This window comes from Pseudofrankia sp. EUN1h, from assembly GCF_001854645.1.
Classification (GTDB): domain Bacteria; phylum Actinomycetota; class Actinomycetes; order Frankiales; family Frankiaceae; genus Pseudofrankia; species Pseudofrankia saprophytica.
In genome coordinates, this window is record NZ_MBLN01000063.1 from 115343 (window position 1) to 173013 (window position 57671).

At 74.0% G+C, this 57671-nt stretch carries 49 protein-coding genes and 2 tRNA genes (1 of these 51 cut by a window edge); 13 read left to right on the forward strand and 38 right to left on the reverse strand.

The window, feature by feature from the left end:
• Positions 1-8 carry the beginning of an isopenicillin N synthase family dioxygenase gene (locus BCD49_RS23265; RefSeq protein ID WP_071041899.1) on the reverse strand. The gene continues 982 nt to the left of window position 1, outside the view, so 8 of the gene's 990 nt are visible here — the first part of the coding sequence; the start codon lies at positions 6-8; its stop codon lies off the left edge, out of view.
• Between the two features lie 124 nt (positions 9-132).
• Positions 133-1041 (reverse strand): LysR family transcriptional regulator ArgP, encoded by a 909-nt coding sequence (locus BCD49_RS23270; protein WP_007517315.1) that lies wholly within the window; start codon positions 1039-1041, stop codon positions 133-135.
• 61 nt (positions 1042-1102) lie between these two features.
• Here BCD49_RS23270 and BCD49_RS23275 point away from each other — a divergent pair, with 61 nt between their 5' ends.
• Entirely contained in the window at positions 1103-1735 is a 633-nt protein-coding gene (locus BCD49_RS23275) for a LysE/ArgO family amino acid transporter (RefSeq protein ID WP_007517317.1), read from the forward strand.
• Positions 1736-1832: 97 nt separating this feature from the next.
• Positions 1833-2516, forward strand: coding sequence for a cyclase family protein (locus BCD49_RS23280; RefSeq protein ID WP_007517319.1), 684 nt, complete (start codon positions 1833-1835; stop codon positions 2514-2516).
• Between the two features lie 15 nt (positions 2517-2531).
• Here BCD49_RS23280 and BCD49_RS23285 read toward each other — a convergent pair whose 3' ends face one another.
• The 5 genes from BCD49_RS23285 to glnT form a co-directional block, all read right to left on the reverse strand.
• Positions 2532-3203 carry a helix-turn-helix domain-containing protein gene (locus BCD49_RS23285; protein WP_007517321.1) on the reverse strand — a complete coding sequence of 224 codons (672 nt, stop codon included), beginning with the start codon at positions 3201-3203 and terminating at the stop codon, positions 2532-2534.
• Between the two features lie 34 nt (positions 3204-3237).
• On the reverse strand, positions 3238-4578 hold the full coding sequence (locus BCD49_RS23290) for an FMN-binding glutamate synthase family protein (RefSeq protein WP_071041900.1): 1341 nt from the start codon (positions 4576-4578) through the stop codon (positions 3238-3240).
• A 50-nt stretch (positions 4579-4628) separates the two neighbouring features.
• Positions 4629-5450, reverse strand: a complete 822-nt coding sequence (locus BCD49_RS23295) for a glutamate synthase (RefSeq protein ID WP_071041901.1) — start codon at positions 5448-5450, stop codon at positions 4629-4631.
• Positions 5438-6412: a glutamine amidotransferase gene (locus BCD49_RS23300; RefSeq protein WP_007517328.1), complete on the reverse strand. Its 975-nt coding sequence runs from the start codon at positions 6410-6412 to the stop codon at positions 5438-5440. The genes BCD49_RS23295 and BCD49_RS23300 overlap by 13 nt, the downstream gene beginning before the upstream one ends.
• A 90-nt stretch (positions 6413-6502) precedes the next feature.
• On the reverse strand, positions 6503-7870 hold the full coding sequence (glnT, locus tag BCD49_RS23305) for a type III glutamate--ammonia ligase (protein WP_007517330.1): 1368 nt from the start codon (positions 7868-7870) through the stop codon (positions 6503-6505).
• Positions 7871-8120: 250 nt separating this feature from the next.
• Between glnT and BCD49_RS23310 the strand changes: the two genes are divergently transcribed.
• Complete coding sequence (locus tag BCD49_RS23310) at positions 8121-8699, forward strand: Maf family protein (RefSeq protein ID WP_007517331.1); 579 nt, start codon at positions 8121-8123, stop codon at positions 8697-8699.
• A gap of 300 nt (positions 8700-8999) precedes the next feature.
• Here the strand turns inward: BCD49_RS23310 and nudC are convergent, their stop codons facing one another.
• Positions 9000-10058, reverse strand: a complete 1059-nt coding sequence (gene nudC / locus BCD49_RS23315; protein WP_007517333.1) for an NAD(+) diphosphatase — start codon at positions 10056-10058, stop codon at positions 9000-9002.
• A gap of 173 nt (positions 10059-10231) precedes the next feature.
• Positions 10232-11155, reverse strand: a complete 924-nt coding sequence (locus tag BCD49_RS23320) for an alpha/beta fold hydrolase (RefSeq protein WP_007517335.1) — start codon at positions 11153-11155, stop codon at positions 10232-10234.
• 119 nt (positions 11156-11274) lie between these two features.
• Here BCD49_RS23320 and BCD49_RS23325 point away from each other — a divergent pair, with 119 nt between their 5' ends.
• Together BCD49_RS23325 and BCD49_RS23330 are read left to right on the forward strand one after the other, a co-directional pair.
• The gene (locus BCD49_RS23325) at positions 11275-12492 is read left to right on the forward strand and encodes a DmpA family aminopeptidase (RefSeq protein WP_007517343.1); all 1218 of its coding nucleotides are present in this window, start codon (positions 11275-11277) and stop codon (positions 12490-12492) included.
• 102 nt (positions 12493-12594) lie between these two features.
• Positions 12595-13266: a nitroreductase family protein gene (locus tag BCD49_RS23330; protein WP_027141061.1), complete on the forward strand. Its 672-nt coding sequence runs from the start codon at positions 12595-12597 to the stop codon at positions 13264-13266.
• 67 nt (positions 13267-13333) lie between these two features.
• Here BCD49_RS23330 and BCD49_RS23335 read toward each other — a convergent pair whose 3' ends face one another.
• From BCD49_RS23335 to BCD49_RS23360, 6 genes are all read right to left on the reverse strand, one after another.
• On the reverse strand, positions 13334-15082 hold the full coding sequence (locus BCD49_RS23335; protein ID WP_007517346.1) for a GTPase domain-containing protein: 1749 nt from the start codon (positions 15080-15082) through the stop codon (positions 13334-13336).
• Complete coding sequence (locus tag BCD49_RS23340; protein ID WP_158072962.1) at positions 15072-19187, reverse strand: GTPase; 4116 nt, start codon at positions 19185-19187, stop codon at positions 15072-15074. Before BCD49_RS23340 ends, BCD49_RS23335 begins: the two co-directional genes overlap by 11 nt.
• A 128-nt stretch (positions 19188-19315) precedes the next feature.
• Positions 19316-21358: a TerD family protein gene (locus BCD49_RS23345; RefSeq protein ID WP_071041903.1), complete on the reverse strand. Its 2043-nt coding sequence runs from the start codon at positions 21356-21358 to the stop codon at positions 19316-19318.
• The gene (locus BCD49_RS23350) at positions 21355-21774 is read right to left on the reverse strand and encodes a hypothetical protein (protein ID WP_232794194.1); all 420 of its coding nucleotides are present in this window, start codon (positions 21772-21774) and stop codon (positions 21355-21357) included. The genes BCD49_RS23345 and BCD49_RS23350 overlap by 4 nt, the downstream gene beginning before the upstream one ends.
• Before the next feature lie 295 nt (positions 21775-22069).
• On the reverse strand, positions 22070-23302 hold the full coding sequence (locus BCD49_RS23355; protein ID WP_007515866.1) for a toxic anion resistance protein: 1233 nt from the start codon (positions 23300-23302) through the stop codon (positions 22070-22072).
• A 230-nt stretch (positions 23303-23532) separates the two neighbouring features.
• The gene (locus tag BCD49_RS23360) at positions 23533-24132 is read right to left on the reverse strand and encodes a DUF4232 domain-containing protein (RefSeq protein ID WP_007515867.1); all 600 of its coding nucleotides are present in this window, start codon (positions 24130-24132) and stop codon (positions 23533-23535) included.
• Positions 24133-24465: 333 nt separating this feature from the next.
• Between BCD49_RS23360 and BCD49_RS23365 the strand changes: the two genes are divergently transcribed.
• The gene (locus tag BCD49_RS23365) at positions 24466-25536 is read left to right on the forward strand and encodes a TIGR03617 family F420-dependent LLM class oxidoreductase (RefSeq protein ID WP_007515868.1); all 1071 of its coding nucleotides are present in this window, start codon (positions 24466-24468) and stop codon (positions 25534-25536) included.
• Between the two features lie 28 nt (positions 25537-25564).
• On the opposite strand, the gene BCD49_RS23370 is transcribed toward BCD49_RS23365, so the two are convergent.
• The 6 genes from BCD49_RS23370 to ssb form a co-directional block, all read right to left on the reverse strand.
• Complete coding sequence (locus BCD49_RS23370; RefSeq protein WP_007515869.1) at positions 25565-26509, reverse strand: TerB family tellurite resistance protein; 945 nt, start codon at positions 26507-26509, stop codon at positions 25565-25567.
• 76 nt (positions 26510-26585) lie between these two features.
• Entirely contained in the window at positions 26586-27026 is a 441-nt protein-coding gene (locus tag BCD49_RS23375) for an NUDIX domain-containing protein (RefSeq protein WP_007515870.1), read from the reverse strand.
• A 218-nt stretch (positions 27027-27244) separates the two neighbouring features.
• Positions 27245-27397, reverse strand: a complete 153-nt coding sequence (locus BCD49_RS43660) for a hypothetical protein (protein ID WP_157845275.1) — start codon at positions 27395-27397, stop codon at positions 27245-27247.
• Positions 27398-27405: 8 nt separating this feature from the next.
• On the reverse strand, positions 27406-29115 hold the full coding sequence (locus BCD49_RS23380) for an NAD-dependent malic enzyme (RefSeq protein ID WP_007515872.1): 1710 nt from the start codon (positions 29113-29115) through the stop codon (positions 27406-27408).
• A 225-nt stretch (positions 29116-29340) separates the two neighbouring features.
• Positions 29341-31704 (reverse strand): DUF7846 domain-containing protein, encoded by a 2364-nt coding sequence (locus tag BCD49_RS23385; protein ID WP_083401654.1) that lies wholly within the window; start codon positions 31702-31704, stop codon positions 29341-29343.
• A gap of 18 nt (positions 31705-31722) precedes the next feature.
• On the reverse strand, positions 31723-32349 hold the full coding sequence (gene ssb / locus BCD49_RS23390) for a single-stranded DNA-binding protein (RefSeq protein ID WP_007515874.1): 627 nt from the start codon (positions 32347-32349) through the stop codon (positions 31723-31725).
• A 537-nt stretch (positions 32350-32886) separates the two neighbouring features.
• Between ssb and BCD49_RS23395 the strand changes: the two genes are divergently transcribed.
• Together BCD49_RS23395 and BCD49_RS23400 are read left to right on the forward strand one after the other, a co-directional pair.
• Complete coding sequence (locus tag BCD49_RS23395) at positions 32887-33768, forward strand: aldo/keto reductase (protein ID WP_007515875.1); 882 nt, start codon at positions 32887-32889, stop codon at positions 33766-33768.
• Positions 33769-34228: 460 nt separating this feature from the next.
• Positions 34229-34304 (forward strand) — tRNA-Arg (locus BCD49_RS23400).
• A 227-nt stretch (positions 34305-34531) separates the two neighbouring features.
• Here BCD49_RS23400 and BCD49_RS23405 read toward each other — a convergent pair.
• Positions 34532-35260, reverse strand: a complete 729-nt coding sequence (locus tag BCD49_RS23405) for a hypothetical protein (protein ID WP_007515876.1) — start codon at positions 35258-35260, stop codon at positions 34532-34534.
• A 479-nt stretch (positions 35261-35739) separates the two neighbouring features.
• Between BCD49_RS23405 and BCD49_RS23410 the strand changes: the two genes are divergently transcribed.
• Positions 35740-36960 carry a helix-turn-helix domain-containing protein gene (locus BCD49_RS23410; RefSeq protein WP_007515877.1) on the forward strand — a complete coding sequence of 407 codons (1221 nt, stop codon included), beginning with the start codon at positions 35740-35742 and terminating at the stop codon, positions 36958-36960.
• A 45-nt stretch (positions 36961-37005) separates the two neighbouring features.
• A complete protein-coding gene (locus tag BCD49_RS23415; protein WP_007515878.1) occupies positions 37006-37860 on the forward strand; it encodes a DUF72 domain-containing protein in 855 nt (284 codons plus the stop codon).
• 174 nt (positions 37861-38034) lie between these two features.
• Here the strand turns inward: BCD49_RS23415 and BCD49_RS23420 are convergent, their stop codons facing one another.
• The 3 genes from BCD49_RS23420 to BCD49_RS23430 form a co-directional block, all read right to left on the reverse strand.
• Positions 38035-38571: a glutathione peroxidase gene (locus tag BCD49_RS23420; protein WP_071041905.1), complete on the reverse strand. Its 537-nt coding sequence runs from the start codon at positions 38569-38571 to the stop codon at positions 38035-38037.
• Positions 38572-38691: 120 nt separating this feature from the next.
• Positions 38692-39159: an acyl-CoA thioesterase gene (locus BCD49_RS23425; RefSeq protein ID WP_007515880.1), complete on the reverse strand. Its 468-nt coding sequence runs from the start codon at positions 39157-39159 to the stop codon at positions 38692-38694.
• Positions 39160-39222: 63 nt separating this feature from the next.
• Positions 39223-40230 carry an LLM class F420-dependent oxidoreductase gene (locus BCD49_RS23430; protein ID WP_007515881.1) on the reverse strand — a complete coding sequence of 336 codons (1008 nt, stop codon included), beginning with the start codon at positions 40228-40230 and terminating at the stop codon, positions 39223-39225.
• An 841-nt stretch (positions 40231-41071) separates the two neighbouring features.
• Here BCD49_RS23430 and BCD49_RS23435 point away from each other — a divergent pair.
• Positions 41072-43117: a glycoside hydrolase family 26 protein gene (locus BCD49_RS23435; protein WP_083401655.1), complete on the forward strand. Its 2046-nt coding sequence runs from the start codon at positions 41072-41074 to the stop codon at positions 43115-43117.
• Here the strand turns inward: BCD49_RS23435 and BCD49_RS23440 are convergent.
• From BCD49_RS23440 to BCD49_RS23460, 5 genes are all read right to left on the reverse strand, one after another.
• Positions 43008-43988, reverse strand: coding sequence for a DUF222 domain-containing protein (locus BCD49_RS23440; protein ID WP_007515883.1), 981 nt, complete (start codon positions 43986-43988; stop codon positions 43008-43010). The two genes, BCD49_RS23435 and BCD49_RS23440, sit on opposite strands and share 110 nt — an antisense overlap.
• Before the next feature lie 298 nt (positions 43989-44286).
• Entirely contained in the window at positions 44287-44694 is a 408-nt protein-coding gene (locus tag BCD49_RS23445) for a DUF3037 domain-containing protein (protein ID WP_007515884.1), read from the reverse strand.
• A complete protein-coding gene (locus tag BCD49_RS23450) occupies positions 44687-45592 on the reverse strand; it encodes a HipA family kinase (protein WP_007515885.1) in 906 nt (301 codons plus the stop codon). Before BCD49_RS23450 ends, BCD49_RS23445 begins: the two co-directional genes overlap by 8 nt.
• A 101-nt stretch (positions 45593-45693) precedes the next feature.
• Entirely contained in the window at positions 45694-46443 is a 750-nt protein-coding gene (locus BCD49_RS23455) for a Crp/Fnr family transcriptional regulator (protein ID WP_007515886.1), read from the reverse strand.
• Positions 46444-47011: 568 nt separating this feature from the next.
• A tRNA-His gene (locus BCD49_RS23460) sits at positions 47012-47084 on the reverse strand.
• 679 nt (positions 47085-47763) lie between these two features.
• On the opposite strand from BCD49_RS23460, the gene BCD49_RS23465 reads away from it, so the two are divergent.
• Complete coding sequence (locus BCD49_RS23465; protein WP_007515887.1) at positions 47764-48732, forward strand: pirin family protein; 969 nt, start codon at positions 47764-47766, stop codon at positions 48730-48732.
• A 52-nt stretch (positions 48733-48784) separates the two neighbouring features.
• Here BCD49_RS23465 and orn read toward each other — a convergent pair whose 3' ends face one another.
• The 3 genes from orn to BCD49_RS23480 all read right to left on the reverse strand — a co-directional run bounded on the left by orn (position 48785) and on the right by BCD49_RS23480 (position 51134).
• Positions 48785-49498: an oligoribonuclease gene (orn, locus tag BCD49_RS23470; protein WP_007515888.1), complete on the reverse strand. Its 714-nt coding sequence runs from the start codon at positions 49496-49498 to the stop codon at positions 48785-48787.
• Between the two features lie 77 nt (positions 49499-49575).
• Complete coding sequence (locus BCD49_RS43665) at positions 49576-50088, reverse strand: hypothetical protein (RefSeq protein WP_007515889.1); 513 nt, start codon at positions 50086-50088, stop codon at positions 49576-49578.
• 203 nt (positions 50089-50291) lie between these two features.
• The gene (locus BCD49_RS23480) at positions 50292-51134 is read right to left on the reverse strand and encodes an iron reductase (protein ID WP_007515890.1); all 843 of its coding nucleotides are present in this window, start codon (positions 51132-51134) and stop codon (positions 50292-50294) included.
• An 84-nt stretch (positions 51135-51218) separates the two neighbouring features.
• Between BCD49_RS23480 and BCD49_RS23485 the strand changes: the two genes are divergently transcribed.
• The gene (locus BCD49_RS23485) at positions 51219-52259 is read left to right on the forward strand and encodes an isopenicillin N synthase family dioxygenase (RefSeq protein WP_007515891.1); all 1041 of its coding nucleotides are present in this window, start codon (positions 51219-51221) and stop codon (positions 52257-52259) included.
• A gap of 25 nt (positions 52260-52284) precedes the next feature.
• On the opposite strand, the gene BCD49_RS23490 is transcribed toward BCD49_RS23485, so the two are convergent.
• The 5 genes from BCD49_RS23490 to BCD49_RS23510 form a co-directional block, all read right to left on the reverse strand.
• Positions 52285-52743, reverse strand: coding sequence for a hypothetical protein (locus BCD49_RS23490; protein ID WP_007515892.1), 459 nt, complete (start codon positions 52741-52743; stop codon positions 52285-52287).
• 274 nt (positions 52744-53017) lie between these two features.
• The gene (gene cobT, locus BCD49_RS23495) at positions 53018-54148 is read right to left on the reverse strand and encodes a nicotinate-nucleotide--dimethylbenzimidazole phosphoribosyltransferase (protein WP_007515893.1); all 1131 of its coding nucleotides are present in this window, start codon (positions 54146-54148) and stop codon (positions 53018-53020) included.
• 83 nt (positions 54149-54231) lie between these two features.
• Positions 54232-55839, reverse strand: a complete 1608-nt coding sequence (locus BCD49_RS40970; RefSeq protein WP_007515894.1) for an adenosylcobinamide-GDP ribazoletransferase — start codon at positions 55837-55839, stop codon at positions 54232-54234.
• Between the two features lie 157 nt (positions 55840-55996).
• Positions 55997-57130 carry a bifunctional adenosylcobinamide kinase/adenosylcobinamide-phosphate guanylyltransferase gene (gene cobU / locus BCD49_RS42440; protein ID WP_007515895.1) on the reverse strand — a complete coding sequence of 378 codons (1134 nt, stop codon included), beginning with the start codon at positions 57128-57130 and terminating at the stop codon, positions 55997-55999.
• 111 nt (positions 57131-57241) lie between these two features.
• Entirely contained in the window at positions 57242-57622 is a 381-nt protein-coding gene (locus BCD49_RS23510) for a hypothetical protein (protein ID WP_007515896.1), read from the reverse strand.
• Positions 57623-57671 lie beyond the last annotated feature (49 nt).

Below are 57671 nucleotides of genomic sequence, written 5' to 3' on the forward strand. Positions count from 1 at the left end.
GTGCTCATGGTTCTCGCTCCCACTCGGAAGGCACGCGGAATCGGTCGCCGACGCCCGGTCGACGTTGACCCACGGCGTGCCCCGTCCGTCGGCGGCAACGGCCGATTCGGATGGGGAATCCTCGCGCGCAGTCTAAGACCGGGCCGAACCTGGCCCGTCGCGGCGCAGGTGGCGGGCCGCGGCGGCCCGGACCGCGGTGCTCAGCCGGTCGAGCAGCGGGGAGTCGAGGCGCCAGCGCTGCCAGTGCAGCGCGACGTCGAGGTGGGCGTCGGTCAGGACGACCAGCCGGCCGGCGGCGAGGTCTTCCGCCAGCTGCGCCTCGGGCAGCATGCCCCAGCCGAGGCCGAGGCGGACCGCGGTGTGGAAGTCCGCCGTCGTGGGCACCCGGTGCGCCGCCGGGGCGCCGGTGACGCCCAGCTCGCGCAGGAGCTGGTGCTGGAGGTCGTCCTTCTCGTTGAAGACGACGAGCGGCATCCGATCCCACTGGTAGCCGGCGGCGGCGAGCCGCCAGCGACCGGCGAGGCCGGGGGTGGCCGCCGGGTGGTAGCGCAGCGTGCCAAGCGGCTCCGCCCAGCAGCCCTGGACGGCGACCGGGTCGCTGGTCACGGCGGCCAGGGCCTCGCCGCCGCGGAGCAGGTCGGCGGAGAACGCCTGGTCCTCGACGTGCAGTCGAAGCACGACGTCGTCCCAGTGCGAGGCCGCGGCGACGACGTCCGCGAACCAGGTGGCGAGCGAGTCCGCGTTGACCGCCACCGACACCTCGGCCCTGGCCGACGAGCGGCCGACCAGCGCCTCGAGCGCCTCGGCCTGCAGCAGCCTGGTCTGACGCGCGAACCGCAGCAGCGCCTCGCCGGCGGAGGTGGGCCGGCACGGCGCCGAGCGGCGGACGAGGACCTGGCCGGCGGCCGACTCGAGCGCACGGATCCGCTGGCTGACCGCGCTCGGCGACAGGTGCAGGTGGCGGGCGGCGGCGTCGAAGCTGCCGAGTTCGACGATCGCGACGAGAGTCGCCAGCTGCGCCGGCGGCAGCTCCAGCTCCATGAAGCGATACTAATGAATCTGAAGAAACTTTCGTTGGCCTTCAGCAGGGGACGAACCTAGCGTGGCGGCCGTGCTCGCCTCCGCCGTAGCCGGTCTGCTGACCGGGTTCTCACTGATCGTCGCCATCGGCGCGCAGAACGCCTTCGTCCTGCGCCAGGGGCTCGCCCGCCAGTGGGTCGGCACCGTCGTCGCGATCTGCGCGGGTTCGGACCTGGCGCTGATCGTCGCCGGCGTCGGCGGGGTCGGCGGCCTGCTGACCCGAACCGCGCCGGCACTGGCGGCTGTCCGCTGGCTGGGCGTCGTCTTCCTGCTCTGGTTCGCCGCCGGGTCGCTGCGCCGTGCCTGGCACGCGCCGTCGTCACTGCGCGTCGACGGCGGCTCCGCCACGGACCGCGGCACCGACTCGGCACGGGCCGCGGTCGCGGCACGCACGGCCGCCTTCACCTGGCTGAACCCGCACGTCTACCTGGACACCGTGCTCGTCCTCGGCACCGTCGGCGGCAACGAGGGGACGACCGGGCGATGGTGCTTCGCGGCCGGCGCCGGCCTCGCGAGCTGCCTGTGGTTCACCGGCCTCGGCTACGGCGCGCGTCTCGCGTCCGGCGCCCTGGCCAGCCCCACGACCTGGCGCGCCCTGGACCTCGTCATCGGCCTGACCATGCTGTACGTGGCCTACCGCCTGGCGTTCCTCTGAAGGACCGGCGCCGCGCCGAGGGCGCCCACGCGGCATCTGCCCGTCGGCGGCGCGCCTGGGTTGCTGTCAAGCTAGCAATGTGCCGAACACCGTGGGTATGGAGCTGATCGACCTGACGGTGCCGATCACGGCGGGAATGCCGGTCTATCCGGGGGATCCCGAGGTCCAGGTCGCGGCGGCGCTGACAGTCGCCGGCTCGGGCGTCAACGTGCGCCGGATCCACCTGGGATCGCAGACCGGGACCCACGTCGACGCGCCGTACCACATCGACGACTCGCTCCCCCGGCTCGACGAGATCCCGCTCGAGCGGTTCACCGGACCGGGGGTCCTCGTCGACGCGCGGCGGTACGGACCGGACGCCGAGATCGGCCTGGAGGCCGTGCCCGGGTCGCTGGCCGACGGCGCCATCGTGGTGATCGTGACCGGCTGGTCGACGCGTTGGGGGACGGACGAGTACCTGCGGCATCCGTACCTCGGGGCCGACGCGGCGCGGGCCCTCGTCGACGCCGGCGCGCGGACCGTCGCGGTCGACGCCGCGAGCGTCGACCGCACGACCGGGCCGGACGAGGAGTTCACCCTGCCGGCCCATCAGATCCTGTGCCGCGCGGGTACCGTCATCGCCGAGAACCTCACCGGCGCGCAGCGGCTGATCGCGGCGCGCGACGCCGGCCACGCGATCGAGATGTTCCTGTTCCCGCTGGCGCTCGCCGGCTCGGACGGCGCCCCGGTCCGCGCCGTCGCGCGGATCACGCCGCACGGGGCCCAGGCGCATCGTCCCTAGGTCTGACCCCGGCTCTCACCCCTGGGTCTCGTCGGCGCCCGCGCCGTAGGCGACGACCGAGAGGAAGCGGATCGGGAGGGTGACCAGGTCCTGCGGGCCGTGGGTCCCCTCGCCGTCGAGCTGGAGCGCGTCGCCCGGGCGCAGGGTGTAGCTGGCCTCGCCGTGGCCGTAGACCATCTCGCCTTCGAGCATGTAGAGCAGCTCGGTGCCCGGGTGCTGGAAGAGCGGGAAGGTCTCGCTGCGCTCGGTCAGCGTGACCAGGTGGGCCTCCATCCGCTTGTGAGGGCCGCGCAGGCCGCCAAGCAGGGTGTAGTCGTGGCCGACCCGGGTGCCGCGGGCCACGATGCGTGCACCGGCGCCCGCCGGGGTGAAGACGGCCTCCCGTTGGTCGTCGGCGCCGCGGAACAGCGACGTGACCGGCACGTCGAGCGCGTCGGCGAGCCGGGCGAGCGTCGTCAGGCTGCAGCTGGTGTTCGCGTTCTCGATCTTCGAGAGCATCGGCTTCGAGATGCCGCTGCGCGCTGCCAGCTCCGCGAGGGTGAGCCCGGCGGCCTGCCGCATCCGCCGCACCTGGGCCGCGATGACCCGCTCGAGCCGCCCCTCCTGGGGCGACGGGCCGCCGGCCTCGCGCACCGCCGGCCCGGTGTGCGGGAAGCCGGGCGCGTCGAGATCCTCGCCGTCGCTCATCGTCCCCGCCCGGCTGTCGGGGCGCCGGTGGTGCTCACAACGATCCGCCGCGCCCGGGGATCCAGTCCGTGCCGGCCAAGGGGACGCGTGCCATCGCGGCGGCCTCGATCGTGAGCGCCACGAGGTCCTCGGGCTCCAGGTTGCGCACGTGCGACTTGCCGCACGCGCGCGCGATCGTCTGCGCCTCCATCGTCAGCACCCGCAGGTAGTTGGCGAGCCGGCGGCCGCCCTCGGCCGGGTCGAGCCGGCCGGCCAGCTCCGGGTCCTGCGTGGTGATGCCGGCCGGGTCGCGGCCATCCTGGTAGTCGTCGTAGAAGCCCGCCGCCGAACCGAGCGCCGCGTACTCGTCGGCGTGGCGCGGGTCGTTGTCACCCAGCGCGATGAGGGCCGCGGTGCCGATCGCGACCGCGTCCGCGCCGAGCGCCATCGCCTTGGCGACGTCGGCGCCGGTGCGGATGCCGCCGGACACGATGAGCTGGACCTTGCGGTGCAGGCCGAGCTCGCGCAGCGCCTRCACCGCCTGCGGGATCGCGGCGAGCGTGGGGATGCCGACGTGCTCGATGAACACGTCCTGGGTGGCCGCGGTGCCGCCCTGCATGCCGTCCACGACGACGACGTCCGCGCCGGACGCCACCGCGAGCTTCACGTCGTAGTACGTCCGGGACGCGCCGATCTTGACGTAGATCGGCTTCTCCCAGTCGGTGATCTCGCGCAGCTCCAGGATCTTGATGGCGAGGTCGTCGGGGCCGGTCCAGTCGGGGTGCCGGCAGGCGGAGCGCTGGTCGATCCCGGCCGGCAGCGTGCGCATCGCCGCGACCCGGTCGGAGATCTTCTGCCCGAGCAGCATGCCGCCGCCGCCGGGCTTGGCGCCCTGGCCGAGCACGACCTCGATCGCGTCGGCCTTGCGCAGGTCGGTCGGGTTCATGCCGTAGCGGCTCGGCAGGTACTGGTAGACGAGGTGCTTGGACTGGCCGCGCTCCTCGGGCGTCATCCCGCCGTCGCCGGTGGTGGTGGAGGTGCCGACCTCGCTGGCGCCGCGGCCCAGCGCCTCCTTGGCCTGCGCGGACAGCGCCCCGAAGCTCATCCCGGCGATCGTCACCGGGATCGCCAGGCGCAGCGGGTACTTCGCGTTGCGGTCGCCGAGCACGACGTCGGTGTCGCACCGCTCGCGGTAGCCCTCCAGCGGGTAGCGCGACATCGACGCCCCCAGGAAGAGCAGGTCGTCGAAGTGCGGCAGCCGGCGCTTGGCGCCCCCGCCGCGGATGTCGTAGATGCCGGTCGCCGCGGCGCGCTGAATGCCGGCGATCGTCTCCCGGTCGAAGGTGTGCGACTCCCGAAGGCCGAGCAACGCTGGGTCCGGCGGATACCCGGTCATGGAACCCTCCTCTTGACGCGGGCGGACGGTGGAAGTTTGGTGGGGCGGCATCAGTAGGCGGTCGAGTTGTGCGTGGCGAAGTGGTAGAGCCCGCGGGCCGAGCCGTAGCGGCGGAACCGTTCGGGCGCGTACTCGCCAGCGGGCTCGATGCCGGCGGCGGTGAGCAGCTCGGCCAGCTCGACGAGATGCTCGGGGCGCAGCTCCTTCTCGACGCAGTCGGCGCCCAGGCCGCCGGCCGCTCCGCGGACGTAGATCCGCGCCTCGTAGATCGAGTCGCCGAGACCGTCGCCGGCGTCACCGCAGACCACGAGGCGGCCGGCCTGGGCCATGAACGCGCTCATCGGACCGATGTCGCCGCCGACGACGATGTCGATGCCCTTCATCGAGATGCCGCAGCGCATCGACGCCGAGCCCTCGATCACCAGCAGGCCGCCGTGCCCGGTCGCGCCGGCCGACTGCGAGGCGTCGCCGCGGACCCGCACGACGCCCGACATCATGTTCTCGGCGACCCCGGTGCCGACACTGCCGTGCACCGTGATCATGGCGCCGTCGTTCATCCCGGCGCAGTAGTAGCCGGCGTGGCCCCGGATGTCGATCGTCACCGGTGCGTGCACCCCGGCGGCGATCGCGTGCGCGCCCTGGGGTCGCAGCACCTCATAGGACGTCGCCGACGGGGCGTGCAGCTCGCTGTTGAGCGCGCGGACCGTCGTGGCCGCGAGGTCGAAGGTGACCGTCCCGACCGCGCCGGCGCCGCTGCCGGCCGGGCCGACGGTGGCCGGGCCGACGGTGGCCGGGCCGACGGTGGCCGGGCCGACGGTGGCCGGGCCGACGGTGGCCGGATCGACGGTGGCCGGATCGCTCAGCGGTGCCATGCGTAGACCCTTTCCGGCTCGGGCTCGTAGATCCGGGCGGCGCCGATGCCGGGCAGGTCCGCGAGCGCCCGGAACTCCGAGGCCATCGCGACCCAGGCCGCGGTCTCGGCGATGATCGCCGGCTTGCAGGCGATCGCGTCGCGCACGACGGCGAACCCGTCATCGCTGGTGACGAGCAGCGTGTAGAACCCGTCGAACCGGTCGCACAGCAGCCGCAGCGCCTTGTCCAGGTCGACGCCCTCGGCGAGCCGCGCGGCGACGAACCGGGCGCCGACCTCGGAGTCGTTCTCCGAGTCGAACCGGACGCCCTCGTCCTCGAGCTCCCGGCGGATCGTCGCGTGGTTGGCGAACGACCCGTTGTGGACGAGGCACTGGTCGGGGCCGACCGAGAACGGGTGACAGCCCGCGGGGATGACAGCCGACTCCGTCGCCATCCGGGTGTGCGCGAGGCCCTGCCAGCCCTGGGCGTTCACCAGGTCGTAGGTCACGGCCAGGTCCCGCGGGCTCCCGATGTCCTTGTAGACGGTCAGGTCCAGGCCGGAGCCGACGACCAGTGCGTCGGGCGCCGACCGGCGGACCGCGTCGACGAGCGCGTCGACGGCGACCGGCGCCGCGATCACGGTCGTGGCGCCCGCGGCGGTCACCAGCGGGTCCGGGCCGCCCGGCAGGGCCGCCCGCACGGCGGCCGAAAGCTCCGCCCTGGCCGCGTCCAGCGCGGCGTCGGCCGCCACCGCGAGACCGCCCGCGCCTGTGGCCGCGGCACCGGCCTTGGCCTCGGCCACGGGTAGCAGCACCGACACGGCCGCGTGGCCCTCCGGGCAGCGGCGGCGGTCGCCGTAGACGGCGACGCCGGCCGAGTCAGGTCCGCGCTCGGCGACCTGGCACAACATGGTCTCCAGCAGGCGCCCGAGCTGGGGATGCAGCTCGGGGTCGCGCAGGTGAAGCCCGACGATCCCGCACACGGCCCGTTCTCCTCTCGGGATGCGGCGAACTGGGGATTCGGCGGACGCGGCCAGGGGTCAGGGGTCAGGACGCCGGGTCAGGACGAGGGGTCAGAAGGCCGTGAGGTAGCGGTCGTGCTCCCAGGAGCCGACCCCCGCGTGCCATTCGAAGAACTCCTCCCGCTTGAGCGCGGCGAAGTAGTCGGCCACCCCTGGCCCGGCGGCGTCTAGGCCGGCGGCGACGACCGGGTCGGCGCCCAGCGCCTCCACCGCGTGCAGCAGGGTCGGCGGCAGCTCGGACCTCACCGGCCCGGCCGCGGCGCCGCCGGGGTCGCCCGGGTCGAGCGCGTGCTCGATGCCGTCGAGGCCGGCGGCGAGCGCCGCCGCCAGCGCCAGATATGGGTTGGCCGAGCCGTCGCCCCCGCGCAGCTCGATGCGGTGGCGGTCGGGGATGCGCACGTAGTGGGTGCGGTCGTTGCCGCCGTAGGTCGCGCGACTGGGCGACCAGGTCGCGCCCGAACGCGTCGACGTCGCACCGGTGCGCTTGTAGGAGTTGACGGTCGGCGCGAGCACCGACTGCAGCGCGGGCGCGTGCGCGAGGATTCCGGCGAGGAAGCGGCGCGCGACGTCGGACAGCCCGAACGGCGCGCCTGTGTCCCCGGCAGGGAACAGCGGGGTGCCGTCGTGCCACAGCGACAGGTGCAGGTGCAGGCCGGAGCCGGTCCGGTCCGCGAACGGCTTGGGCATGTAGGTCGCGGTCATGCCGCGCCGCTCGGCCAGCACGGAGATCAGGTAGCGGGCGGTGATCACCCGGTCGGCGGTGGTCAGCGCGTCGGCGTAGGCGAAGTTCTGCTCGAACTGGCCGTTGGCGTCCTCATGGTCGTTGGCGTAGTTCGCCCATCCGAGCGCGTTCATCGCCGTCGACACCTCGGTGAGGTGGTCGTACATCCGGGTCAGGCCGCGGGCGTCGTAGCAGGGGCGGGGCGCGACGTCCCGCGGGTCCGCGAGCCCGAGCACGCCGTCCGCGCCGCGGGTGACCAGGAAGTACTCGATCTCGGCGCCGGCGAACAGCTCCAGGCGCCGGCTCGCCGCCGCCGCGAGCTGAGCCTTGAGGATCACCCGCGGCGCGAAGTGCCAGGGCACGCCCTCGACGTGTGGGTCGCAGTGCACCAGCGCGAGACCCTCCTTGACCCAGGGCAGCGGGGTGTAGCTGGCCGGGTCGGGGATGGCGATCAGGTCGGGGTCGGACGGCACCTGGCCGATCGCGCCCACCGCATAGCCGGCGAACCCGACGCCGTCCGCCAGCAGCTCGTCGACGGCCTCGATCGGCACGAGCTTCGCGCACGGCTTGCCGGCGAGGTCGACGAACATCGCGAGGATGAACCGCACCCCGTCCTCGCGGGCCCGGGAGGCGAGGTCCTGCCCGGTCGCGGCGGCTGGCGCGGGGTCGGTGCGGGGGGCACTTTCGTCGATCGTCACGTCAGGCTCCACTGGCTCGGAAGAGGTCCGGGCGACGGCGCGTCGACGCTCGCTCCCCTGCCGCCAACTCGCACCCTAACGGGAAACAAGGTATCGGCGCAGGAAACAAGACAGGTTACGCGGGCATGACGATTCGTGGCATACGCCTGACCGCGCAGGTATGCCCGAACATGGGGCCAGACAGTGCCGCGCCGCCACCACCAGCCACACCGGATCGGGCCGGTCAGCCGCGAAGAAGCCAAGGAGCCAGATGCCTGCCAGGCGGATCGTGCTCGCCTCCGGGTCGCCGCGCCGGCGCGAGCTGCTCGCCGGTCTGGGGGTGGCCTTCGAGGTCGTGACCAGCGACGTCGGCGAGGACGTCGAGACCTTTGCCGGCCCGGAGGACTTCGCGCTTCAGCTGGCCCGGCGCAAGGCCCGGGCGGTTGCCGGACGCGTGGGCGACGCGCTGGTCATCGGCGGTGACACGGTCGTCGAGCTGGACGGGCGCATCTTCGGCAAGCCCGGCGACCAGGACGAGGCGGTCGAGATGATCGGCCAGCTCAGCGGCCGGACGCACCGGGTCGTGACGGGGCTCGCCGTGGTCGACGCGGCCACCGGCGAGCACCGGGAAGGCGCGACGACGAGCGCCGTCACGATGCGCCCGCTCGGCGAGGACGAGATCCGGGTGTACGTAGCCTCAGGCGAGCCGTTCGACAAGGCGGGCGCCTACGCGATCCAGGGCCTGGGCGGCCGGCTGGTCGCGAGCGTCGACGGCGAGCTCGACAACGTCATCGGCCTGCCCACGGCCACCCTGCGCCGCCTCCTGGCGGCCTTCGGCGTCACCGCCTGACGCCCCGCCAGCCGGTCCCGGACCTCGGCACTCTTCCCACTGCCGCCGATCAACGCCCCATCCGGCGATGACTACTCTCCGCGTTGGACCACGCACGGCTGTACGGGCCGCTGACCCGGCGCTGACCGACACCGAAGGTGAACCCCTCGCCCCGACGCTCCCACGCGCGACAGCCGCCCCCGCCGCAGGCCCGCTCGATCCCGATCCGTGTTATTTCAGCCACTCCATAGACACGCCTATCCGACGCGGTTCGACCCCGGTCGTTTGATGTGTGTCGGATGGGCGTGTCTATGGAGTGGCTTAGATGCCACGGACTGAGTCTCGGGCGGCGACCCAGGACTCGATCATCGCGCGGGCGATCGACGAGCGGCCGGGCAGGAGAAACTGACCGTCGCCACCGCCTCGCCAGTCGCCTTGCGCCAGCGCCTCGTCGAGTTCGCGGCGGTGGACCCACATCGCCTCGGCGATCTCACTGTCGTCCAGCCGGATCGGCTGGGACGGGTCGGCGGCGGCGTGGAAGGCGAGCATCAGGGAGCGCGGGAATGGCCAGGACTGGCTGCCCAGGTAGCTGACGTCCGTGACGTCGACGCCGACCTCCTCGTTGATCTCCCGCGCGACGCACTGCTCGAGTGACTCTCCGGCCTCGACGAAGCCCGCGAGCACCGAGAACCGGCCCGCCGGCCACGTCCGCTGCCGGCCGAGCAGGATCTGGTCGGCGCCGTCATGGACGAGGCAGATGATCGCCGGGTCGGTGCGGGGAAACTCCTCGTGCTCCTTGGCGGCGCACACCCGCGCCCAGCCGGCCTTCGTCGGCCGGGTCGGCGAGCCGTCGCGGGAGCAGAACCGGGCACGGTCGTGCCAGGTCAGCAACGCGACCGCGGTCGTGAACAGGGCGGCGTCGAGCCCGGCCAGTTCGCCACCGACCGTGGCGAGGTTCAGCCAGCGCGTTCTCGGTATCTCCTCGGTGCCCGGATCCTCGTCGGCCCGGTCGGTGCGCACCGCCCAGTAGACGGTCCCGTCGCCCTCGCCGAGAAGCACGGCGTCGGCCGGCGGGAACTCCGCGACGCTCGCCCCGGAACGGGTCACCAACCGTGCCACGGCGTTGGCGTCGCCACCGGCGTCGCCAACGCCGTGGGCGTCCGGCGGTGAGGCCTCAGGCGCACCGCCGATCTCCGCGGACCGCCGGACGCGAGGCATGGCCGGCAGCGTGATCGTCGAGCGCCCCTCCTCGTCGAGGGTGACAACCCGCGCCGCCGCCCAGCTCTCCCGCTGGCGCCGCGGGTCCAGCCGGAACGGTTCCTCGCGCAGGACGGTGGCGCTTGCCAGCGCGGGCGGCCTGACCAGCCCAAATCCACTCACGCTCGCATCTTCCCCCGAAGCGCCAGTCTCTCGTCGTCGGGCCGCCAGCCGCCAGCCGCCAGCCGACGCCGGCGACCAAGACCCTCCGACCGCGCGAGGTTGAGACACCGCGACGAGCAGTTCCCCGCCAATCCACGTCACCCGATCGGAAGGAGACCTCGTGACCCGGCTCCTCAGCCCTTCGAGTCCTGCCCGCGGGGCCGAGGAGCCCAGAGGTGGTCGCCGGACGCGCCGGCGCCGGCCCGCGGGGAGGGCGGGCCCGCGATATGGCCGAGGATGTCGGCGGCGATCGCGGCGGGTGCCTGGAACGGGCCGAAGTGGCCCAGGTGGTCGTACACCCGCAGCGTCGCCCGTGGCAGCGCGGCGGCGAGCCCCGGGCCGAACGCGGCAGGTGGCCGGACGTACTCGGTGGCGCCCGCCGCGACCAGCACCGGGAGGTCTGCGCCGGCCACCGTCGTGAAGGTGATCCGGCCGCTCGCGTCGAACGTCCTCGCCTCGTTCTCGGGCAGGCAGCGCAGCCGCGCGGTGCCGTCCGGCAGGTCCTCGAAACCGTGCTCGACGTAGGCGGCGAGGGTCTCGGCGGTGAGCTCGCCGAGCGGCGGCCGGGAGGCGTAGCGCCACAGCGCCGCCTCCCGGGACGGGAACACCGCGCGGCGCCGGCGGGCGCCGGCCGCCAGCGAGTTCGCCACGATCTGGAACCCCACCGGCGTGACGACCGGCTCATAGACGTAGGCCGACGCGAGCAGGCCTGGCCGGTCGGCCTCGGCCTGCAGCGCGACCGCGCCGCCCATCGAGTGGCCGACGGCGTGCACCGGGCCCGCCCCCTGGTCCTCGATCGCCGCGACGGCGGCGGCCACCTCGGCCGTCCAGGCGTGCCAGTCAAAGATCGCGTCCGCCGGCGCCGGCGTCTCGCCGTGGGCGGGGAAGTCAAGTGCCCACACGTGGGCCCGCGTCCCGAGCGGCCGCGCGAGCGGCGCGTACATGCGCCCGCAGAACCCGGTCGCGTGGCAGATCAGCACCGCGGGTCCCGCGCCGGGACCGACCCCGCCGAGGTCGTGCAGGACGACCGTCGTGCCCCGCTCAGTCGTCAGCCGCATGCAGCCTTGCTACCAGGCCCTCAGCGGACGAACCACCAAAGGCCGCCAATCCGGCAATCCCGGCGACGGGGAGGTCCCGCCCGCGCATCGGCCGGATGGCACCGGGCAGGATCGGGCCTGTGGCTGAGCCCCGACGCCGCGCCCGCGCGCACGGCATCTCCTTTGACGGCACGCCGGGCCCGCTGAACGCGATCACCGATGTCCCAGGTGTCGAGCTGGGCTACGTGACGCTGATCAGCGGTGAGGGGCCGCTGCGGACCGGCGCGGGGCCGGTCCGGACCGGCGTCACCGCGATCCTGCCGGCCGGGCGCGGGGGCATCGGCTCGGCGGTCGCCGCCGGGGTCCACGCGTTCAACGCCAACGGCGAGATGACGGGCGCCGCGTGGCTGCGGGAGACTGGCAGCCTGGCGATGCCGATCCTGATMACGAACACCCACGCCGTCGGCCCGTGCCACCGCGGTGTCATCGACTGGGTGGTCGCCAACCGGCCGGATCTGGCCCGCGGCTGGCTGCTGCCGGTGGTCGCGGAGACCTGGGACGGCTACCTCAACGACATCAACGGCAGTCATGTGACCGCGGCCCACGCCGTCGCCGCGATCGACGCCGCCGCCGGCGGGCCGGTCGCCGAGGGCGCCGTCGGTGGCGGCACCGGGATGATGTGCTACGGCTTCAAGGGTGGCAGCGGCACCGCCTCCCGGGTCGTGCGTTATGGCCCCGACGGCTATGTGGTCGCCGCGTTCGTTCAGGCGAACTTCGGCCGCCGCGACGAGCTGCGCGTCGCCGGTGTCCCGGTCGGCCGTCTGCTCGGCGACGGCGAGGGCGGCGGCGCGGACTCCTCCTCGGGCGTCGCGGATCCCGCAGCCGGCACGGACGCCTCGAACGCCTCGAGCGGCATGGGCCGCATGGGCGGCTGGGACGGTGACTGGTCGGCGCCGCCCGGTGCCGGCAGCGCCATCGTGGTGCTCGCGACCGACGCGCCGCTGCTGCCCGGGCAGTGCGAGTCGCTCGCGCGCCGGGCGCCGATGGGCATCGCGCGCACCGGGACCACCGGCTCGCACTTCTCCGGTGACCTCGTCATCGCCTTCTCGACCGCGAACGCCGGCGCGCTCACCAGCCGGTTCCCCGGCGGCGAGCCGACCGCCGACGACTACGCCGCGCTGCGCTTCATCCCCTGGGGTTGGATGGACCGGTTCTACGAGGCGGCGGTCCAGGCGGTCGAGGAGGCCGTCATCAACGTCCTGACCACCGCCGCGTCCCTGACCGGCCGTGACGACCACCACGCCGCCGCTCTTCCCACCGACCGCGTCATCGAGTTGCTCGCCAACCGGTCCGGCTGAGCTCGGGCGGCCGACCGGTTCCCAGCGCCGTGGATGATCGGCACGTTATTTGACCCCGACGTCGAAACTACGGGAGGTTGGGTGGACCGGGAGGAGGCCACCATGGGCGAGGTGGAGCTGGGGGCCGACACGCCTCAGATAGATCTGTTCGAGGCGATGCGGACGGCTCGTTCGCTGCGGCGGTTCAAGCCCGACCCGGTGCCGGACGAGGTGCTGGCCCGCTGCCTGCAGGCGGCCACCTGGGCGCCGAGCGGTTCCAACTCGCAGAACTGGCGCTTCGTCGTCCTGCGTTCGCCGGAGGCCCGCGCGATCCTGGGCCCGGCGTTCCGCGCCGGCTGGGACTGGGTCTGCACCAGCATCTACGGCTACGAGCCGCGCCCGGCGGACGACGACGACTCCAAGCAGGCGCGGCTGACCCGCACGATGCTGAACCTCGTCGACAACTTCGAGAACGTGCCGGCCTATGTGCTGTTCTGCCACCGCCTGACGGGCTTCGTCGACGAGTTCCTGGAGGCGGGCTCGATCTTCCCCGCGATGCAGAACTTCCTGCTCGCCGCCCGCGCCCACGGGCTCGGCACCGTTCCGAGCACCTGGTTCGCCTTCGGCGAGGACAAGCTGCGCGCCTACGTCGGCATCCCGGACGGGTGGCGGATCGCCTCCCTGGTCGCCGTCGGCTGGCCGGAGGGCCACCACGGCCCGGTCCGGCGCAAGCCGCTGAGCAAGGTCACCGCGCTCGACACCTGGGACAACCCCTTCCTCCCCGCCGAGAGCTGACCCGCGGCCCCGCCGCGAGCTGACCCACACGGCGGTCGCCTGCCCTCCTGCCAGCGGCTGCACGGGCCTACCAGCGGCTGGGCGGGCGCAGGACGAGCCGGTCCATGATCGGGCCGGCCGCGTCGAGCTCGGCGAGCCGCAGTGTCATCGCCCGGACGGCCACCGCCGGCGGGCGGGCGGCCGCGATGGCGGAGCGGAGCGTCTCGACGGCCTCGTTCCAGCCGGTCCCGCCCTCGTCGAGCGGCGCCGTCAGCAGCCTTTCGGTGATCTCGGTCGAGATGCGGTCCAGCGCCTTGCGCCGCGCCTTCGCCCTGCTCTCGTCCTTGCGGTCATCCCACCAGCCGCGGACCTGGTCGGTCACCACCGTCGTGAGCGTGTTCGCCACGGGGATCGCGGACTCGATCAGGTCGAGCCGGCGCACGAGCATCTTCGCCTTCTCCACCTGGGCCGGCGTCGTGAAGGGGGAGGTGACCACTCGCCTGCGGTTGCGGAACGACTCGTACCGCGTCAGCTCGTCGCGGATCTGGGCGAGCGGCATGCCGACCTTGATCTCGACGATGTTCTTGACCAGGCCGAAGCCGTTCTCCCGCAGGACCACGCCGACCCCGCTCGCCGGGGCCTTCGGCTTCCCGCCGGGCTGGTCACCCGGGAGGCCGCGCAGCAGGTCGCGCAGCAGCTGGCGCAGGTCCGCGGCCGCGGGACGGTCCGCCTGGGCGGCGAGCTCGACGGAGATCTCGCGGCTGAGCTGGTCGAGCCCGGCCGTGTGCCGGTCCATCCAGGTCTGCACGGCCGCCTCCACCCGCCGGCGCAGCTCGGCCGGCAGCTCGGCGCCCTCGGCCGAGCCGACCTGCCGCTCGGCGTCCCTGGCCCGTTCGACGACGGTCGCGGCGAGGACCTCGCGGGCGGTCCTGTCGAGGTCGAGCAGCTCACGCTCCCACCGGTCGCCGCGGGCACGCTGCCGGTCCGCCTCCTCGAGGTTCTCCGCCAGCGACACGCGCTCGGCGGCGGCGAGCCGGCGGGCCTGGATCGCGTGGGTGAGCCAGAAGCGGGTCCGCGCGGCGGCGCGCAGCTCGTCACGCTGGGAAACGAGGGCCGCCAGGTCGGTGCGCAGGCCGGCGATGCCGTCCCACTGCCGGCCGTCGTCGTAGTCCGACGGCTCCGGGTCGGGCTCCTCGCCGACCTCCTCGAACGGGTCCGCGGCCACGACGTACACCGCGTACTCGTCGGCGGCCATCGCGGTGCCGATCAGCTTGCGCAGCTCCGCTGCCTTCGACCGCCCGAAGGCCCGGTAACGCTCCTCGTCCGCCGGGTCCGCGGCCGTGTCCGCCTTCGCGACGACCATGAGCCGCGAGCCCGGCGGGAAGACGGGCGCGGCAGCTCCGAGGTCGGCGCCCAGGGCGCGCAGGACCTGGCCGCGGTCGGACGTGATCAGGCTCGGGGCCAGCACCACCATCACCGCGTCGGTCAGCAGCAGCGCGCGGTCCGCGCGGGCGTCGTGCGCCTCCTGCCCGCTCGCGATTCCGGGGGTGTCGAGGAAGCGCAGCTGCCCCGACGTGACGGCGCCGACGGCGAAGGTCGACCGCCCCGCGCCGACCGTCACCCAGTCCGGGACCGGCGTCCCGTCGTCGGTCAGCAGGCGTTTGAGCAGGCTCGACTTGCCCGCGCTGTACGGGCCGTAGACGGTCACGTGGACCTCGGGGTACCGGTCGAAGGCCGACCACTCGGCGGCGAGGTCGTCGACCTGCGCCTGTCCCAGGATCTGGCCGACGCGGTGCTGAAGCTCCGCGAGCCATTGTCCGGCCGTGTCAGTCGTCATCCTGGGATCCGATCGTTGGCTGAGCCGTTCGTGACCCGGGGTCGTCCGGGGTGCCGGTCGCGCCCAACAGGCGTCGGGCGCGCGTGATCGCGTCGCGGCAGCGGGCGGCGCGGCCGGACAGCGCACCGGCCTCATCCGTGGCCCGCCGCTGATCGTCCGCCATCGCGGGAAGCCGCCGCGCGAGCTCGTCGAGATCGTCTGCGAGCGGGACCAGGCTCCCCAGTGAGTCCTCGAACCGTTCGACCGCCTCGGTCAGCCGGTCCTCGACTCCCCGCAGCTCCTCGGCGCGCGCCCGCTCCGACTTCGCGGTCTCGTGCCGGTCCCACATCAGCAGCGTGAGCTCGGCGGCGCCGATCGCGATCTGCAGCCCGCCGCCGAACCGCGCGACCATCCTGGCGGTCCCGGCCGGCCCGCCCACCCGCTCGGCGTTCCTGGCGACGCGTGCCGGGTTCATGAGCACCTTTCCGAGCGGCTTCGCCAACGGCCCGCCGATCCTGCCGAGGGTCGCCGCGTAGTCGCGCCGACGCCGCCGCAGCCTGCCGAGATCGACGTCCAGGCCCAGCGCCGGCGCGGCGCCTGGCTCCTGGGCGAGGCCCGCCGCGTCGCCCATCGCCGCCAGGCGCCAGGCGGCGATGGACCTACGGGTCTGGGAGCGCCATTCGGCGATGCGTTCCCGCAGCTCCGGGTCGTCGCCGAGCGACGCGAGCCTGGCCGCGAACGCGTCGCGCCCGGCGGTGTCCCGGGTGGAGCGGATGCCGTGCACGAGCCATCCGACGTGGTCACGCACGAGGGTGTCGAGCGCGGCGCGGCGTTCCCGGCCGAGCGCCTCGCCGGTGGCGATCGCGTCCTCGACGGACCGCGCCCGCTGGCCGAGCCGGGCCCCCTTGGCGACCAGGGCCGCCGCGTGCCGGTCGTGGTCGGCGGCGAGCCGGTCGAGGCGGCCTATCCCCGCCCGCAGCACGCCGATGTCGGCTCCGTTCGCCAGGAGGCCGGGCCGACGCTCGTCCAGCGCGGCGACGAGCTCGGCCATCCCGTCCCAGCCAGCGCCAGCGCTGGCGCTGGCGCCGCCCGTGCCGAGCCCGAGGCCAGCCGCCTCGTCGGGGTCCGCCGCCACCGCCAGGACGCTGTCCGCCGTGACGGCGTCGTCCGTGCCCGCGCGCCGCGCCAGCCGGTCGAGGAGGTCGGCGAGCTCCGCGCGCTTGCTCGCGACGGCGCGCCGGAACTCCCGCGGCGCGAGCACCGGGTCGGACAGCTCGTCGATCCGCGTCAGTACGAAGATCGTCCGCCCCAACCGGTCCGAGCCGCCGACCGCGTCCGGGGCCACGGCCCGACCGAGCCCGTCGTCGCTCGCGGCCGACAGCGCGGGCGTGACCAGGTGGAGGATCAGCGCGGCGTCCTCGATCGCCGACCGCGCGAGCGCGTCGTGCTCGACGCCCTCCGCGGTTCTCGCGCCGCTGGCCAGGCCAGGCGTGTCCACGAGGAGCAGGCCGCGCCATGGATAGGCCGTGACCCCGCTGGTCGTGACGCGCGCGCCGCTGGCCGGTCCGTCCGGCGCCGCACCATCGCCGCCGCCGCCGTCGTCCCCGCCGCCGCCATGATCATGATTCCAGTCGTGGTCGTGGTCGTCCGCCAGCAGCCGCCTGATGAGCGCCGACTTGCCGCTGCTGTAGTCGCCGACGACGGCCACCCGGGGCCGGCGGTCCGCGGCGAGACCCAGCAGGTCCGCCAGCCCCGCCGCGTCGACGTCGGCGGCGTCCAGGGAGCGCATGGCCGTCCTGAGCCAGCGCGTGCCGGCGCGCGGCCGTGGGACCAGGTCGCGGGGCGGCTCGGACGCGGCGGGGCGCGCCCACGCCTTCCCGTTCGGTCCCGGCGCTGAGGCCGGGACGTCCGCGCGGCCCGCGGCCGAGGCGGGCGCCGACGGGGCTGGGGCGGCCGGAGCGGACTCGGCCGGGGTGGGCCCGGCCGAGGTGAGCCCGGCCGTCGTCTGGTCGGTGGCGGCCGCCGCCCGCCGCGGGGCGTCGGGGCGAGCGGTGACGTCGATGAGCCCGCGTGGGTCGCGAATCCAGGACTCGCCGAGCCACAGCGCCCGGGGCGCCGCCTCGCCGTACGGCGACCGGCGTTCGCACGCCGCCACCGCCTCCCGCAGCACCGCGACCGGCTCCCGCGCCGTCTCGACCCGGCCGAGCTGGGAGCTCAGGACCGCGCGGCGCCTCGCCGCGGCCCGCGCGACGCGCCGCAGGGTGATCGCCACATCGACCTCGGGCAGCACGTACTGGACGAACGCGGCGACGCGTGCCCGCTCGCACGCGGCGGCGACCGCGCTCTCGACCTGGTCGAAGGTCTCGCTGACCGCGGCGCGGGCGTCCGCCAGCGCGCGGGCGTGCCCCTCGTCCCGCGCCCGCTGGCCGCGGTCGAGGGCCACCTTGCCGGCCAGCCCCAGGATCGCGAGACCGATCCCGATCACGGCCAGTCCCACCGGAGTGATCGTGATGGCCCCGATCGCGAGACCGGCTCCGGCCGCGGCGACCACGCCGCCGCCGGCCGCGGCGCTCGCGAACGCGGCGCCCATCCCGACGCCGCCGAGGGAGGCGACGACCCCGCCCGCGGTGCCGGCCAGGCGCAGTAGTCGCCCGGCCTGCCCGTCAGCGACACCGCGGCGGGCGAGGCCGCGCAGGTCGGCCTGGGTGTCGGCACGCACCGCGCCCAGGATCTCGGCGTACCGGACGACGACGGCGTCCACGACGGCCTGGGCCGTGTCCCTGATCTCGCCGTCCCGGTAGACCTGGCTTTCGAACTCGTCCTCGCCGACCATCCGGCTGTCTCGCCACGCCTGCTCGACGAGGTCAGCGGCTCGGGCCCGCGCCGCCATCCGCGCCGGCCGCAGCCGGTCCGTCGCCACGTTGGCGACGTGCTGTCCCGGCGAGATCTCGGGCTCGGCGAACCGCTCGCCGCGCAGCCCTTCCAGTTCGGCGAGGGCGCGCGCCGCCGCGCGGGCCGCCGTCCCGGCCGGAGCCGTCCCAGCCGGCACCGTCCCAGCCGGCACCGCGCCGTCGGCCAGTCGGCCGGTGGTCTGGATCGACCTGGTGATGCCGGCCTCGACCTGCGCCGCCAGCAGCAGCGCCGGCGTCTCCACCTGCTCGGCGAGGACCCTGTCCGCCTCCGCCAGCTCGCCGCGCACCCTGTTGATCAGCCGGCCCAGGCGCAGGTGGACGGCGTTGTCGTCCCCCAGCCCTTCGGCGAGGAGAGCCTCGAGGGCGGGCAGGTTGGACCAGTCGAGCAGGGTCTCGCGGTCGACCCGGGCGAGGGCGGCGTCCCTGCTCTCGACGTCCTGTGCCCGGTAGGGGTCGCAGCGTGCGTAGGCCGCCCGTACCGAGCTGACGGCGACGATCGGGATGCCGGCCAGGCCGATGGCGGCGAACTCGTCCTCGATGTGGCTGGCATGACCGCGCAGCGAGTTCGAGAGGCTCGCCCGCTTCCGGACGGTGGTGACCTGGTCGGGATCGCGCCACCGGCGGTTGCGGCTGTTGAGGACGGCGACCGCCGGCCGGCCGTAGGCCGCGATCCACTCCGCGACGGTGGCGAACTCCGGGGCGAGCTGGTTGAGCGAGTCGAAGCAGAGCAGCACGAGGTCGGCCCGTTCCACGCCGGCGCGGGCCTCTTCGACCAGCTGGGCCCACGACTCGCCGCCGAACCCCGGCGTGTCCACCAGCAGCAGGTCCCCCCACGGAACCTCGTTGATCTCCCGGGTGTGGTCCAGCACCGCCAGGGGCGAGATGGTCGAGCCGTCGCCCCGGCCGATCGCCTCCACCAGGGTGCTCTTGCCGGCGCCGGTCCGGCCGAACAGCGCGATGGTGACGGGTCCCAGGCGGCCCAGCGGCCCGTTCGCGAGCGCGTCGAACTCGTCCGCGAGCCGGGCGCACGTCGCCTCGAAGACGCCCGCGATCTCCCGCGAACGCGGGTCGGCCGACTCCGCCGGGTTGACCTGGTCCCCCGGGCCCGGCCGCAGCTCGGCCGCGAGCTCAGCCACGGTCTGCGCGAGCCGGCGGCGCGTCTTCTCGGTCCGGGCAGCGGCCCGACGCGCCGCGACGCCGAGGGTGTCGAACAAGATGCCMCCGAATCGGGACGTGCGCGTCATGGACAGCCGTGTCACGACGGTAGGGAGCACCCGCGTAACGGTCAATGACCCGCGATCCACCTGACCGGCGCGAACCCGGCGGTGGCCGCGCGACCGCGCTAGCGGTCGCGGATGGTCAGGCCATCGGGATTCCAGGGCAGGGCCCAGCCGTAGCGGGCGGCGGCCTCGGCCGGGGGGCCGTCGAAGAAAGCGTTCTCGCGGCGGATGACCAGGTCGTCCTGCGCCACATGGAACGAGGCGATGACGCAGGTCCGCGCGGTCGACGGGGCGTCCCCGAGGCGGATGTCGAGGTGCTCGCCGGTGCGGGCGCTGACCGTGAGCTCGCCGCGTAGCAGGTCCCATTCCGGGGCGCTGCGCAGACCGTAGGCGAACACGAAGAAACGCTTGAACGTCTCCAGCGCCCGCAGGTCGACGAAGATCTTCTGTCCCTCGCGCTCGTCGCGGGGAGCGAGCGCCAGCACCTGCCGGCCCGCGCCGCCGCCGGGGGCACTCGTCGCGCCGCCGAGCAGCTGCAGGACGCCGGCCGACCCGTCGAGCGCCTGCCAGAGGCAGCCGAGATGCAGGTCGCTCGGCCGCGGCAGCCCGGTCCTGGTCGTCAGCGGGGCCCAGGTCAGCGTGATCGTCGCCGAGCCGGAGCCACGCTTCTCGGGGGTCCAGGCGGTGGCCGGGTGATCGTCGTCCAGTTCGGTGACGTGCTCCAGGCGCTGCCGGTACCGCGACGACCGCTCGCCGAAGAGCGCCGGTGCGGACGGGCCGTGTCCTGGGCCACCGGCCGCCCCGGCCCCAGCTGCAGCCGCGGGCCGAGCCGGTGCGGCGGGAGGCACGGCGCCGGGCCGCGCGGAGCCAGCAGCCACGGCTCCGGGCGGCGCGGTGGTCGGTCGCGCCGGGACGGGCGGCGCGGCGGCGGACGGCTCGTCGGCGTCGAGGTCGAGCGGCGAACGCCCAGGCCGCGGCGCGGTGGGCGCGGCCGGCGCGGCGGGGGCGCCGTCGTGGTCGCCGAGGTCCAGCGCGGAGCGCGACCCGCTCGGCCTCCCCGCCGCCGTCGCCGCCGACGCCGGAGAGGCCGGGGCGGCAGGTGGCGTCGGGGTATGCGGCGGCGGCTCGTGGGAGTCACCGCTCAGGTCGAGTGGTGAACGCGCCGGGGGCCTGGCCGGCCCGGGTGGCGGCGTGGGCGCCGGTGCGGGCGCGGGCGGCGCCGCCCGGGGCGGGGCGGGTGGCCCTGGCGGCGTAGCGGGTGGTCTTGGCGGCCCGGTCGAGCTCGGGGGAGCCGGGCGGGTCGGAGCCGCGGGCGATCGTGGCGTGACCGGCGGTCGGGACGGTGCCGGGCCTCGCTGCGCCGGTCGGGAGGACGCCGCGGGCTGGCCACCCGCGGGCGGCGGTGACGCCGCCGAGCGGACCGCCCCCGCGACGGCGCGTGGCGGGTGCAGGTGGTCGGCGACCTTGCGGCGCGACCGAGTGGGTGACGTGCGGGTGAGGAAGCCGACGACGTCGGCCGGGMGGGCGGGCACCGGGTCGTGGCCGTTCCCGTCGGTGAACCCGGCGAGGCCCTGGGCGTAGCCCTGGCCGACGGCTCGGAACTTCCAGCCCCCCTGGTGGCGGTAGAGCTCGCCGAAGACGAGGGCGGTCTCCTGCCCGGTTTCGGCCCTGGCGTCGTAGCGGGCGAGCTCGACGCCGTCCGCGTCGTTGAGCACGCGGATGTACGCGCCGTGGACCGACCCGAAGGCCTGCGCCCGGCTGGCCGCGTCGACGATCGCCGCGCCGATCTGCAGCCGGCCGACCTCCGCCGGAACGGCGGCCAGGGTGACGATGAGCGTCTCGACGTCGGCGGTGCCGCCACGCGGCGCGGGCTGCGGGGTGGCTGGCCCCTCGGCCGGGTTCGGCACCTGGTGAGCGAGAAGCACCTCGGTGGACGTCGCGGGCTCGCCAGACCCGCCATGACCAACACTCACGATGCTCACGACGCCGTCCAGCTCGGGCGTGGCCCTGGAGCCAGGCGTGGCCCTGGAGCCAGCGGCACCGGCGGCGGGACCGGCAGCACCAGCCGACGGGACTTCCCAACCGAGCGCGACCCGGAGCCGGTCGATGCCAGGTGCCACGGCGGACAGCAGCACGTTGCCGCCCTTGGGCAGGGTGACGCTCATGCCAGGTCGAGGTCGGATCGGCGGAACTTGGTGTCCAGGAAGCGGGCCTGGATCGCGAGCTTCGCGGCGTCGCCGCTGTAGACGAGATCCTGCAGCTCGCTCACACCCTCGTCGAGCAGGACCAGCTGGCGGATCAGGTCGTCGGCCGGCGACGTACCGGTGACGCCGGGGCGTTCGGCGTACCGCGGCGGCAGCGCCAGGTAGTCCTCGAGCGCCTGCGGCAGGTACTCGGAGATGATCGCCCTGAGGCTCCGCCGTTCCTCGCCGTCCGGCGGCCGGACCCGCAGGTACTCCAGCAACGGCCGGAGGACGTCATCGAGGTCGCGCACGATCGGTACCGCTCCCGGTGGCAGCCGTCCGCCCTCCGCGTCCGCCCGCCCGACGACCGCGGCGAGCTCCCGCGAGAGCTGTCGCACCTGGCCGTCTGCCTCGTCCTCGTCCGGCCGCGGACCGTCCGCGCCAGCGGCACCGTCAGCACGCCGTCGGCGGAACAACGCCCCTCCCGTCCCTGCCATTCGCTACCACGCGACCACCACCCACTACCGCACTCTCGCTACCGCGGGACCATTCGCGGTAGCGGAACCACCCGCGACCGCGACCGCGGGCGACGGACGGCCCGCGCGGACCGGGTGCCGCCGCTGGCAGGTGTCCCCGGTGCGCACCTCGCGGCCCTCGGCCCGCACCTCGTGGCGCCGCCCGGCCAGGACCTGATCAGCGCTCGTTCGCGCGGGCCCGCTCCAGGTACGTCTTCGATCGTCCCACCTGGGTCTCCAGCGCCGCGACCGTCGTCGCCATGCTCTCGACCGCCTTCGAACGGTAGGAGTCGATCTCGTCCATCGTCGCGAAGATGTTGTCGAACGCTGTCTGCAGTGCCTCGACGCTGACCGTCGACGACGACGCCTGCGCCTGGATCTGTCCCGACTGCTGGCGCAGGAGCTCGCTGGTCTGCACGATCATGTTGTTCGTCGTCGCGTTCAGCGCGTTGATCTGGTCGAGCACCAGCTTCTGGTTCGCCAGCGCCTGCGCCACGACCACCGCGGTGCGCAGCGCGGCCACCGTGGTCGTCTGTGCCCGGTCGACGCCCTTGATGAGCTCGATGTTGTTCTTGCGGACCAGGTCGAGCGCCAGGTAGCCCTGGACGCTGACGGCGAGCTGGGTGAGCAGGTCCTGCTGGCGCTGGCGGATGGGGAACAGCGCGTCCGAGGTGAACGCGTCGGCGGCGGCGGGGTCGGTGTACCGCAGCTGCTCGACCTTGGCCGAGACCGCTCCGTCCAGCGCCTTCGCCAGGGTGGCGTACTCGGTGAGCTTGCCCATGGCCACCCACAGGTTGGCCTTCTCCTGCTCGATCGCGGCGTTGTCCTTGCGCAGCTCGTCCTGGCCGGAGCCCAGGGAGGTGATGATGGCGTCGAGCTGCTTCTGCGCCGACTGGTACCGCTGGAAGTAGCTGGCGATCTTGTTGCCGAACGGCACGACGCCGAGGATCTTGCGGGCGCCCTTCAGGTCGGCCCGGCCCGGGTCCAGCTCGGTCACGGTGCGGCGCAGCTCGACCAGCGTGCCGGCCACCCTCGTCTGGGCGTCGGCGACCGGGCCACCCCGGCCGCGGCTCGAACGCATCGCCGCCGCCGGGCGGTCCAGCATCCGGTTGGACACCCGGGCACTCGCGACGATCTCCCGCTCCCCCATGCGGGTGATGTCGTTGATCTTCTCCTGGAAGGCGGGGCTGCGCGGGTCCTGCGCGGCGAGGTCCTCGGCGAAGTCGGCGGCCCGCTGGCGCAGCTGGGCCCTGGTCGCCTCGTCGATCGGCACCATGCTGTCGACCTGGTCGTCCGGGACGATCGGGACGGCCGCCGGGGGCGAGAGCACGAGGGCGCCAGCCTCGGTGGGCTTCGTGGTCGCGACGGTGGGCGGCGCCAGGGGCGCGCCCAGGTTCAGCGAATCCGACATGTCGGTCCTCTCCGCACCGCAAACCCGCTCACCCAGCGTAGGCCGAGATCGGGGGTACCCAGCCTCTTCGAGGCTACGCCGACTTATTTAGCAGATCGGCCGCCGCGTGATGGTCGGCTGAGGGACAGTGCGGGCGGATCCACCGGCTCGCACCGGGCCTGGGCGGTCGCCTACGCGGTGTCGCCCAGGCCCGATGCGCGGCCGTCAGATCATGCCGTCAGGTCACGCCGTCACCTCGTGACCGGCCCGACGTAGAGCTGCTGCACCGACGGGTTGAGGCAGGCGTTGTCGGTCAGCTTCAGGAACCGGGCCGGGCCGCCGGTGGGCGGGAAGATCCTCAGGCCCGCAGCGGGCGTGTAGGTCTTCGCCGTGTCACAGCCAGCCGGAATTCCGGCGTGGACCTCGCGAACGACGAATGTCGCCTTGCCGCCAGGGGCGAGCGTCACCGCCTTGGCCCTGCCAGCCGTGCCCGCCGTCCGCGCTGCCGGGGCGCCGAGCTGCCGTCCGTGCGCGTTGACGAACGCCACGTACGGATAGCCCTTCACCACGCAGCTGTGCCGTCCGACGTTCGTGTAGGAGATCGTCAGATAGGTGCTGCCCGCGGCGCCCTCGCCCCCGACGATGGCCGGGCGCAGCTGGTACGACCAGCAGGACGCCACCATTTTCTGCGCCGGCGGTCCGGACTGCTGGGGCCCGGGCTGCTGGGGCCCCGGCTGCTGGGGCCCCGGCTGCTGGCCGGTCGCCCCATCCGCCGACGCGCCCACCGCCGTCGCACAGACGACGCTGGCCGAGACGGCCGCGGCAACAACGGCCCGACTGATCCTTCGCATGGCGATCCCCCTTCGCGGCGGCCGCGACGCCCGCAGGCGCGGCGACCCGGAGTTCACGTCCAGTCACATGGCTTCGTAGACCGAATCCGCCTGCGCCAGGGTTCTGCCCGCACGACCCCGAGCCTGAACACGGAGAGTGACCGCCAGGCGGCAAACGCCTCGCCAATCCCCCTCCGCCGGGTGAGTTCGGCGGCGGCGACCCACATTCCGCCGGCGGCCGTTCGCGCCGTCGGCACGCTGGTGGCGCCACGTCCGCGGGCCGTGGAATCGTGTCCCTACCCCGCCGGAACGGCACTCTTGGGGCGGTGGGGGAACTGGGGCCGGAGGTGACGGGTGAAGGTCGACGGCACGCTCGGGGCGTTGGAGGCGGCGGCCGGCCAGGCACGCGACGCCGAGGCGGCCGGCTACGACGGTGTCTGGACGGGAGAGGTCAGCCAGGACCCGTTCCTGCCGCTCGCGCTCGCGGCCCAGGCGACCAGCCGCGTCACGGTGGGCACGTCGATCGCCGTCGCGCTGTCCCGCTCCCCCATGTCACTCGCCTACACGGCGAACGACCTGCAGCGGTTCTCCGGCGGCCGGTTCTCGCTCGGTCTCGGCTCGCAGGTCAAGGCGCACATCACCCGCCGGTTCTCGATGCCGTGGGGCCGCCCCGCCGCCCAGATGCGGGAGTTCGTGCTGGCCATGCGGGCGGCCTGGTCGAGCTGGGCGGACGGCACGCCGCTCGCGTTCGAGGGTGAGTACTACGCGCACACGCTGATGCCGCCGGCGTTCGTGCCCGCGCCGCACCCGTTCGGGCCGCCCCGCGTCCTGCTCGCCGGCGTCGGCGACGTGATGACCCGGGTGGCCGGCGAGGTCGCCGACGGCTTCTTCTGCCACTGGTTCACGACCCCGCGCTGGATCCGGGAGCGCACGATCCCCGCGCTCACCGAGGGCCGCCGCCGCGCCGGCGCCACCCTTGCCGGCTTCGACATCGTGGTCGGCGGCTTCGTCGCGACCGGCACCGACGCGGAGATCGCCGCCGGCGTCGCCCGGATGCGCTCGCAGATAGCGTTCTACGGCTCGACCCCGGCGTACCGCGGCGTGCTCGAGCTGCACGGCTGGGGCGACCTCGGCGTCGAGCTGACGGCGCTGTCGAAGCAGAACCGCTGGGCCGAGATGGCCGCCCTCATCGACGACGACATGGTCGAGACGTTCGGCATCGTCGCCGCGCCCGCCGAGCTGCCCGGGCGGATCGCCGAACGGTTCGGCGGCCTCGCCACCCGGATCACCCTCAACCCGCCGGCTTCCTTCGCCCCGGAGCAGACCCGGGAGACCATCGCCGCCGTCCAGGCCCTGCCCGGGGTTCTCGCCGTGGCCGAGGCCGACCCGTCCGCTCTCGCGGCGGAGGCCGCCCGGGTGCCCTGACCGGCCGCCGCCGGGCCCGGGCGGGCGATCAGTCGGCCGGTGGCGGCTCGAGGCCGAGGGCGCGGGCGGCCTCGGCGAGCACGGCCTGCTCGACCGGGGGGAAGGCGCCGTCGATGCGGCCGATCACCTCGCCGAGCCGCAGCACCGCCGTGGCCTCGGCGAGACGTCCGCGGACCCTGGCGACGTCGGCGAGGATCGCCCGCCTGCCGGCGTCGGCGTCGGCCGTCAGCGCCGCCACGTGCGCGTCGAAGGCCTGCTCCAGCTCGCCGGCCGGAAAGTTCGCCATCACCGGGTCGGTCGCGAGGAAGGCGCGCAGGCCGTCGCGCTCGGCCGGGTCGATCCGGCCGTCGGCCGCCGCGACCAGCGCGCACATCGCCACCGCGGCGTCCCGGAACCGCCGGCCCCGCAGCTGGTCGCGGCGAGCGGCGAGCTGACCGCGCAGCGTGGCCACCGGCGGCTGGGTGCCGTACCAGACGGCGCGCGCCGCGCCCGGGGCGAGCGGCCGCCACACCGGGTGGCCGTCGGTGAGCCAGCGCCGCGCGGCCAGGGCCACCGGCAGCGGAGCGAGCCGGGTCACCACGAGGTCGTCGGTCCGCACGGCGCTGACCTCGCGCCCCCGCCACGCCGTGGGCACCGCCACGCCGCCCGGCCAGTCGGCCGCGAAGAGCAGGGTCAGGACATGCTCGGCTCCGGGGGTTCCGTGTGCCCAGGACTCGTCGGCCGGGTCCGCGTCGCTGGCGTCGCCCGCGTCGCCGGTGTGCTCGACGGCGCCGACGAACCGCCAGCCCTGCGTCGAGGGGCCGGCGAGCTCGCCGAGGTGACGCGCGAGCGAGCGCTGGGCGCCCTCGGTGGGGTCCACCGGGCCGCCGGGCAGCGCGTGCCAGACCTGCCCCGGTTCCCGGGTCAGCAGCACTCGGCCGGCTGTCCGCGCGACCATCCGCGCGTCGAGCCGGATGGCGGGAGCCACGGCCATTCCAGGTCCCTTCGGTCGTGATGCGCCCGTCCCGACGAACGCCGGTCGTGGCGGGCGTGGGTCAGGCGGGCGCGGGTCAGGCGGTGGGCAGGGTCGACCGCCACAGCGGCCGGCGCCCCGCGACCCAGCGCTCGATCAGCTCCTTGAGCACGGCCGGCCGTAGCTCCAGGCCAGCCAGGTCCTCGACCGCGATGGAGGCCAGGTGCACGCCCGGGTCGTTGCTGATGATCTGGGCGGCCCACGGCAGCGGGGCCGCGAACACGACGATCAGCTCCTGGAGGACGGCGCCGTCCTCGGTGTGGGTCTGCTCGGTGCAGCCGACGAAGTCGAGTGCGCCGACCTCCAGGCCGGTCAGGCCGTCGGTCTCGCGGCGCAGCGCGTCCTCGACGGTCTCGCCGGGCCGTACCCGCCCACCGGGCAGGAAGTACCAGGTCTGCCCGCGGTGACTGGCCAGCAGGACCCGGTTCTCGTACAGGACGAGCAGCCGAGCGCCGATCTCGGACTGGGAGAGGGCCATCCACACTCCGTGACGGTGAGGGGGCGAGGACGAGGAGCGACGACGATGCGGCGGCCGCCGCGACGCTACAGCCACGCGACGCGGCGGCGGGAACGCAACGACACGAACGAGCAGTGCCACGAACGAGCGGTGAGGCGGCCATGCAGTGACGCGGGCAAGCCATCGATGCACCGTGCGTGCCCATGCTAGGCGTCGAAAGCTCCGCGGAGACCATTTTGTCACCCGCGGGCAAGGCCGGACACGCATCGGGGACGCGACGGGGCCGGGTTGCGGGCGACCAGCGGGCGGTGGGCGGCGGGGGCCGGAGCCGGCAGCAGGCCGCCCCGGTAGCAGGCCGCCCGCTGGCGGGCGGCGCCGTGGCACGAGGGCATCGCCCTTATCAGGCGGCGGCGACGGGGCGGTACTCGGGGCGCCACATTCGAGCCTCGACCTCGCGTCGCGGGTCGGTCAGGGTGGCGCGGGCCAGGCCCTCCGCGACGGCGCACTCGGCGACCGCGGCCGCCACGGTGGCCGACACCGCCCGCAGGTTCTCGACCGGGGGCAGCAACGACGCTCCGGGGGTGCGGGTGTCGACCAGGCCAGCGACGGCGTCGGCCGCGGCGGCGAGCATCCGGTCGCTGATCCGGGCCGCGCGGGCCACGATCGCGCCGAGGCCGAGGCCGGGGTAGAGGAGGGCGTTGTTGGCCTGGCCGATGTGGTGGGTCACGCCGTCGAGAACCACCGGTGCGACCGGGATTCCGGTGCACACCAGCGCCCGGCCCGCTGTCCACGACAGCAGCTGGTGTGGCATGGCCTCGATGCGCTCGGTCGGGTTCGACAGCGGGAAGATGATCGGGCGGTCGACGTGGCGGGCCATCGCCCGGACGATCTCCTCGGTGAAGGCGGCGCGCGCGGTCGAGGTGCCGATGAGAACCGTGGGCCGCACGCTGGCGACCGTCTCCCGCAGCCCGCGGACGCCGCCCTCGTCCCACCAGCCGTCGATCTCGGCGGTCGGGCGGGCGTAGGGCCTCTGGTAGTCGCGCAGGTCGGGCAGGTCGGCGGTGAGGAGCCCGGCCTTGTCGACGCACCAGATCCGCCGGGTGGCCGCGTCCTCGTCCAGTCCGTCGCGGACCATCGCGTCGCGTAGCTGGTCCGCGATCCCCACCCCGGCGGTGCCCGCGCCGAAGATGACGATCCGCTGGTCGCGCGGCCGGGTGCCGGCGACGCGCAGGGCGCCGCGGAGGGCGGCGAGCGTGATGGCGCCGGTGCCCTGCATGTCGTCGTTGAAGGTGCACACCCGGTCCTGGTATCTCCGCAGGATCCGCCTGCCGTTGCCCGGGCCGAAGTCCTCCCAGTGCAGCAGCGCGTTCGGGAACAGCTCGGTGGCCGCGGCGACGTAGGCGTCGATGAGCTCGTCGTAGCCGGGCCCGCGGACACGTGGGTGCCGGTTGCCGACGTAGGCCGGGTCGCCGCGCAGGGCGGAGTTGTCGGTGCCAACGTCGAGTCCGACCGGGACGACCCGTGCCGGGTCGATGCCGGCGGCCGCCGTGTAGACGGCGAGCTTGCCCGCCGCGATGTCGATCCCGCCGACGCCCCAGTCGCCGATCCCGAGGATCTCCTCGGCGTCGGAGGCGACGAGCAGGTCGACGTCGTCGGGCCCCAGACCGAGATCGGCCAGCGCCGCCCGGACCCGCCAGGGCTCGTTGACCGACAGGTAGATCCCGCGCGGACGCCGGTACTCGTGGCTGTACCGCCGGATCGCCTCTCCGATCGTCGGGTCGTAGACGATCGGCAGCAGTTCGGCGAGGTGGTCGCCGAGCAGCCGGTAGTAAAGCACCTCGTTGTTGTCCCGCAGCGCCGTCAGGAAGATGTTCTTGAGCAGGTCCGTCGGCTGTTCCCGGTACTGTCCGTAGACGCGGGCGACCTGTTCGTCCAGCGTCTGCACGGCCGGCGGCAGCAGGCCCTCCAGCCCGAGCGCGGCGCGTTCCTGTCGGGTGAAGGCCGTCCCCTTGTTCAGCAGCGGCGCGTCGAGCACCTCGGCCCCGCGGGCCGTCGTGCGCAGCGTGCCGCCCTCGGACCAGAATGTCCGCCGGGACACCGCCACCGCCATGAGACCACCCCCAGGTCCCGCCCCGCCCGCTGGTACTCCGACCTCGTACCGCGGCGTCGGTCGACTACACGCTGTTGCCTACCCCTGTTGACGCTGTTGCCTACCCTGTTGCCGGCCGGTGGAGCCGCTCCGGCGGCCAACCTCCGGATCTCTGCCGTGCTGACGGTCGGGACCGGGCCGGCGGTCTGGGCCGGGCCGGCGGTCTGGGCCGGGCCGGCGGTCTCGTCAGCGGGACGCGGTGATGTGGAGCTGCGGGGGTTCGCGGCCCGGGGTGGTGGCGACCTGGCCGGTGGAGGTGACGACGGTGACCGCGCCGTCGGCCGCGGCGACGGTCGGGGCCAGCTCACGGTCGACGAACTGCTCCTTGCCGGTGTCCGCCGGGGTCAGGTAAAGCGCGAGCGCCACCGTCCTGTTGCCTGGTTTGAGCTGCCGCGACGGGGCCCGGCGGGTGACCTTCGGGTCGCCGACGAGGCCGGTCTCCGGGGTCAGGCCGCGCAGCGTCGCGCCGTCGGCGTCCACGACCAGCCTCGCGGTGACCGGCCGGGAGGGGTCGATCGGGTAGGAGACGTCGCCGGCATTGGTGGTGAGAACGAGACGGGCCGCCTTGGCCGTTTCGTACGCCGGGTCGACGGTCACGTCCAGCGTGACGGTGTCGCCGGTGCGGGTGGCCAGGCTCTCCAGGCGGGTCCCGGACGGCGAGCCGGGTGTCCGGTTGTAGGCGGGCGGGATCCGCAGCAGGTAGGCGGGCCGGTCGGGGTCGCGGGCGAGGACCGCGAGGTCGGCCGCACCGCCGCGGGTGACCGCCCACAGCACCCGGCCGTCGAGCTCGGGCGGGTTCGCGGCGAGCGATGTCGGGTGCATCAGGTACAGCGGGTCGACCGAGAGGAACACCAGCGGGTCTCCGGGCAGCCCGTCGATCGCCGCGTCGAGGTCCCGGTCGTGGCGGGTGAGCGTCAGGTTTGCCGGGATCGCCGTCGCCAGCACGAGGCAGGTGAGCCCGGCGGCGACGGCCGCCGCGGCCTGGGCGAGCCGGGGCCGCCAGGCGGCCAGGTCCACCAGCCCACGGGCCCCCAGCTGGACGAGGACGGCCAGCACCGGAAGCATGTAGAACGGCCCGATGTAGCGGATACCGCCCCACAGGAAAGCCGCGTTCCACCCGCCCCAGAAGGCGACGTAGCCGGCGAGGAACACCAGCGCACCGGCGCCGAGCGCGAGCCCGGCGCCACCGACCCGGCGGCGCGCGACCGCGCCGATCGCGCAGGCGAGCAGGACGACCCCGCCGCACGCCCACCCACCCAGCAGGAACAGGTGGTCGCCGACCGAGGCGAGCCCGTCGAGGAAGCCGAAGTGGTGGGCCCGGTCCGTCGGGTAGAGCCGGCGGACCCCGAAGCCCATCTTGTCCTCGGACTCCAGGTAGCTGAACGGCAGCCGCAGCGCCGAGCCGGTCGCGGCCGCGTTGAACGCGAGCAGCAACGCGGCCGGCACCGCGAGGCCCGCGCAGACCCAGCCGACCAGCAAGGCACGCCGGCCACGCGCCGTCACCACCGCCCAGACGGCGACCGGCGCCAGCAGGGTCAGCGCGTCGAACGGCCGTACTGCCACCGCTGTACCGGCCGCCAGGCCGGCACCGGCCAACGCCCACCGACTCCGATCCCGCCAGCCGCCCCGACCGGCCGGGGCAGGCGGAGCGGGCGGGCCGGTCGAGTCGCGCGGCCCGCCGTCGGTGCTGGGTGTCGCCCTGACCGCGCGCAGGCCTCGCAACAGCCCGAGCACCGCCAGCTCCATCATCACCAGCACCGGCAGATAGGCCAGCAGCATGCCGTCGAGCAGCACCACCAGCGGGGACGCGGTGAACAGCGTCGCCGCCACCGCGGCGACCCGCCGGTCACCGAACAGCGCCAGCCCGAGGCGATAGGTGACGACGACGGCCGCGGCGGCGATGGCCGCGAGCCCGGCGCCGAAGCCGCCGGTGACGAGCAGACTCAACGCGAACAGCGCCGGCACGAACGGCGTGTACTTCAGCACGTAGTGCCCGTGGCTGGGCACCGCGAGCCAGGGCGCGTACGAGGCGGCCGGGTCGCCGGCGACCGGGAACAGCCGGCCGGCGGCCAGGGTCTGTGCCTGCAGCCGGTACAGCGCCTCGTCGTTGTTGATGGAGAGGTAGGGGAACAACAGGTACTTCACCAGCAGCGCGAGCACGGCCGCGACGAGCGCGAGCACCGCCACGTAGCGCCCCGCCGGGCTGACGGCCGCGAGGCGCCCGGCGACAGCGRCCAACGCGCGCCGATCAGGGCTGGCCGCGGTCCTCGCCGGGTTGGGTKGCGCCGACTCCCGGCCCTCGGGTGCCCGCTCGCGGCCCTCCGATGCCGGCGGCCTGTCCTCGGGCTCTGGCGAGAGACCACCGGACGCGGGGCGAGGGCCGCCGTGACCACCGTCGCCAGGCCCGGGCGGAGAGGTGGTCGTTCGAGGTGCCGCGGTCTGGCCGGGAACGGCGGCCGCGGCGCCTGGCCATTCCCGGTCGTCGCGCACGCTGGTCACCGGGGTGAGCGTATCCGTCGAGCGGGAACGCTCCGGATCGAGGTACGGCACGATTGGTCACCTCCAGTCTCAGCGCGTGTCGGCGGCGTCAGGCCAGTCGGGCCGGACTTCGTCAGGTACCTCACCGGAGAGTTCGTCAGGCTGCGCCGCGCCGGTGTAGGTGAAGGAATCGCCGCCCAGGTCGCTGTCTGCCCAGGGCACGGTCTCGTCGAGCGCCGGGCCCGGCCCGGCCTGTGCGTCGCCGTCGTACCCGCCGCCGGCTACCGGGCCGGTGTCGGCGGCGGTGTCGGGCGGCGCGTCGGACAGGCCGGCGGGGCGCTCGCCGGCACCGCCGCGGGCCGTGCGCATGACGCGGGCGGGACGCCAGGCCAGCTCGGGGCCCACGGCGTCCGCCTCGATCTCGTAGCGCCGGCGTCGCTCGCCCTGCGCGTTGTCGAACTCGCGAAGCCGGAGCCGCCCGATGAGCAGCGCGCGGTCGCCCTTGTTCAGCGTGGCGGCGACGTTCTCGGCCAGCCTGCGCCAGCAGGTGACCTCGATGAACAGCGGCGGCCCGTCGACCCAGCGGTTCTCCTTGCGGTCGTAGCGGCGCGCCGTCGAGACGATGCGGAAGGAGCAGAGATAGGTGCCGTTGGGGGTCACCTTCAGGTTGGGGTTCTCGATGACGTTGCCGACGAGGCTGATGGTGGCGTCGAGCATGTTGTGGCCTTCCGGGGCACGGGTCCGCTGGGCTGACGCGAGGTGGCTGAGGCGCGCTGGCGGAAATCGGGGGGCGGGCCGGCGGGTCGCCGGCGGCGCGATCAGGATCACCGACGACAGCCGAGGCGGGAAGCGAGCAGGCGCTGTCTGTGGACGAGGGCGCACTTGTCCACAGGCGGGCCACCGCTCGCGAACGATCTCGTGGACCTGGGAACACTGGCCCCTGGGACGCGGTTGCCAGCGACGGACGGTCGGGAACAAGGACCAGGAAGGCCACGGGCACAGGCCGGGGGCGAGTCGACCCGAGGTGACGGGTGGCACGCGCTGACCGGCGGACGCCGACGAGCCCGGCGGCGCTGACCGGCGGACGGCGGGGCAGTCAGCGACTGTCCCGCGTGCTCCTGTCCCGCGCCGCCAGCGCCGGCGCCGGGCCCCGCGATTTCCCAGGGTCGCCGACCCGATGGCTGGCCGGGCCCACAGGGCGAGCGGGGCGCGGGCCGTGACGCACGGACCTACAGGAACGACGAGGAGACGAACATGCCGAGTGCGACGGACACGTCACAGCCGACGGCCAGCGCCAGYGGGACCTTCACGATCGGCGGTGACCTGCCGGTGCGCCGGCTCGGCTACGGCGCCATGCAGATCACCGGACCCGGGGTATGGGGTCCGCCGGCTGACCCGGAGGGCGCCGTCCGGGTGCTGCGACGCGCCGTCGAGCTGGGTGTGAACTTCATCGACACCGCGGACTCGTACGGGCCCTATGTCAGCGAGGAGCTGATCGCCGAGGCCCTCCACCCGTACCCGGACGACCTGGTGATCGCCACCAAGGCCGGCTTCGTCAGGACGGGGCCGTCCGTGTGGGTCCCGGTCGGCCACCCGGCGTACCTCCGCCAGGAGGTGGAGATGTCGCTGCGCCGGCTGAAGCTGGAGCGCATCGACCTGCTCCAGCTGCACCGCATCGACCCGAAGACCCCAGTGGAGGAGTCTCTCGGCGAGCTGAAGGCGCTGCAGCAGGAGGGGAAGATCCGTCACATCGGCCTGTCCGAGGTGAGCGTCGACGAGCTCGCGCACGCCCGCACGATCGTCGACATCGTGAGTGTGCAGAACCGGTACAACCTGGCCGACCGCGCCTCCGAGGACGTCCTCGACTACGCGGAGCGGGAAGATCTCGGCTTCATTCCGTGGTTCCCGGTCGGCACCGGCAAGCTCGCCCGGCCGGGTGGCCCGCTGGACGCCGCGGCGGCGGCCCACGACGCGACGCCCGCCCAGCTCGCCCTCGCCTGGCTGCTGCGCCGCTCGCCGGTGATGCTCCCGATCCCCGGCACCAAGTCCGTCGATCACCTCGCGGAGAACATCGCCGCGGCCAGTTTCACCCTGACCGACGACGAGTTCCAGGCGCTGGAGGCCGCCGGTCGCTGACCGGAGCCGCTGGAGCGGACGCTGTCTCGGTGGGATCCCGCGTGCCTCGGACCGGAGGATCCCACCGAGTCAGCTGGCGCTTCCTCAGCCGCACGGCGGGCCGACGAGCGACGGGCCTGGCGAGTCGGGCCGGAGCTGCCGCCGAGGACCGACCGGGGCGCTCCGACAACACCGAAGAGCCGCTCGCGTCAGCGCCCGGACACGGTGATACAAGGCACGGTGACCGAGATCGCCCGTCAGCGGCGCGTCGGGACCTTTAGCCTGTGGCGAAAGACTCCCAGCACGGGCATCATCGGCGTGGCCCACACGAGGGAGATCGGAGTTCCCACTCTGACAGCCTTCGTCCGTCTCGACAGCCGTCAGCGGCCGCGCCTCAGCGGCTGAGCGGGCAGCGCTGTCGACGACGCGGGCCGCCTCGTCCCACCGTGCGGCCAACACCAGGCCGCACAATGGAACATGAGCGCCCGTAGCTCAGCGGATAGAGCGAGTGCCTTCTAAGCACTGGGTCGCAGGTTCGATCCCTGCCGGGCGCGCCAGCAAGATCGCGCAGACCTGGGGCCCGCACAGCGGACCGGACCGCCTTCCGGTCCTGCATATCGCCGGAAGGCCGCACCGCACCGCACCGTGCCGTCACGGCCGGATGCCCGTGCCGTCACGAAGCCGCCCACGCGACGAGGTGGCGGAGTTCAACGCGGGATTCGCGACCCTCACCAGGTTGCACGCCCGTCCGTAGCCAGGGACCCGCCGACCGGCTCGGCCGCCGTCAGCCGCGGGAGAGCCGGCGGCCCTCGCGGAAGAAGTCGACGGCGTCGGCGACCGAGTGAATCTTGTCCCAGGTGATGTAGGCCCCGAAGGACACGTTCCAGTACCCGTCCGGAGAGGGCGGCGGCGGCTCCGGTGGGCCGACGTACAGGTAGGGCCGCTCGATGTACTCGTCGCCTGGCGAGGCGCCGTAGTTGATGTCCGCGGCGCGGATGGCGACGTCGGCGTGCTCGGGCCACAGCGTGATGCCGGTCGGCTCGTCGCCGGGGATCTCGGCCCGCCACCGGCGCAGCGCCGCGTCACCGAGGGCGTACCAGTAGGCGATCCGGCTGGCCGCGGCCGCGTCGACGGCCAGCGGCGCGTCCGGGTCGCAGGGCGTGCTCAGGTGGTAGACCTCGGCGGGGCCTCCGGGCGCGGGCAGCCCGGTGAGCGTCGCGGCGGCCGCCAACGTGCTCAGCGGGGCCCGCGACACCTCCGCGCCGGACGCCCCGTCGCTCGGGGCCACGCTGACGACCAGGTCTGTGCCGTCGACGGCGATGGTCCTGCGCTCGTCGCCGAACGGCGGCGTGCCGAACCCGCCCGGAGTGACAACCAGGCCGATCCGGCCGGTGGCGCGGTGGCGCGCGGCGGCCAGCACGTGTTCGGCGACGGCGTGCAGTGCGGCGCGAGTGCGGACGAAGCTGTCGTCGACGTCGGTGCTCTGGCGATCGACGTCAGTGCTCTGGTTCACGAAGCCTCCCACCGGGCCCACGCGAGGGTACGACGCCCGGCAGAGGACATGATGGTCCGGCTTCTCCGTCAGCGCGGCGCAATGGCGATCACCCCAACCCGGCTACCTGGCGGAGCCCTTGGGCGCGTCGCCGAGCGGAGAGCCGCGGAGCAGTGAGGCGCGGAGTGGACAGGCGCAGGGCGGAGAGTGGTCTGGCATGGTCGGTCACCGCCCCAACAGGTTCCGGAGGCGGTGACCGACCAACGCCGGCCCCCCGTGCCGCGAGCCGAGGTTATCGGCCTGGCGCGCCGTGCCGACGCCCGTCGCGGCGACACAGCGTCCTGGCTGTCCCGTCCCGTCCTGTTTCGCGGGCCGGGCTGGAAGAATCACCCGGACAGGTACTCCCCGTGTCGGTTCGACACCCGCCGGCCACCGGCCGGTGAGCGCGAGACGACCGCCCGGGCACGCCTGTCGGCCATGACGCGAAGGAGCGCGACCTGATGACGGAGCCGGGGATGGAGCCGGTACCCGACCCCGCGTCGGTCTCGACCGAGGACGAGCTGCGTATCGCCATGCTTGGCCTGCTGGGCGACTCCTACGACCGTGCCGTGGAGCGACGGACCGGGCTGTCCAAGACGACGGTCAACGACCTGCGCAACGGGCGCAGACGGCTGACCTCGAAGACCCTGACCCTGATCGTGGAGGCCTACGACCCAAACCGGCGGGAGGCCTGGCTCCTGGCCTGGCGGCGGGTCAACGCACGGCCCGCGACCGCGACCGCGGGGGCGGGCGCCGGAACGGGCACGGGCGGAGACTCCGACGGAGTCTCCGCGCCAGGCGGCCGGCCGACCGACACCGCGACCGGTCGGGAGGCGGCGCGACCAACGCCACTGGCGGCACCGGCGGCGGGACGGCCAGCGCGGCCGGAACGGCCGTGGTCCGTTTCCTGGCGGATGGCCTCTCTGACGGTCGGCGCGGCGCTGGTGGCGAGCACCATCGCGATTCTGATCACCTTCTTCGCGGTGCGCGGCGACGAGCCAGCGACCGCGGCGACGGGTCCGGCTGGGGGGCTGACGCCGGCCGCCACCGCGCCGGGCCTGCCCGGCGGCGGGAGACCGCTGGGGGGCGGGCCTCCACCCCTCGGGGGCAGTCACGGTGCGGCCGGCCCGGTCGGCGGGCCGGGCCCGCCGCGCGCCGACATGAGTCCGCCACCCGATGGGGCGACGCCCGCGCCCGGGGGTTGCTACTCCCTGCCGTTGCAGACCCCGGCAGACGTCGTGACGGAGCCTGGCGCCGAGTCGGCCGGCATCCGGTTCGCCGAGATGCGCTACACCTACTATCCGTCCTGGCATCCGGCGTTGGCTGTCGGTGGCCGGCTCAGCGGGCCGGTTCCGCACGGTTGGCGGCTGGTCGCGGCCGCCTGGGCCGACCCCGCGACGGCCGACTCGACCGTCGCCCACAATCCCGGCGACGGCCGGTTCTACCCCGGCGACGAGCTGGTGACGAGCGACCAGAACTGCTTCACGGTCCAGCCGTACAACCTGGGCTACGGCGGATACGAGGGAATCACGACTCGCGTCTACGCCATGCTCGTGGAGGCGGCCAAGGTCCTGCCCTTTGTTCGGGCCGCCGGCCAGCTCGGCGGCCTCGCCGACGCCGACCTCGCGCACTGGGACGTCCGCGTACTGGGTTACGCCGTCGTCCCGTCCCGCCCCGAGTGACAGGCGTCGGCCGGCCGGGCCCGACCAGGGTGGAGGACTGAGGGCATGCGGCTACACGTGGGGTGCGCGATGTGGGCCCACAAGTCGTGGCAGGGGCGCTTCCTTGCCCATCCGCTGCCGGCGCACGAGCGGCTGCGGCACTATGCCAGCTGGTGCAACGCCGTCGAGGGGAACACGACGTTCTACGCGACGCCGAGCAGGGAGACCGCCGAGTCCTGGGCGCGCCAGACCGACCCTGACTTCTGTTTCCTGCCCAAGCTGCCCAAGCTGATCACCCACGAACGCTGCCTCGCCGACGTCGACGAGCCGTTGCGCGCTTTCCTGGACGCCGTCGAGCCGCTCGGCCCCCGCGCGCGCACGCTCTGGATCCAGCTGCCGGGGGCGTTCGGACCAGCCGACGTCTCCCTGCTCGCCCGCTTCCTCGGCCAGCTCACCACGTCCCACCGGTATGCCGTCGAGGTCCGCCACCCGGCCTTCTTCGACGACCCGCGCGCGGCACGGCTTCTCGAGGGAGCGCTCGCGGCCGTGGACGCCGAATGGGTTCCCTTCGACACGACCACGTTCTTCGCGAACCCTCCCGCCACTGACGCCGAGCGGGACGCCTGGGCCAAGAAACCCCGCGTGCCGTTCCGGTCGGCCGCGCTGACCGACCGTCCGGTAGTCCGCTACCTTGGCCGCGACGATTCCGCGCGGACGGTCGAGGGCTGGCAACGGTGGGTCGACATCGTCGCCGGGTGGCTGCGCGAGGGCCGCTCGCCCACCGTCTTCATCCACACCCCGGACAACGCCGAGGCGCCGCTGCTCGCCCGCCGTTTTCATGAGGACGTCCGGGCCCGCGTGCCCGATCTCGACCCGCTGCCGCGGGAGCTCCTGCCAGCGGAGCCCCAGACCCTGTTCTAGGGCCCGCGCTGAAGGCCCGCCATCACCAGCCGCCGCCGCGGCCGGCCCTCACCAACCGTCTTCACCAACCGCCGTCACCGTCCCCCGTCACCCCCGCCGCCGCGGCCGGCCGCGAGAGCGGGGAGCGCGGGGAGRCCGCGGCGGCGGGCGGGCAGCCAGCTGGCGCCGTGGGCGCTAGCCGAGGAGGGCGTCGAGATCGGGGCGGATCTCCTCCGGGGTCACCGGCGGCTCGTAGCGGCGGATCACCTCGCCGTCGCGGCCGACGAGGAACTTCGTGAAGTTCCACTTGATCTCGTCGGTGCCGACCCGGTCCGGGAAGGTCTTCGCGACGAAGTCGTACAGGAATCCGGACTGCGGCCCGAAGTCACCCGGCGCCTCGGTACGCAGGTAACCGTATAGCGGGGCGGTGTTCGATCCGTTGACGTCGATCTTGCTGAATATCGGGAATGTAACGTCGTACGACGCCTTGCAGAAGTCCTGGATCTCGGCGTCCGTACCCGGCTCCTGCTCCATGAACTGGTTGCAGGGAAAGCCGAGGATCTCCAGGCCGCGGCCGTGCAGCTCGCGGTAGAGCGCCTCCAGGCCCTCGTACTGCGGCGTCAGGCCACACTTGCTGGCGACGTTGACGATCAGCAGCGCCTGGCCGGCGTAGTCACCGRGTGACCGCGAACCGCCGTCTGCGGTCGCGACACTGAAGTCGTACACACCCATGATCGGTCCAACTCTCCTGATAAATCGTCCGAAGGCTGACATAGCTGACGCTACTGGCCGGTCCCTGGTCCGTCGTCAAAGAAGTGGACAAGGACAGGTGACCACGGGCGGGCGACCAGGTCATCCGGCGCGGAAGGCCATCTTCTCGAGCAGCGCGCGGCGGTCGGGCGGCACCGGYGTCGTCGAGCCGTCGACCCGGTGCACCAGCACCGTGTCGCACAACCCGAGGCAGGTCCCCTCGTGAAACAGCCCCGAGAAGTAGACCACCGATGACCGGCCGATCCAGCCGATCGCGACGCCCACCTCATAGTTCGCCGGGTAGTGGGCCTCGGCGAGGTAGTCGACCCGGGACTGGGCGACGACGAAGTGGAACGGCCCCGACCTCGCCGAGCCAGGCGTGCCGAACAGGCCGAGCAGCTGGTTGTTGAACGCCGCCCGCGCGTCCTCGTAGTAGGCGACGACAGCGACGTTGTTGATGTGGCCGAGGTTGTCGACGTCGGCGAAGCGGGCCCGGATCTCGTGCACCCACGGGTACCGCGCCAGGTCACGCCGGTCGTCCTCGCGCACCGGCCGACGCCCACCGTCCATGCGGATTTCCCTTCCCCAGTGTGATCCGCGTTCCCGAACGTGATCCGCGCGCGGTCGCCGGGACTACTTGGCGGCCGCGAGCAGCTCCGTCCACAGGGACGGGTCCGCGTCATAGGCGCTGTACAGCGTCGTGCGCTGATAGATCTTGCCGACCTTCTCGACGAGCTTCGGCCCGACCTCGGCGGGCGTTCCGACGACGGAGAACTCGTGCAGCATCTCGTCGGTGATCACGTCGGCCATCTCGTCCCAGCGGCCCTGCTTGGACAGGGTGTTGAGCTCGCCCTGCGCGTCGCCCCAGCCGTGCGCCTCCAGCACCGCCCGGTAGGAGGGCGTGGAACCGTAGAACGCGATGCGCTTCTTCGTCCCGAAGACGGCCGCGGCCATCTCCTCCTGCGTGCGCCCGACGGTGACGAACGACGGCCCGTTGACGACGAAGCCGTCGAGGTCCCCCTTGCCCACCTTGGCCCGCCCGCGCAGCAGCGCCGGGATGGTGACCTGCTCGAGATAGCGGTTGGTCGTGAACGGGTGCACGAAGAACCCGTCCGCGGCCTCGCCCGCGACCTCGGTCATCAGCTCCCCGACGGCCGCCAGGAAGATCGGCGGCGGCCCGTACTCGTGCGGCTCCGGGGTGAAGAACGGAGTCATCAGCGTGTGGGTGTAGAAGTCGCCGCGGAAGTCCAGCTTCACGCCGTCCTGCCAGGTCGCCCAGATCGCCCGGGTGGCCAGGATCAGCTCGCGCATCCGCGCCGCGGGCCGGGACCAGGGCATCGAGAACCGGCGCTCGATGTGCGGCTTGATCTGCGAACCGAGGCCGAGGACGAAGCGGCCGCGGGAGTAACCGGCCAGGTCGTAGCCGATGTTCGCGAGCGTCATCGGGGTCCGGGCGAAGCCGATCGCGATCGCCGTACCGATGGTGACGGTCTCGGTCGCCATCGCGGCCTGCAGGCACTGCAGGAACGGGTCGTGCTTCGTCTCGGAGGCCCACGCTCCCGCGTAGCCGGCACCCTCGATCTTCGCGGCCTCCGCCTGCGTCGCCCCGATGTCGTCGGACAGGCTCGCGTCGATCTTCATCCGGTCTCCTCCGCTGGCCGCGTGGCCGCGCCACCGCGCTGGGGCTACTGAGCTGACTACAGGGGCTGGCGCTCCGGGCCGGCCTCTCGCCCGGGCGCGTCGCGCCCAGGGTGAGGTGTGCCGGCCGGCCCGGTCGATAGCCCTGGGACACGCTCCCGCCAGGCGGCCGGCTGGAGCAACCGTTCGGGTCCCTGGTGTGACGCCTCTGACGTCCGCGCGCTGCTTCCCGGGCGGGGAACGACACGACCCCACCCGAGACCCGACCGCGTGCCGGGTCTCGCTGGCGCGGATGAGAGCCGGCGAGCGGATGCGGACCGAACGCGGCACTCCTACCGGGTCACGGTGAAGCGCGGGGTGTCGCTCTCGAACCTCCGAACATCCGCTACGTAGAGCAATCACTGGTTACTCTCTGCTTATGGTCCGGGTGTTAGTCGACCGCTTCGGGCCATTGGGGTGGCGTCAAGAGTCATCCGGCCCGGGACGAAGGGATGACTCAGTGCCCCTGGGAAACTCGCCCCTGGGAACCGGACCCCCATCGAAACCGACCGAAGACCCGGCCGAAGCCACACGCGAGGCCGTCGGCGGACCTACCTCCACCCACCAACACGCTCCGCCAGCGCGCGCCAGCCGGCACCGCCGTCCCGCCCGCGGACCTTTCGGCTCATCCCGACAGCGCCCGGCACCGCGGCGGCCAGGCAGCCAGCCTGGCCTGGCGACGTCCCCCGAACCGCCCGAACACGGCGGACCACCGGGCCGGACCCGGCCGGCCCACCGCGCCGGCCGCCGGCACCGGGCCGGCCGGCGATGGTCGACCGGCGGCCCACACCGGCCGATCCTCGTCGTGGTGGCGCTGCTGCTCGGCGCGCTGGTCGTCCCGAGCGCGACCGCCTCCGCCGACGCGTCGGTGCTTCCCTTCGCCGACGTCGATCCGAGCACCCTACCGGGCGTCCTGCACACCACGGTCCAGCCGCCGGCCACCACGGGGATCAGCCAGTTCCCGATCCTCACCACCGCCGCGCCGGCCACCGAGCCACTCACCGACGACGAACTGCGGCAGACCGTGGTCCGCGTCGGCGAGCTCACCCCGCTCGCCGCGGCCACGGGCGTCATCGAGGACACCGCGGTCGGCGCGGGCGTCGGCCAGGTCAGCTACGGCGGCACCTGGACGCTCTGCGGCGGCTGCGCTCCCGACACCCCCAACCACTCGTTCCGCTACTCCCTGCAGGCCGGCGCGACCGCCAGCGTCTCGTTCACCGGCACCCAGATCAAGATCTACGGTGTCAAGGAGCGCGCCGGCGGCATCGCCTCCGTGAAGGTCGACAACGGACCGGCGACCACCATCGACACCTACGCCCCCACCTCGGGCGGCGCGGTCATCTACGACTCGGGCACGCTCGCGAACGGCGTGCACACCGCGGTCCTGACCAACCTGGGCCGGCGCAACGCGTCGTCGACGGCGTTCGCCGTCATCTTCGACCGCGCCGAGGTCTTCACCGACACGCCCCCGGACGACCCGGGCGACACGGACCCGCCCACCGGAACCAAGACGACGGTCGAGGACACCGCGACCGGTGTCGGTGACGACCAGGTCAGTTACAACGGGAACTGGATCCAGTGCGGCGGCTGCCAGCCGTCGACGCCGAACAAGTCGTTCCGCTACTCGCTCACGGCGGGTGCCACGGCCACGATCCGCTGGACKGGCACCCGGATCGTGATCTACGGCGTCAAGGAGAAGGCCGGCGGCCTGCTGACGGTCAGCGTCGACAGCCGGACGACGACCACCGTCGACACCTACGCGCCCAGCTCCAGCAACGCGCTCATCTACGACTCCGGCCAGCTCGCGTTCGGTGACCATGTGGCCGTCGTCACGAACATCGGCCAGCGCAACGCGTCGTCGACGGCGTTCGCGGTCTCCTTCGACCGCGCCGAGACGTACAACGCTCAGGACCCCGGCGGGCCGCCGCCCGGGCCGGACTTCCCCACCMGTTCCGGCGAGCCGTGGCTGTCCGGGGCCAACGGCGACCCGCTGATCACCCCGGCCGACGTGGACGCGTTCTGCGCGTTCCGCGGCAACCTGTGCGACGTGGCGCAGGTCTATACGGCGCGCGACAGCTGGCAGTCGATCGTGGGGCAGTCGTTCGTCTACTCGAACTTCGCCGGCTGGCCCGGCAAGCTCGTGATCAGCGTGCCGCCGTTCCCGGAGACGGGCGGCAACTCGCTGCGGACGTGCGCCACCGGCGCCTACGACAGCAACTGGCGCCAGTTCGGCCAGACGCTGAACGCGGCGGGGCGGCAGAACTCGATCGTCCGGCTGGCGTGGGAGGCGAACGGCAACTGGTACCCGTGGTCGGGCACCGACCCGGCCGCGTTCATCAACTGCTACCGGCACGTCGTGGACGCGATCCGCGCGACCGCGAACCCTGACCCGAAGTTCGACTGGACGATCAACTCGCACTACTCGCAGAACCCGCCGAGCCACAACCCGCTCGACCTCTACCCGGGCGACCAGTGGGTGGACATCGTGTCGATCGACGCGTACGACCAGTACCCGCCGTCGTACACGCTGGACCAGTTCAACGCGCAGGCGAACGCGACCGGCGGCATCACCTGGCTGTACAACTTCGCGCGGGCGCACGGGAAGCTGTTCGGCGTCCCCGAGTGGGGGGTCGCGTCCGGGTCCGGCGAGAACGGTGGCGGTGACAACGCCAACTACATCCAGTTCATGCGCGACTGGATGGTCGCCCGCGCCGGCCGTGGCATGTACTACGAGTCGTACTTCAACAACTGCGAAATGCAGAATGTCGGCTCGAACATCTACCGGCCGAAGGGACCGCACTGCCTGTACCAGAACACGGCGGCGGCGACTCGCTACGCGCAGCTGTGGTGAGGTGGCTGGCGGCCGCGAGGTAACAGCTCGCGACCGTGAGCAGCGCGTCGGCTCGTCGCTGGGCCGGGGCGCGGACGTCAGCCGGTCCGGCGGTCACCTGATCCGCCAGCCGTAGCGCGTCGAGCACGGTCCTGGCGTCATCGACCGGGACTGAGCCTGCGATCGTCACCCAGCCGCCCGGGTGCGCCTCCGCGCACCCGGGCGGTGCCGGTACCAGCGACAGCGAGCGGGCGCGCCAGGCGGCATCGGCGTCCCGCTCGACGCCGGCCGGGTCCGCGTCGCGCAGCCAGTGGTTGACCGCGGCGCGGACCTGGGCCGGCCCGGCCCGGCGCGCCAGGGCCGTGAGCTCGGCCTCCACCGGACCGGCGAGCGCCACCAGGCGCGGCGGACTGGTCAGCGGCGCCGTCAGGGCGAGCACATGGTCGAGGCTCACCTCACCGCGGCGGAACGCCTCCGCCAGCACCGGCAGACTGGTCAGGGCCCGCGCGGCGCCGAGCAGGGCGGCGGCCGTCGCGTCGGTCAGCCGGGCCCGCCCGGCGACCCAGCCAACGAGCGTAGGCCGCCCGTCCACCCCGCCCCGACCGGCGCGGTCACCGGCACCGTCGGGCCCGGTCGGGCATCCGCCAGGGCGGGTGCCGGCCGGACCGGCCGGACCGCTCGCCCCGGCGGTGCCGCGACGCCCCGGTCGTCCCCACCCATCGGCCAGGTCCGCCGCGCCCACCGCTCGCACCAGCGCGGCCTGCGCGGCCGCGATGACCCCGCCGAGCTGGCCTACCAGGTCGGCGACGGCGCCGTCCGCGAGCGAGGCAGGCTCGATCTCAGCCAGCGCCTGGCGCAGCGCCGCCAGCGCCGTCATCCCGTCACCGTCCATCCAGCCTCCCCCCGGAGCTGGGCGGCTGTCGGCCGCCTCGCGAGGGCGGCGCCGACCCGCACCGGCACGCCGGCGCCCGCGCCGTGCCCGAGGACCGCCGCGACGCGGACGCGCGGCGCGCCGAGCCACCGCCACCGCCCCGTGACGTCGCCGGCGGTCGCCCACCGGCGGCCTTCGGCCAGGCCGTGTCAGCCGCGGTGGCTCGGCGGTGGTGCCCTCAGAGCTGACCTCGCCAGAGCTGGCCACGCGCCGCCCTCTTCGAACTCACGTTCGACAATACGCCCAGCTCAGAGCCCCTTCAACCAGCCGCCGCACGCGGCGGGCCCTGCCGGTCGACCAGCAGTTCGACCAGGTGCTCCAGCTCGGTCGCCGGGTTCTCGGTGACCCCGGTGTGCACCGGTGAGGTCTGCACGACCGTGCTGCGCGGCGCGGTGAGCCAGCGGAACCGCTCGCCGGGCGACAGCACGCCCGCCGCTCCCGCCGCCGGGCCGCCGACGCACACCCGGTGCAACGCGTCGAGGTGAACGCGTACGGCCGCGAGGTCGAGGTACGGGTCGAGCGCCGCGAGCCGCTCGCCGTCGAGGACGCAGCGCAGGTCGAGGTAGCCGGCGCCCTGGCACCACAGCAGCACGCCGACGTTCATGCACTCGCCGCGCTCGACGCGCGGCACCACGCGTACCAGCGCGTACTCGAACAGCTCAGCCACGCCGGTCCTCCCCCGTCCGCTGCCCGCGTGCCAGCCGCAGCCAGGCCGGCGGTCCCTCCCGGTGGCCGGCCCGCTCGCGCGGGGCCGCGATCGCCGCCGGCCGCGCCACCGTCATCGGCTCGAGCCACGGCCTCCGGCCGCCGGCGCGCCCGGTGAGCCAACCGACGTACCGCTCCGGGTCCGCGTCGAGCCAGTCCGCCGGCACCAGGGCGACCACGGAGCGCACCAGCTCGGCGTCGACCAGCGGCGCGAGCTCGGCGTCGGCGGCGCGCAGCGCCCCGGCCGGGTCGGCGCCGAGCGCGGGCAGGAGCACGTGCTCCTCCCACCTGGGCAGTACCCGCTCGTCAGCCGGCACCGGCTCCGGCACCCGCTCCGGCACCGGGAGCCGCGCGTCGGCGGGCCGGGCCGGCCAGCCGTGATGCGGATAGAGCGCGGCGCCGTGGTCGATCAGCCATGGCCGGCCGCCCCAGACCAGCAGGTTCGGGTTCCGCCACGACCGGTCGACGTTGAGCGTCAGYGCGTCCAGCCACATCACCCGCGCGGCGAGCCCCGGGTCCACCTCGAAGGCCAGCGGGTCGTAGGTGATCGAGCCGGGAAGGTAGTCCATCCCCAGGTTGGCACCGGCGCTGGCCTTGAGCAGGTCCTGGATCTCCTGGTCGGGCTCGACGCGACCGAGCCTGGGATCCACGTCGATGACGACGAGCTCCGGCACGGGCAGCCCCAGCGCCCTGCCGAGCTCACCGACGACCACCTCGGCGACCAGCGACCGCGGCCCCTGTCCGGCGCCTCGGAACTTGACCACCCAGGTTCCCAGGTCGTCGCCCTCCATCAGCCCCGGCAGGCTGCCGCCTTCCCGCAAGGGCGTGGCATACCGAGTCGCCTTCACCAGCCGGAGCACCGCGACCTCCCGCCCTGCGCCGGCACCACTGCGGCGCCGTCCCGCGCAGGAAACCTAGTCGCGCCCGGCGGGGTGCTCCGGAACGGCCTGTTGGAGGGGCGCTAACTCGACGGCAGTCCCGCGGCGGTCCGCAGCGCGGGCAGGTCAAGAATCACGACGCTCCGGTACCCGGTCTCGATGATCTTGTCCCGGCGCAGCGCCCGCAGCGCCTTGTGAACGGTGGGGTCGTGCGCGCCGACCAGCGCTGCCAGCTCCTGCTGGGTCAGTGGCACTCCCAGCGCCCGTCCCCCCTCCGTCCGGTCGAACCCGTAGGCCCGGTCCAGCTCCACCAGCACCCGGGCGACCCGCACCGCCACCGGGCTGCCGGCGAACTCGACGCGCCGCCGGATGCTGAACCGCGTCTTCGCCACGATGCTCCGGCTGATCTCGGCCGAGGCTGCAGGATCCCTGGCCAGGTATCCGGCGAACTCCTCGCTCCGGATCACCTTGGCCAGCACGCCCCCGACGGCGGTGACCGTCGCCGACCGCGGCTGGGCGTCCAGCCCGGCGAACTCGCCGATGAGGTCCCCGCCGTGCCGCACGGCCAGCAGCGCCAGGCCCCCCGTGTCCGTCAGCGCCGTCACCTTCGTCCATCCGCGCAGCAGCACCGCCACGAACGTCGTCGCGTCGCCCTCACGCATCAGGTGCACGCCGCTCGGGAACTGCCGGAATCCGCCCAGTGCCAGCAGCCCCGTCTGTGACCGCTGCGGCAGCCGCCCCAGCAATGTCTGCTCCGGCCAACGAACGCGCCGCAGCCACTCACTCCGGCCCGCCTCCGTGTCCGGCGGCTCTCCCGAACCCAGCCCGCTCATGGCGCCCCCGCATCCATGCCGATCCCGACGTGACCAGGAAGTCAGCAACAGAATCCAGCGATTCAACCGAATCCGGCAAGCCACCACCGGCGAGACCCACAACTCACCGTAAACGCACCCGCCCCAGAGGGGGCCAATCCCAGCGACCTACCAGCTCAAAGACGCCAAGCCCCCAGACACCCACCACAAACAAGTCAGCAACCCGACACGCCACCAAGGCGCACCACCAAGGACCCCGATCCCCGGCAGCCCAGCGCAACGAACCCCAACACCTCAGCAAGAACCACCCCAGCCCCAACCCGCAATGCCGCCGAAGGCGGCGAGCCAGCGGGGGTGTCGGGGGCCGCAGGCCCGTGACCCCGGGGGGTTCCAGGGGGTCGCCCCCCTGGGCAGACATTACGGCAAAGGGGAAGCCGCTCCCGTAAGGGGCGGCGAACAGCGCTCCCCAGACCGTCGGGGGCCGCAGGCCCCCGACCCGGGGGTTCCAGGGGGTCGTCCCCCTGGGCAGAAATAGCGGCAAAGGGGAAGCCGCTCCCGTAAGGGGCGGCGAACACGACGCCCCAGCTCGGGTGAGTGACGGGACTTGAACCCGCGGCACCCGGGACCACAACCCGGTGCTCTACCAACTGAGCTACACCCACCATGCCGGTCTGGGATGCGGCCTGCTCACACGGCCACGTGCTGTGGCCKGGCTTGCCGGGGCGCGCCCCTTACCGGGCTTCGCCATCCTACTGGGCGGACTGGCGGATGCGACAACAGGGTTTTTGCGCCGGCCTACCTGTCATCGCGTCAGCTACACAAGGTAGTCGACCGAGCGGTCTGCGCGCATCAGCGCCGGCGTCGACGGTCCGGTGGACGGGTCGGGAGGTGGGCCGGGCCGCGGTTGTCCCTGGGCCGCTGACGGCCCCGCAGCCGACTGATGCCCAGAATGCGTTCCTGGATGATCCGCTCTTGCCTTGAGCATCGGCGATCCACGCCCCCGAAGGTAGCGTTCTGTGGAGCAACTGGTGTCCATCGTCACACGGTGTTTACCAAAGTCCCGGCGTGTCATGGGCGACGTGGGCGGCTCCATCACTCTCATTGCTCATCCGCAGCCTAGTCCGTCGGGACTCTGGCCAAACGGCACGCGATCATGCAACGCGCCCGCAGCGTCCGCGCGCCGTGGCGCGCCCCGCAGCGCTTGGGCGCCCGTCGCCCCCAATCCCGCGTCGGCGACCCGACCAAGCACGGCCCGCGGCAGGCCAGTGCGCGGGAAGGTTGACGAAGGCGCCACGGTTACACTGGCCGCTAGTTGCACATGCAACCAAGGAGGATGGTCTCATGCCCGCCGTCACTGCCGACACCGTCACCCTGCCGCGGCTGGCCGAGCCCGGCCTCGGCGACATCCCCCGTCCGGTCAGGAAGGTCACCACGGCACCGTTGGGCTATGAGGGTGAAGGCTTCCCGGTACGGCGCGCCTTTGCCGGCGTGAGCAAGGCCGACCTCGACCCGTTCGTGCACATGGACCAGATGGGCGAGGTCGAGTACGCCCCGGGCGAGCCCAAGGGCACGCCGTGGCATCCGCACCGCGGCTTCGAGACCGTCACCTACATGATCGACGGTACCTTCCAGCACCAGGACTCGCACGGCGGCGGCGGCCTGATCACCGACGGCGCCACCCAGTGGATGACGGCCGGCTCCGGGATCCTGCACATCGAGACGCCACCGGCGGCGCTCGTCGAGAGCGGCGGCCTGTTCCACGGCATCCAGCTGTGGGTCAACCTGCCAGCCAAGGACAAGTTCTCCCCGCCGCGCTACCAGAACCTCGAGGGCGAGCAGGTCTCGCTGCTCGCCTCAGCCGACGGCGGCGCGCTGCTGCGCATCATCGCCGGCGAGGTCGGCGAGCACCGCGGCCCCGGCTCGACGCACACCCCGATCGCGCTGGTCCACGTAACGGTGAGCCCCGGCGCCCAGGTGGACATCCCGTGGAACCCGGACTACAACGCGCTCGCCTACGTCCTCGCCGGGTCCGGCACGGTGGGTCCCGCGGCCACGGCGATCGAGTCCGGCCAGCTCGCGGTCCTGGGCGCCGGCGACCGGGTGGTGCTGGCCGCGGCCGAGCGGCAGGAGGCGCGCACCCCGAATCTGGAGGTGCTGGTGCTCGGCGGACGTCCCATCCGCGAGCCGGTGGCGCAGTACGGCCCATTCGTCATGAACACCCGTCAGGAGCTCCAGCAGGCGATCGACGACTTCCAGGCCGGGCGTCTCGGGGTGATTCCGGCGGGCGCGCTGATGCCGCACCGGGTCTGACGCCCCGCGGGTCGCTCCGCCGCCAGGCTGGGCCGTTTCGTTCCGTTGAGAATCAGACCTTGGGGGCGGGCTCCGACGCCTCGGTGATCTCGGCCGGGGTTGGAGCCAGCGACGGCTGGTCCGCGGCGGCGCCGTCCGACGCCGCCGCCCGGGCCGCGGCCGCCGTCTCGGCCTCGGCGCGGATCTCGACCGAGGCGACCCGCGCCTCGTCGGTCGTCGGGCCGGGCTGCGGGACGAAGACGGTCCGGCGGTAGTACCGGAGCTCCTCGATGCTCTCCCGGATGTCGGCGAGGGCGCGATGACCCCCGCGCTTGGCCGGGGCGGCGTAGTAGGCGCGCGGGTACCAGCGGCGAGCCAGCTCCTTGACCGACGAGACGTCGATCATGCGGTAGTGCAGGTAACCGTCCAGCTCGGGCATGTAGCGCGCCAGGAACGAGCGGTCCGTGGCGATCGAGTTGCCGCACAGCGGGGCGCGCCGGTTCTCCGGGACGAGGGCGCGCACGTAGGCGAGGACCTGCCGCTCGGCCTCGGCGACGCTCAGGGTCGACGCGCGGACGGCGGCGGTCAGGCCGGAGGTCTCGTGCATGTTCGTGACGACGGGCACCATCGCCTCGAGGGCCGCCTCGGGAGCCGCGATCACCAGGTCCAGCCCGTCGCCCACGACGTTGAGGTCACCGTCGGTCACCAGGCAGGCGACCTCCAGCAGCACGTCGGAGGCAGGGTCGAGGCCCGTCATCTCGCAGTCGATCCAAACCAGGCGATCCATCTCTCTGACACTAGGGTTTCCCGGTCGCAGCGTCACGCCCGCCCCAAGCGAACCACGGGCCCAGTGGCCCGGACGGGTCAGTTCTGGACGCTGAAACGAACGGAGCGCGGGCTGAACTGGGGGTTGGTCGGCGTCGCGGTCAACGTGTACTGCCCGTTGCGCACCGCCGCCGTCTCCCAGCCCACCGGATGCGGGGCGAACAGGTAGGGAGAGCTCACTGCGAGCCACGGGCTGTCGAAACCGGACAGCGTGTAGTTGACCGGCCCGACATCGCCCACCGTGACCAGCGTGATCTGGACGTCGCCGTGCAGGGTCTGCCCGTCCTCGACTCCCTGGAAGCCGAAGATCCGTGGGCCGGTATCGAGAGTGGTGGAGGCCGTGGGAGTGGGCGCCCCGCCGTCCGCGGGACTGGCGGTGGTCGGCCGGGCGGTGGGGGCGATGGTCGTCGCGGGACCGACCGCGGCCGATGACCCGCGGTCGTCGGCCTTCGCCTCGGTCTGCCGGTTGTAGTCGACGATCAGCAGTGGCATGAGTACAAGCGCGGCTATAAAGAGCATCAGGCCGAGATAGCCACGCCTGACCGCGTCCACGCCACCCGCACCTTTCCGCCCGCGCCCGCCGGCTCGCCCAAGATTGAACCCCTTGGGGGTGTCACTTTAGCGGCAGGCCGTTTACTGGCCGGCACGGTGGCAGGACCGCGACAGCATGCTCTTCTCGATCCGCCACCGCCCGCCGGCAGCGACCGGAAACGAGCCGACGACGGCCAGCCGGAGCGGACGATGACTGGCCGATGCTACGGACGGTGCAGGACGCAGTCCTCACACAACGCGTTCCGGTAGGCCGTGCGGCTGGCGCGGCCGCCGTGGGCGCGCGGGTCCAGCCGGTAGATGAGGCAGCAGCTGCGCCGCCGGAACCGGGCCGGGGCGATCAGTCCGCCGGCGCCGCGCAGTGGCCCGTCGCCCGCGCACAAGGCACCGGCGACGCCCCAGGCCCCGGCCGCCAGGGCCGGCTCGGCCAGGCCGATCATCTTCGCGGCCCCCGCGACACCTGACGCCACGTTCCCCCAGAGGATCTTCGACGACACCGGGTGGTGACGCTCGATCGCCGAGACAAGCGGCGCGACCACCGGGAGCAGCACTCCGTCCACGAATCCCCGCGCGAGCCGGCCCGGCACTGCGGCGCCCGGGACTGCGGCGCCCGGGACTGCGGCGCCGGCCGGCGCCAGCGGTCCGCCGAGCGCCAGCGGGAACGGGCCGCCGAGCTTGTCGCGCCAGTAGAGCAGCTCGGGGCGCAGGCGCGGCGGGTGGCCGGTGGTCACGGTCAGCGCGAGGGCGGGCGCGACCAGCCGCGCGCACACCCCGAGCTGGGCCACGGAGACCGCCACCCGTTCATCGACCGCGTCGGCGGCGAGTCCGCTCCCGGCGGCGAGCGCCGCCCGCACCGCGCCTGCCCGGCGCGCGAACGCGCCGGTGCGCGGGTCGCAGAGATCGGCCACCGCAAGCCAGCCCGCCGGCGGCTGGCCGGCAGGAGGAGAAAAAAGAGAAGGAGTCAGGACGTCCAGCGCGAAGTACGGCCCGAACCGGGCGCCGAGGTCCGACGGGGCCGGGCTGTCGCCGCCGCCCGCCGCGCCTCGCACCCGACCATGCTAGGCCGCGTCTCGTGCTCGCAACGGCGAGGCAACGGGACCATCACGTGTGGCGGCGATGCTGCGGCCGTGACCATGTCGCCCACCACCTCGGCGGTGACGGACCACCCGGAGCCATCCCGAGGCATTCCCGTCATCGACATCGCTTCCTTCGTCACCGGCGGCGACCCGGCGCCGGCCGTCGACCGGATCGCCCATGCCTGCGCGCGGGTGGGCTTCCTGCAGGTCGTCGGGCACGGGATCGCTCCGGCGACTCTGACCGCCGCCTACCGGGCGATGGACGAGCTGCTCGCCCTGCCCGAGGCGGGCCGCGGCGCGTTCGCCTCGCCCGACGGCCACCCGTTCCGCGGCCTGTCGACGATGCGTGCGGCGACCGGAGCACCGACGTGCCACCGGTTCCAGATCTGCGCCTACGACGACCCGGCCGCCGCGGCCGCCGCCGGCGTCCCGGCCCAGTACGGCGATTACTTCGCTCGCAATGTGTGGCCCGGGCAGGTCGCCGGGCTACAGGCCGACCTGCTCGCGTGCTTCGCCGAGATGCGGCGGGTCGGCGACACGCTGATGGAGCTGTTCGCCCGCGCGCTCGGCCTTGCCCCGGCCTACTTCGCCCCGATGCTGACCCATCCGGTGTCCGACTTCTCCATCAACAGCTATCCGCCACAGCCGGCCCGCGACGACCCCGAACCCGCAATCACCTTCCGGGAGCACAGTGACTCGGGCATGCTGACCGTGCTGCACCAGCGCGGCGACTACGCGGGCCTGCAGGTACAGGACCTCGACGGGACCTGGGTCCCGGTCCCGGTCCGCGAGGACGCACTGGTGATCAATATCGGTGACCTGATGAGCAGGTGGACCAACGACCACTGGCCGTCGACCCGGCACCGGGTGGTCGCGGCCACGGACCCCACCGCGACGCGCGCGTCGCTGGCGACGTTCCACCTGCCCAACGTCGACACCGTGGTCGCCCCGCTGGCCGCCTTCGTCGCCGCGGGCGACCCGCGCTACGAGCCGGTCACGCCCTACGTCTGGGAGAAGATGTTCCTGGCGAAGGTCTACCAGCCCCGCGAGCCGGCGTCGGCCGGCGGGCCACCTCGGCCCAGCCGGCCTGACGGCTGACGGCCGACAGGAAAACCGCCGGCGGTCAGGAGCTCGGGCGGTCGGTGACCGGTGGGGAGAGGACCTCGAGGCGGGAGCGGACCTCGGCGAGCACCTCGGCCCACGCGTCGCGCAGGTCGTCGCAGCCGTCCGGGCACAGGTCGTCGACGGCGAGCATGACCACGCTGCCGCCGTTGGCCGCCGGCAGGACCTCCCAGGTGACGATGACCGTCGAGTCCTCGCCGTCGGGGCGCGCCGCGCCGAGGGTGTACGTCAGCCGGTAGGGAGCCGCGGCCCGCAGCACGGTGCCGTAGACGGCGGTGCCAGCGGCGACCAGCCGGACCGGGGACCCGGTACGCCAGTCGGAGATCAGCTGGCGGCCCGCCAGCATCGCGCCCGGCGCCTCGACGCCCGGCTCTGTGTCACCCGCGAGCACCCACCACGCCTCCTCAGGCGCCGCCGCGACGGACGCGGACAGGAAGCTCGTCCGAAACGGCTCACGCATCGTTCTCATCCCCTCGGTCACTACGCGCTGCCTTGCGCGTGACGACCATGCTGCCGGCCCGGGGACCTCGCGAACCCGTGTTGTCAGGCCGCGGACGTGTAACGACCGGGACAGCGTCGACACCTGTCCGCTACCGGTCAGCCAGCCGTCGGCCACCTTCGCGTCCCCGGGGGTCTACCCCCGCGGCCTCGGTCCTAGCCCGCGGACGCGCCACGGGCAGCGCCCGTGGCGCGCCGTCAGACACAGCCGGCAGGCCTCGCCGGCCGGCGCGCCGTCAGGCGTTGCCGCCGGGTGCGCCGTCGTCGGCGCTCTTGTCGGTGACGCCGGCGCTGTCGAAGGTGGCGACCTCGGCGAGGACACGGGCCGCGGCCTGGACGACGCCCACGGCCAGCACCCCGCCCGAGCCCTCACCGAGGCGCATGCCGAGGTCGAGCAGCGGAACGAGACCTAGGGCGGCGAGCGCGGCGGAGGCGCCCGGCTCGACCGACCTGTGCCCGGCGAACATCGCCGCGCGCGCGTCGGGCACGAGCGCCGCCGCGACCAGCGCCGACGAGCAGGCGATCACCCCGTCGAGCAGTACCGGCACCCGGGCGGCCGCGGCCGCGAGCACGAAGCCGACCGTCGCCGCGTGCTCCAGTCCCCCGACGGACGCGAGCACCCCGAGCGGGTCGTCCGCGCCGACGCCGTCGCCCGCCGCTCGCGCGACCGCACGGCGCACGACCTCGACCTTGCGGGCGAGGGTCGCGTCGTCGACGCCGGTGCCCCGACCGGTCACGTCAGCGGGGTCCACGCCCAACAGCGCGGCGATCAGGGCCGCCGACGGGGTGGTGTTCGCGATGCCCATGTCGCCGGTGACGAGCAGGTCATGGCCGTCGCGCAGCAGACCCTCGGCCACCGCCACGCCGGCGGCGATCGCCGTCAGCGCCTCATCCCTGCTCATCGCGGCCTCGACGGTGATGTCGCCGGTGCCGGCCCGCACCCGGCGGCGGTCCAGCCCCGGCATGGCGCCGATGACGGCCGACGCCTCGACCGACATGCCCACGTCCACCACCGCCACCACGGCACCGGCCTGGCGGGCGAGCGCGTTGACGACCGCGCCGCCGGCCAGGAAGTTCGCGACCATCTGGCCGGTGACCTCCCGCGGCCACGGCGAGACGCCCTGAGCGTGCACGCCGTGGTCACCGACGAACACCGCGACCGCCGGCGCCGCCGGCACCGGCGGGGGCACCCGCCCCGCCAGCGCGGCGAGCCGGACCGACACGTCCTCCAGCTGACCGAGGGAGCCGCGTGGCTTGGTCAGCCGGTCCTGGTGCTCGCGGGCGGCCCGCGCGACGGCCGGGTCCACCGGCCGGATGCTGGCGGCGAGGCTCTCGAGAACGGACGTGTCCGACGGTTCGGGGCTCATGGATGGCTCCTCTCGGTCCGAGGGCGGACGCTACAGAAAGTCATCCGTCACCGGAGCCCGAACGTGACGGACATCCGCCGGATCTACAACAGGCCGCCCCACGCGACCACGGCGGCCAGCGCCAGCAGGGTGACGGTGGTGCTGATCTCGATGACGGCGCCGAACACGTCGCCGGTGATGCCGTCGAGCCTGCGAACCACGTGCCAGGTGACCAGTCGGCCGGCGGCGAGCCCGACGAGAACGGCGAACGGCAGCCACAGCGCCGCCACGAGGCTGGTCGCGGTGAGCGCGAGCAGGAGCCACCCGAGAACGAGCGTCGCGCCGATCGCGACCGCCCTGACGGCGACGGAAGCGGTCCCGGCGACGACGGCGCCGAAGCCGCCAGGGCGCGCGGGCGGCACCGCCGGGCGGCCGGCGTCGAGGGCGGCCAGCCGGCCAGCGACGACGGCCACGACGAGCAGCACCAGCCCCTGGGGGCGACTCGCGCCGCCCAGCAGGGTGGCCGCCGCGGCGATCTGCAGCAGCACCGCGCCGACAGCCGCCGCCACCCCGAAGGGGCCGATGTCGGACTGGCGCATGATCGCCAGGGCCTCCGCCGCCGGCCTACGGCTGCCCAGCCCGTCGGCGACGTCGGCCAGGCCGTCCAGGTGCAGGCCACGGGTGAGCAGCGCCAGGACGCCGACCCACACCACCGCGCCGAGGAACGCCGCGCCGCCGTCGTGGCCGCGCCAGAAGACGAGCGACAACGCCCACCCGAGGAAGCCCACCAGCGCGCCGACCAGCGGCAGCCAACGCAGCGCCCAGCCGCCGAGACCCGGCTCGGCGGCGTCCTGGGCCGACCGGCTCGCCGGCAGCGGCAGCACCGTGAACATCCCCACAGCCATCGGCAGCGCCCGCAGCGCCGCCGGGTCGAGTGCGGAGGACCGGCGCCGGCTGTGCCCCGGCGTCTCGGCCCGCCGTGCCCGCAGCGCGGTCATCCCGCCGGCCGCCCGGCCGCGCACCCAGCCAACGCCCTGGCCGACCCCCTGACCGACGCCATGACTCACCCTGCGGCCGAAGGCGCCCGGGCCTGGCGGCGGCTGGCCCGGTCCCGGCACCGGCCGGGTCGACGTGCTCCCTGGCTGGCCGCCGGCCGGCGGCCTCGGCTCGGTGGGGTCGCCGGTACGGCGGGGGTCCGGCTCGCCACGCCAGCCACGGCGCGGCCGGCGTGGCTGGCGCCCGTAGGGTTCGCTGTTCGCCAGCAGGTCGTCCATCCCGACGTCCTGGACGCCGCCTGGCGCGGCCTGGCGGCGGTAGGAGGGGTCGGGTGGCGGCGCGTCACCGGGCCGCCGCGGACGGGGCCGCTCGTAGGGACCGCCGGCGTCCTCCGGCAGCGGCGGCGTGTAGCCGCCCTGGGGCTGCCCGGGAGGTCCGGGAGGTCCGGGCTGCGCGGGGCCGCCCGCCGCGCCCGGAACGGCGGGGAACGGTGCCGGGGTCTCGTCGGGGTAGCCGTGCCCCCCGAAACCGGAGATGTCGTAGCTCGGATCGGCGTAAGCGGGATCGGCATAGGCGGGATCGGCGTAGCCGGAATCCTCGTAGCCGGAAGGGTCGTAGCCGCGCTCGGTGTAGCCGGGATCGTCGTAGTCACGATCGCCGAAACCGCCGTCGCGGTGGCGGCCTTCGCCGCCGGCACCGCCACCCGGAGTCGTCATGGCCGGATCCTCCTTTGTCGCCCGTTTCTTCGACGGTTGTCGACGTTCAAAGGGTTCCCGCGTACTTACGCAGGCTCCGCGCCAGGTATCGCTCTGATCATCCTGCCTCATCCTCGGCGGGTACCCAAGACCGACACTCCCGGAGAAGGGTGTGAAGTCAGCGGATGCGCTGTCCGATGCCGGCCGTGCAGAGCCAGACCTCGTCGGCCACCGCGGCGAGCCGGGCGTTGAGTCGGCCCAGTTCGTCGCGGAACCGGCGGCCGGCGGTGGTCGCCGGCACGACCCCCGAGCCGACCTCGTTGGTCACGGCGACGACGTGTCCCTCGGCCGCGGACCAGGCCGCCACCAGGGCATCCACGGCTCCCGCGAGCGCGGCGTCGGCGGCACGACGGGCCCCCGTGCTGGTCGCCGTCGCGTCCGCGTGGACGTCCGTGTCCTCGTCGAGGACCCAGATCCCGGCGGCGTCCATGGCCGCCGTGAGCCAGGTACCGACGCAGTCGAACAGAACGGCGGGCACCGGCCGGCCTGCGGACCCAAGGACCGCGGCGGCGTCCGGGGTTTCGACCGTCGACCAGGTCGCCGGCCGCCGGCCGCGGTGCCGGGCGACTCGCGCCGACCATTCGGCGTCGTCCGGCGAGGGCGTCCCACCGGTCGCCAGGTAGACGACTCGCGCGCGACCGGCGAGCATCCGCTCGGCCAGCTCCGACTTGCCCGAGCGGGCGCCGCCGGTGACCAGGACGCGCCGTCCCGGGGCCGGCGGCGCGAGCACCGTCACGCCGGCCAGCTGGTCGCGCACCGCCGGCGCCAACGGAATGGTGGGGATCACCCGCGCGGGCAGCGCGGCCACGGTGACCGCGGGCAGTGGCCCGGCGGCCGGGCAGTGCAGCAGCACTCCCCTGCTCGTCTCCACCAGCAGGGCGACCTCGCCTCCGCCCGCCGGGAGCACCCGCACGCCCGGCGGCGCCGCCTCCGGGCGGTCGAGCACCGCGCTGGCGGGGAGATCCGGGTCCAGCCGGTCCGGTCCACCGCCGGTGGGCAACACCCGCACCCCGGCAAGGGAGAGCCCGGCGAACGCGGCCCTGGTGGCGACCCCGACACCGCAGTCGAGAAGCAGCCGGCCGCACCGCGGATCGTCCACCAGCACGCCCACCGGCCGTCGCGGCCCGCCGGCGTCGTTCTCCCGGTCCCAGTCCCGGTCTCTGCCGCGGCCCTGGCCCCGGCCCTGCTCCCGGCCCTGGTCTCGGTCGGTCGCGGCGACGGCTCGGCCGTCGGCGAGCACCACGACGGCCATCAGCCTCGCCGCCGGTCGCGGTCCAGAGGCGACGAACCCGTCAGGCGAGCCGCTCCGCCGGGGAGAAGCCCGCCCGGAGCCGAAGGGTCATCGTCCGGCCGGATACCCGCCTCAGCCGCGACCGAGGCGAGGCGGGTATCCGGCCGGGCGCTCAGAACGCGTCGCGTGACACTCACGGCTGTCCAGGATGCCCGCTGGCAGGGCGGCCGCGCGTCCTCGGGCTCGGACCGCGATCGCGGCCGAGGCGATGGCCGTGGTCGCGGCGGCCACCGTGGCCGCCGCCGCGTTCGCGGCGTTCGCCGTGGTGACCGCGGCGACGTCCGCAGCGGCCGCCGCTGCCACCGACGAGGCGGACACGGCCACCGCCGAGGCCGCCGAGGCGGCGCTCGAGGCGACGACGGCCGCGATCCTGGCGGTCGCCACGACCGCCGCGGCCGACCCGACCGCGGCCGCCGCCGTCGCGGCCGACAGCGCCATGGTCGTCGTCGACACAACCGACCTGGTCGTTCTCGCCGCCCGCCGCGCCTGGGCCACGTCCACT

Excerpts from the sequence above, each read along its gene's own strand:
- BCD49_RS23335 (WP_007517346.1), bottom strand. The coding sequence starts at position 15,082 with ATGACGACTGACACGGCCGGACAATGGCTCGCGGAGCTTCAGCACCGC.
- BCD49_RS23490 (WP_007515892.1), bottom strand. The coding sequence starts at position 52,743 with ATGCGTGAGCCGTTTCGGACGAGCTTCCTGTCCGCGTCCGTCGCGGCG.
- BCD49_RS23310 (WP_007517331.1), top strand. The coding sequence starts at position 8,121 with ATGCCTGCCAGGCGGATCGTGCTCGCCTCCGGGTCGCCGCGCCGGCGC.
- BCD49_RS23285 (WP_007517321.1), bottom strand. The coding sequence starts at position 3,203 with ATGAGCGACGGCGAGGATCTCGACGCGCCCGGCTTCCCGCACACCGGG.
- BCD49_RS23410 (WP_007515877.1), top strand. The coding sequence starts at position 35,740 with ATGACGGAGCCGGGGATGGAGCCGGTACCCGACCCCGCGTCGGTCTCG.
- BCD49_RS43660 (WP_157845275.1), bottom strand. The coding sequence starts at position 27,397 with ATGCCCTCGTGCCACGGCGCCGCCCGCCAGCGGGCGGCCTGCTACCGG.
- cobU (WP_007515895.1), bottom strand. The coding sequence starts at position 57,130 with ATGGCCGTCGTGGTGCTCGCCGACGGCCGAGCCGTCGCCGCGACCGAC.
- BCD49_RS23380 (WP_007515872.1), bottom strand. The coding sequence starts at position 29,115 with ATGGCGGTGGCGGTGTCCCGGCGGACATTCTGGTCCGAGGGCGGCACG.
- BCD49_RS23485 (WP_007515891.1), top strand. The coding sequence starts at position 51,219 with ATGTCGCCCACCACCTCGGCGGTGACGGACCACCCGGAGCCATCCCGA.
- BCD49_RS23270 (WP_007517315.1), bottom strand. The coding sequence starts at position 1,041 with ATGGAGCTGGAGCTGCCGCCGGCGCAGCTGGCGACTCTCGTCGCGATC.
- BCD49_RS23360 (WP_007515867.1), bottom strand. The coding sequence starts at position 24,132 with ATGCGAAGGATCAGTCGGGCCGTTGTTGCCGCGGCCGTCTCGGCCAGC.
- BCD49_RS40970 (WP_007515894.1), bottom strand. The coding sequence starts at position 55,839 with ATGACGACTCCGGGTGGCGGTGCCGGCGGCGAAGGCCGCCACCGCGAC.
- BCD49_RS23370 (WP_007515869.1), bottom strand. The coding sequence starts at position 26,509 with ATGGCCGTGGCTCCCGCCATCCGGCTCGACGCGCGGATGGTCGCGCGG.
- BCD49_RS23280 (WP_007517319.1), top strand. The coding sequence starts at position 1,833 with ATGGAGCTGATCGACCTGACGGTGCCGATCACGGCGGGAATGCCGGTC.
- BCD49_RS23415 (WP_007515878.1), top strand. The coding sequence starts at position 37,006 with ATGCGGCTACACGTGGGGTGCGCGATGTGGGCCCACAAGTCGTGGCAG.
- cobT (WP_007515893.1), bottom strand. The coding sequence starts at position 54,148 with ATGAGCCCCGAACCGTCGGACACGTCCGTTCTCGAGAGCCTCGCCGCC.
- BCD49_RS23430 (WP_007515881.1), bottom strand. The coding sequence starts at position 40,230 with ATGAAGATCGACGCGAGCCTGTCCGACGACATCGGGGCGACGCAGGCG.
- BCD49_RS23440 (WP_007515883.1), bottom strand. The coding sequence starts at position 43,988 with ATGGACGGTGACGGGATGACGGCGCTGGCGGCGCTGCGCCAGGCGCTG.
- ssb (WP_007515874.1), bottom strand. The coding sequence starts at position 32,349 with ATGCTCGACGCCACCATCAGCCTCGTCGGCAACGTCATCGAGAACCCC.
- BCD49_RS23295 (WP_071041901.1), bottom strand. The coding sequence starts at position 5,450 with ATGGCACCGCTGAGCGATCCGGCCACCGTCGATCCGGCCACCGTCGGC.
- BCD49_RS23355 (WP_007515866.1), bottom strand. The coding sequence starts at position 23,302 with ATGTCGGATTCGCTGAACCTGGGCGCGCCCCTGGCGCCGCCCACCGTC.
- BCD49_RS23465 (WP_007515887.1), top strand. The coding sequence starts at position 47,764 with ATGCCCGCCGTCACTGCCGACACCGTCACCCTGCCGCGGCTGGCCGAG.
- BCD49_RS23320 (WP_007517335.1), bottom strand. The coding sequence starts at position 11,155 with ATGCGGCTGACGACTGAGCGGGGCACGACGGTCGTCCTGCACGACCTC.
- BCD49_RS23330 (WP_027141061.1), top strand. The coding sequence starts at position 12,595 with ATGGGCGAGGTGGAGCTGGGGGCCGACACGCCTCAGATAGATCTGTTC.
- BCD49_RS23375 (WP_007515870.1), bottom strand. The coding sequence starts at position 27,026 with ATGGCCCTCTCCCAGTCCGAGATCGGCGCTCGGCTGCTCGTCCTGTAC.
- orn (WP_007515888.1), bottom strand. The coding sequence starts at position 49,498 with ATGGATCGCCTGGTTTGGATCGACTGCGAGATGACGGGCCTCGACCCT.
- BCD49_RS23455 (WP_007515886.1), bottom strand. The coding sequence starts at position 46,443 with ATGAGCGGGCTGGGTTCGGGAGAGCCGCCGGACACGGAGGCGGGCCGG.